Source organism: Candidatus Pelagibacter sp. HIMB1623, assembly GCF_052047695.1.
In the GTDB taxonomy this organism is placed as follows: domain Bacteria; phylum Pseudomonadota; class Alphaproteobacteria; order Pelagibacterales; family Pelagibacteraceae; genus Pelagibacter.
On sequence record NZ_JBNAJN010000012.1, the window covers coordinates 1 to 57671 of the forward strand.

Here is a 57671-nt window from a genome sequence, read left to right on the forward strand (position 1 = left end):
GAAAGTAACTGCGCTTCCAGCTGTTGTTAAAGTTCTTGCTGCACCTGATAATGTAACTGCTCCTGTATAAGTTTGTGTTCCTGATGAAGTAACATTAGCTCCTAAATTACTAGCACCTTCAACTGTTAAGGTTGTCAATGAAGTTGCAGCACCATCAAGATCAAGAGCACCTGATATAGTTAAGTTATCTCCAGTACCATCGTTCCCTTCAACAGTACTTGCAAATTGAACAGTTGAACCAGTAAAGTCTAATGTACCATTAACCGTTACGGCATCATTATAAGTTTGAGTACTACTAGTTGTGATATCAGCACTGATAACTGTTGTACCGCTTGCATTGGTAGTTAAGGTAGTTAATGCAGTACTGCCACCAATTTCAGCTGATAATGTAGTGGTTCCAGTAGTATTTAAAGTTAATGAGTATCCACCATTAGTAGCTCCCGCTAAAGTTATTGCTCCTGCAGTGTTACCATCTATTATAGTGTTTGCTGCAAGAGTGATTGCTGTATCTCCATCACCAATAGAGATCGTGTCTCCTGAAGTTTGAATAGTACCTGCAAGTGTAACACCACTTGGTGCTGTTGCCGTGATACCTCCATTAAATGTTGAACTGTCAGTATTTGCATCTCCAAGAGTTAAGGCACCTGTGTTAGAGAAAGTAACGGCATTAGTAATTACATTTGCAGCACCATTTAATTCTAAGGCATAATTACTTGCTGCAACACTTAAAGTAGTTGCTTCTATAGATCCATTAAAGATCGCTGCATTATCTACATCAATTAAAGTTAACGCTTGTGTAGTTCCAATTGCACCACTGAATGTTTTAGTAGCACCGGTGATTTGTAATGTTCCTTCAGTTGTATTCGATCCATTGATAGTACCTGCAATAGTAACACTGTTGTTATCTGATAATACTAAAGTACCGCCATCTAAAACAATTGCTGTTGCTGTAATTGCTTTTTTAGCAGTTGCCGTAATACTATCTGCCACATTAATATTCGTTGCGCTTATGGCTTCATTGAAAGTGGAAGTGTTATCAATATCAATTAAAGTTAACGCTTGTGTAGTTCCAATTGCACCACTGAATGTTTTCGTAGCACCAGTTACTTGAATAGTTCCTTCATCGCTTGAAGCCCCATCTATGGTACCAGTAATATCTACTGAGTTATTTGCAGCAAAGATAACTTTCGCATCTCCCGTATTGTCATCTAAAGTGATACCTGATGAACTTGTGACCGCTTTATTAAAGGTAACAGTGCTATCTTCCGCATCAACATTACCTCCGGTAATATTAATCGTTGGTACTGTCACGGCTTCTTGGAATAACGCAGCTCCTGCCTTACTAGATGTTCCAACCGTTAATGTGTCTGCTGCTATTGTTCCAGTGAAAGTAACTGTTGCTGGAGCTCCATCTGCACTATCAATGACTTTAATTTCAGTTCCAGTTGCACCACCTCCTGGCTCTGCAATAGTACCCGTTACTGATTTGTTTGCAGAAGTATCAAATAATAAAGTACCTGAGTTTGTAATATTTGCGGTTACTGCATCACTAAACGTTGCAGTTTTACTTGCAGCATTGACTATACTTGTTGCTGTTACTGCTGCTGTAAATGAAGAACTACTATTTAATGTTAATACATCTAATGAAGTAGCCCCAACAATTCCTGTTACTGAGGCTGTACCACTACCAAGAGTTAATGTTAAATCTCTCTTCGTAGAGGCATCATCGCTATCAATAGTTGAACTGAATGTTGTGTTACTATTAGTTGTAGTTAGTACAACATCTGCACTTAACGTTACTGCACCTGTATAAGTTTGTGTACCACTCGTTGTTACATTGGCACCAAGGTTAGATGTTGTTGATACGGATAATGAAGTAGCATTTGTAATTGCGGCATCTAAATCAAGTGCACCTGTGATACCAATTGCACCTAGTGCAGATGATCCACCTACCGCTCCATCAAATTCTATTTCATTTGCACTAACAGTTAAGGTTCTAGTACTACCCGTACTATCAACTGTACTTGCAGTTCCAGAGAATAAAATATCTGAACTCGTTGCTGTTAAGGTAACATTAGCACCCAGTAATACTCCACCTGCTGCAGTGTAGGTTTGATCATTGTCAGTGGTGATATCATTACTTAACGTTAAAACCCCTGATCCAGTGGTTGTGATATCTAATGTACTTGGTTGTTTATTAGCAATTCCACCAATTTCACCTGAAATTGTTAAATTATCATTAGCGGTAATAGTTAAGGCTTCAGTATTATCATTTGCACCATTAATAGTTCCTGAAATAGTTTGTTGACCACTGTTACTAACAATACTTGAAGTAGCACCTAAAGTAATTGCACCGCTATACGTGTTGTTATTTGCTGTAAATCTAATTGCACCGCCTGAAGATACTCCTGTACCAGAAATATTAATAGGTTCAGCAACTGTTATTCCACCTGATATATAAAGAGCAGCTCCACTATCAACTGTTGTTGCGCCATCAGTTGTTCCAAGACCAACTGCATCAGAGATGGCAATGATACCTGCTGATATTGTTGTTGCTCCTGTATAAGTATTGGTACCTGATAGTGTTAGAGTACTATTAGCATTATCTTTTTCTAACGTACCGTTTCCACTTACTACACCACTAAACTCTTGTGCAGAAGTAGAATTATAAATTAAGGCACTGTTATTAATAATATTAGCGCTGTAAGTTCCACTATCTAATCTTCCAGTAACTGTTAAGGTTCCAGCAGAGATAGTTGTTGTACCATCATAAGAGTTTGTTGTATTTGATAAGACTAAAATACCATTACCTGTTTTAGTAATATTATAAGTGTTATCTCCATCTGTTACATTTCCTGATACCGTTAATTGAGTACCATCAACATCAAACGTTGAATGAGCCCCTAAAGTAATTGCCCCTGCAAATGAACTAGTTCCTGTTGAAGTGGAGATAGTACCCCCATTAACTGTTACTGCCTCTGTTGTTGAATAGGTTACATTTGCAAGATCTAATGTTGCGCCACTTGCAACCGTTGTTCCTGCAGCTGTAGTACCAAGGGCATCATCTGCGGTTACTTTTAATGTACCATTATTAACTGTAGTAGCTCCTGTATAGGTGTTAGTACCCGATAAAGTTAAGGTACCAGAACCTGCTTTTGTTAAACTTGCAGCACTTGCACCATTAGAGATCACTCCTGTAATTGAACTTGCAGCACTATTCGTGATATCTAAAGTGCCTTGTAATTTAATTGCAGCAGCAGTTAATCCAGCAGTATCAATGGTAATATTACCAAGGGCAGTTGATCCACCAACCGCTCCAGTAAAGGTTAAATCTCCTGTACCAGTATCAATATCTAAAGTATCTCCAGCTGAACCGGCATTAGTAGTACTTGAGAAAGTTACGTCATTGTCTGATGTTGTTAAGGTAATGTTTGCACTAATAGTTGATGCACCTGTATAGGTTTGTGTACCTGATGTTGTAACATTGGCTCCAAGATCTGATGTACCTGATACTTCAAGTGAAGTTGCACTCGTAACTGCTGCATTTAGATCTAAGTTACCAGTAATTAATACTGCTCCTACTGCAGTACTGTTACCAACTGTGTTACCAAACTGTACGGTTGCAAGTGAACTATTGTTATCAGTACCATTAGTATCTACAGTTAAGTCTTGTGCTCCATTAACAGTGTTAGAGAAAGTAACTGCGCTTCCAGCTGTTGTTAAAGTTCTTGCTGCACCTGATAATGTAACTGCTCCTGTATAAGTTTGTGTTCCTGATGAAGTAACATTAGCTCCTAAATTACTAGCACCTTCAACTGTTAAGGTTGTCAATGAAGTTGCAGCACCATCAAGATCAAGAGCACCTGATATAGTTAAGTTATCTCCAGTACCATCGTTCCCTTCAACAGTACTTGCAAATTGAACAGTTGAACCAGTAAAGTCTAATGTACCATTAACCGTTACGGCATCATTATAAGTTTGAGTACTACTAGTTGTGATATCAGCACTGATAACTGTTGTACCGCTTGCATTGGTATTTAAGGTAGTTAATGCAGTACTGCCACCAATTTCAGCTGATAATGTAGTGGTTCCAGTAGTATTTAAAGTTAATGAGTATCCACCATTAGTAGCTCCCGCTAAAGTTATTGCTCCTGCAGTGTTACCATCTATTATAGTGTTTGCTGCAAGAGTGATTGCTGTATCTCCATCACCAATAGAGATCGTGTCTCCTGAAGTTTGAATAGTACCTGCAAGTGTAACACCACTTGGTGCTGTTGCCGTGATACCTCCATTAAATGTTGAACTGTCACTTGAACTATTACCCAGTGTAACTGTACCTGTATTAGTAAATGTAACTGCATTAGTAATAGTATTTGATGAACCGTTAAATACTAAGTTGTAGGCCTGACTAGCAGTATTTAAAGTAGTAATTGTAGTGTTGCCACTAAATGTAATATCTGCCGAATCTGCTGTGTCTGTTAAAGTTGTAGTTGCTGCTTCAAAGGTTCCGCTAAATGTAGTTCCCCCTGTTTGAGTTAATGTTACTGTTCCAAGAGCATTTGTTGCACCAACGTTACTAGTAACGGATACAGTTCCAGTACCAGTATTGAATGTTAAGTTTCGAGTAGTACCATCACTGTCTATTGTTGATCCAAATGAAACATTTGCATTAGTTGTCGTAATAGTATTATTAGCACTTAATGTGACTGCTCCTGTAAAGGTTTGTGTACCTGATGTTGTTACATTCGCACCTAGGTTAGAAGTTCCTGAAACTGAAATTGATGCTGCGCTAGTGATTGCTGCATTAAGATCAAGTTTACCAGTAATTGCTAAAGCACCAAGTCCATCTGTTGCTCCAACTGTATCTGCTGTTGCATCACCAAAAACAATTGTTCCAGTATTACCACCGGTATCAAATGTTAGATTGTTTGTTTCACCACTGGTACTATTTAAAGTTCCATTGAAAGTGATGTTGTCATTAGTTGTTGTTAGTGTCCAGTAAGCGCTACCGACCTCATCATTATCTACAGTTACTGCGCCATGATAAGTTTGAGTTCCAGCAGAAGAAATATCTTCATCAATTACAGTTGTACCAATAACTGTTAATTGATTTATACTTGATATTTCTGCATTAACTGTAAGATTACCTGAACTTTCCCCACTTACACCAATTGTTAAAGAATTACTTTCACCTGTTGCACTTGATACAGGATAATTAAAGGTAATATTATTAGAATTAATTATTGTGTCTCCTTCAAGTGTAACGGTGTCTCCAAATATTACATCTACACCTGAAGTTAAAATTTCACCCTGAAGGGTACTGGTGTCTGTAACAGTTATTTGAGATGCAGTTTCTGATGAATTAGTAATTCTTTCATTTGATCCTGATGCTAAAATACCAAGATCACTAACAGTTAAATCATTTTGAAGATCTAAAGTACCATTTCCTCCAATATCCAAATCTGCTGCAGCATCTCCTAAAGTTCCTGAACCCGATACAACTATAGTTCCTGTGGTAATTGTAGTTTTACCAGTATAAGTGTTTGCACCTGTTAATGTTAATGTGCCTGTCCCATCTTTTGATAAAGTTCCTGAACCTGTTGCAATAGGATCATTTACTGTAGTATTTCCTGATCCACCAAAAGTAATAGCTGTATTAGTTCCGGTAATAGCATTTCCTGAACTAACATCTAAAGTTAATGTTCCACTATCTGAATTAATTCTAGTTGTTCCTGAAAGAGTGATTAATCCTGCAATAGAATTGTTGCCTGAAATATTTCTTAAAGCACCACCACTTGAAATACCTGTTCCAACTAATGTAATATCTTCACCAGCTGCAAGTGCTATACCACCAGATAACTCTAATGCTGCACCACTTGAAACTGATGTATTTCCAGCAGTCGTTCCAAGAGCTGTATTATGTGCAGCTCTTAAAGCTCCAGCTGAAACAGTAGTGTCACCTGTATAATCATTAGCGCCACTTAAAATTAAAGTACCTGCGCCTGCTTTAGTAAGTCCATAATCACCACCTGCATCATCACCGATTACTCCACTAAACTCTGTTGTAGTACTTGTGTTAACAGTTAGTGTTCTTGTTGCAGCACCTAATTCTGCTGCAGCTTCAAAAGTTAAAGTTCCAGTATTAGTACTATGTCCAAAAGTTCCATTACCTGTAAATGTTACTGGGTTATAAAAATCTCTACCAGTTGCACCATCTGAAGAAATGGTTCCACCATTAACAATAAATGTTCCAGCACCGATAGCACTAGATGTAATTGAACCTACTGAACCTGAGCTTGCAACTCCAGCTAATATTGTTCCTGCAGTTAAAGTTGTTGTACCTGTATAAGTGTGAGATCCTGATGTTGTGTAAATACCTGCTTCTGTTTTTGTTAAATTAATTCCTGAACCTGCTAAATTTGCTGAAACTGTTACTGTTGTTCCATCTGCAGGGTTAATTGAATAACTTGAACCTGTTAAAGCTTTACTAGTTCCAGTAATTGATCCTGAAGTTAAAGTAACAGCACCCACAGTTTCTGTGTTATCAGCAAGATTTAATGTCCCTCCATTTACGGTTATGGCTGTGTTATCTGCAATAACTGTTCCGGTGGTAGAACTGTCTTGATCAAGTGTAAGTGTACCAGCAGATACAGTTATTAGTCCTGTTGAAGTATTTGTTCCACTAAGTGTTAATGTTCCTGCACCTGCCTTTGTTAAAGCTGCTGCAGAAGATCCATTTGAAATTACTCCTGTAATTGAGCTTGCTGCACTGTTGGTAACTGTTATTGTTCCTTCGGATTTAATATTTGCTGCAGTAAGTCCTGCAGTTGTAAATGTGATATCTGCTAAATCATTTGTTCCACCAATTGCTCCTGATACACTGATGTCACTTGTTCCAGAATTAATCGTAACTGTTCTTGCGGTTGCTCCATCACTATCAATTGCTGATGTAAAAGTTATATCATCATCATTGCTTGTAATTGTGCTGTCTGCACTAAATTGAACAGCACCTGTAAATGTGATTGTTCCATCTCCACTAGAGTTGTTAGGGGTATCCGTATAAAATTGCCCTCCTGATAAAGAAGTTCCTGTTCGGCTCGATGGAGAAGCTACTGCTGCACCTTCTCTCCATTGAAAAAACATTTCATCTCCACCTGAATTTTCTCCATAATAAATTGCTATAGGATATAAACTTCCTGATGTAACTGACTTACTTCCAGTTCTGGAAGTCATACCATGAAGACCATTGTTAGTTACAACTCTATAAGAGTTAGCGTTAGTGTGATTATAACTACCCGATTGAACATCATCTAAAAAATCTGATAAAGTTTGAGCAGCATTACCTATATAAACATTTGATGCATCATCACTGTATGTTGAAAAATAGTAAGTATCTGTTGCTGATGGTTGAAAATAACCTGTCCATCTAAATGCATATGTAGAAAAATTACTTTCAACAACAGCAATACTTGTAACCGTTGTTGCGTCAGTATCAGAAGAACAAGTTGATCTAGTTCCACACCAATTAAGATCGCTCGATCCATCATCATAATCATTAAACAATGCGTTGTTATCACTGTAATATTGATAGTTGGTAAATATTTGAGTTAATCCTTCAGTTCCATCTCCACTACCACTATCGTTTGTTGTAATATCTCCACCCACAACTATTAAAGCAGCTGTTAAATCAAGCTCGCCTAAATCTTGAGTAGTTCCAACATTATCAGCAAAAGTTAAAGTTCCACTACCAGCATTTACAATTAATTGTTTGTAAGCACTTGAAACCGAGTCTAATGTTGAGCTAAATGTAACGTTTGAATTTGTAGTCGTTAAAGTTACATCAGCACTTATTGAAACTGCACCTGTATAAGTTTGTGTGCTAGTTGTTGTAACATTGGCTCCTAAATCAGATGTACCTGAAACTGAAAATACAGTTGTTGAAGAAATTGCACCATCAGAATTTAGATTACCCGTAATAGTTAAGTTAGCTGAACCACCTGCTATTGTTGATTGGTTATTTATTGTTCCAGAATTTGATCTTAAAATTCTGTTACCCCCTGACATCGTAACGGCACCAGTATAAGTTTGGTTATTTGTGGTAGTGATGTCAGCACCGATGTTAGATGTTGTTGAAACAGTTAACGCTCCTGCACCTGCGGTAGCTCCGCTTCCAATCGCAGCATCTAAATCTAATGCACCAGTAATTCCAATTGTTCCAAGTGTTCCATTAGTACCTGTTCCAACAGCAGCATCAAACTGCACCTCAGAGCTACCAACACTTAAAGTTAAATTGTTTGCTTCACTTGCTTGTGAGTTTACAGTACCGCTAAAAGTAATTTGTGAGTTGGTAGTTGTTAATGTTGTTGCAGCACCAATAGTAATGGTATCTGATGTTGCATCTCCATATGTTTGTGTTGAGGAAGTTGTAATTGTATTGGTATTAATTGTAGTGTTTCCAGTAACATCTAATACGGCAACACCGGTTACAGTATCTGTTGTACCATTACCAAAAACAGCATTACCTGTTACTGTTAAATTATTTGTGCCCCCTGCTACTGTCCCATTAGTTGTGACTGTAGTTCCAGTTAAATCAACATTTGCACTTAAAGTTACAGCCCCAGAATAAGTTTGTGTAGAAGATGTGGTAACATCTGCACCAATATTAGAAGTTCCAGAAACTGAGAATGTTGTAATACCAGTTATAGCACCATCAATGTCTGCGTTTCCTGATATGTCGAATGAATTATTTCCTGATAATGCTGATGCGGTATTGATTGTACCTGATGTACTAGTGAAGGTTCTTGCGCCGCTAATAGTAATACCACCTGCTGCGGTCAAAGTTTGGTTGCCAGTACTGCTGAGATCTTGATCGATACTAAGTGTTTTAGATACACCAGTTGCAGAAATATCTATAGTAGAAGGTCTAGTTGATCCACCTATTGCTCCTGAAATAGTTAAATCATCTGTGCTTGTTGTAATAGTTAAAGACTGACCTCCACTACTTGATGCATTAATTGTACCTCCAAAAGTTGTTCCACCAGTTCCTGTACTTGATATTGTTGCATTTGCTCCAAGTACAATTGCTCCGCTATAAGTGTTCGCACCACCCGTAAATCTTATAGCTCCAACTGAACCATCTCCTGTTCCAGAAATTGTAACTGCCTCAGGTACAGTTATTCCATTTGAAATTGATAATGTTGCTCCACTTGCAACTGTTGATGCATTATCTGTAGTACCAAGAGCATTAGCATGAGAGATTGCAACTATTCCATCAGAAATAGTTGTTGCTCCAGTATAAGTATTGTCTGCAGTAAGCGTTAAAGTTCCAGCACCATCTTTGGTAACGGTACCTGCACCATTACCTATTACACCATTAACAGTAATGTTACCTGCACCACCAAAAGTTAATCCTATGGATGCATTTGAAATAGTTCCACCAATAGTTAATGTTCCACTATCAGAATTAATTCTAACGGCATTAGTAGATAAAGTAATATTACCATTGTAAGTGTTGTCACCTGAAATATTTCTTAGTGCTCCTGCAGAACTTTCACCTGTTCCATTTAAAGTTAAATCTTCACCACTTGCAATTGTTATACCTCCAATTAATTCTAGCGCTGCTCCATTTGCAACTGTGGTGTTACCAGTTGTTGCACCAAGTGCAGTGTTATGAGCTGCTCTTAAAGAACCATTAGAAATAGTAGTAGTTCCATCGTAAGTATTCGCTCCAGATAAAATTAATTTTCCACCACCATTTTTTGTAATGCCATATGTACTTGCACCATCTTGGATTACTCCTGATGCTGTTAATTGTGCACCATCACTAACATCAAATGTGGAATTTGCTCCAAGCGTGATCACACCTGCAAAAGTGGATGTTCCTGTTGAAGTTGCTATTGTTCCACCATTATTTGTTATTGCTTCTGTAGTTGAATAAGTAACACCTCTAAAATCTAATGTTGCACCACTTGCAACCGTTGTTCCAGCAGCTGTTGTTCCAAGTGCATTATTAGCAGTTACCGCTAAAGTTCCAGCAGTTACTGTAAATCCAGCTGGGTGGGTACCAGCAGCTTGTAAAATCATTGTACCTGCGCCAGCTTTTTCTACTGCGACTTCAGTGTGTGCGCTAGCTTCATTAAAATATCCAGATACTGTTAATGTTTTGTTTTCTGATACTGTAAATGTTGTGTTTCCATCTGCCTCCCTACTTAGAAGTGCTGGAGCGCTAATTGTAGAGTCGTCAGTAACAACTACATCTTGATCTAAATTCCATGTTCCATGAGCAGTGTCTATTGTATTACCAGAGCCCTCCTCCCAACTTAAAGTTCCTCCATCTAATGTTAATGTTCCACCAATACGAAAAGTTCTTGCTGTATCAGTATCGTCAGTAGTTAATTCACCACCAGTTCTAATATAAATATCTGGAGCACCTGAAGTTTGGTGTCCTACAAAACCATTATTACCACTTTGTACTTTAATAGTTCCACCATTTTTAATATCAATTGTTGTAGCTTTACCTAAACCACTTTGTGAGTTATTAGTTCCATTAGTCATTGCTAACATCTGACTTACATTTAATGTACCTGTAAAGTTTTGATTGCCTGATAAAGTAACCGTATCACTTCCACTTAAATTAATAGTACCTGTACCTGCTCCCCAGTCTGAGAATGTTTGAGCGGATGAACTTGAATAAGTAAATGTCTTGCTTGCAGCAACCACTAAAGTTGCAGCATAATTACCATTACCTAATTTACCTGAACCACTAACAGTTATTGCTCCATTATTAACTGTCGTGTCACCTGTGTAAGTATTGATTCCAGATAAAGTTAATGTTCCTGTTCCTGTTTTAATTAAATTACCTGCACCAGAAATCACACCTGATACTGTTGTTCCAGTATTATTTCCTCCAACAGTTAAGGTTGTACCACTATTAATTTCTATATTACCTGCTCCATGAATTGATCCAATGGTATCTGTGGTGTCACTGTCGTAAGTTGCACCACTTGAAACTGTTAATGCTGTTGCATCTAATGAACCAGTTACATTTAATTCACCATCTGAAATAGTTGTAGCACCAGTATAAGTATTTGTTCCACCAAGATCTAAAACCCCATTTCCATCTTTAGTAAAGGTAGTCGAACCAGTAATAACTCCATCATATGTAACTGTTTTTGTATCAGCTACACTTATTGTTCCACCATCTGTACTTAATGTAATTCCTCTGTTGGTACTTAAAGTAATTGTCTCTGTGATTAATAAAGTACCGCTTTTGAATGTTAATCTATCAGCATCTAAACTTGATATACTTCCTAATCCTGCATCTGCACTGATCGATAAAGTACCAGCATCAATAGTTGTTATACCTGTATAAGTATTTGTTCCACTTAAAGTTAATGTTCCAGAACCTCTTTTAGAAAGAGCTCCTGATCCGTTTCCAATTACACCTGAAATTGTTGTATTGCCTGAACCACTTACAATTAACTCAATACTTCCGTTAGTAATGTTTCCACTGATTGTTAATGTACCCGCATCACTATCAATTCTACTTGTTGCAGTAGATAAAGTTATAGGTCCTTGGTAAGTATTATTTCCAGATATATTTCTTAATGCTCCACCATTACTTACCCCTGTTCCAATAATAGTTAAATCTTCTCCACTACCGATTGTTATTCCACCAATTAATTCTAGAGCAGCACCATTTGCAACACTAGTATTACCAGCTGTTGTTCCAAGTGCTGTGTTGTGAGAAGCTCTTATAATACCAGCGCTAACGGTAGTTGATCCTGTGTAATCATTTGCACCACTTAAGGTAATTCTTCCTGTTCCAACTTTAATTAAATTTCCATCACCACTTATAACTCCAGATAAAGTTGTGCTTAGATTGTTAGATCCCACAGTTAAAGTTACGCCACTTGCAATATCAACTGTACCTGCACCCGAGATATTTGCTACTGCATCTGTTGCATCAACATCATAAGTTGCACCACTACTAACACTTACTGCTGTGTCATCAAGAGCACCTGTTACTCTAAGTGTTCCTGCGGTAATACTTGTGGATCCAGTGTTAGTATTTGTTCCAGATAAAATTAAAGTTCCTGCACCTGATTTATAAAATGTGCTTGTGCCATCAATTACACCGCCATAAGTTAACGTTCTTCCACTAACAACATTTATTGTTCCACCACCAGTACTTAAAGTAATTCCTCTATTTGTATCTAATGTAAAGTTTGAACTTGCAGATAATGTTCCACCTTTTAATATTAATCGATCAGCATCTAAAGTATCAGGATCTCCAAGGTTGCTATCAGATGATATAGAAATAGTTCCAGCATCAATAATAATTCTACCTGTGTAACTAGCTGTAGAGTTATCACCTGATAACGTTAAAGTTCCAGATCCAACTTTAGTAAAGTCATTAGCACCATTAAAGACACCTGAGAATGTTTTGTCATTTCCATCACCCGCAGTTAATGCTGCATTGGTTAAATCAATAGTACCTGCGCCTTCAATAGATAGTACGGTATCTGTTGCATCAACATCGTACGTTGCACCACTTGCAACAGTGACAGCAGTTTGTGCTAAAGTACCATCAACTTCTAAAGTACCAGCATTAATTGTGGTTGCTCCTGTGTAAGTATTAGCAGCACTTAAGGTTAGTGTTGAAGTTTCATCTTTAGTTAATGCACCGGTACTACTTATAACACCTGCAAGAGTTTGATCTGTAGTTGATGAGTAATGTAGAGTTCCTGCATTAGATATCGTTCCATCATAGTTTCCACTTTCTAATGTACCTGTTCCATCTATTTTTAATGTACCTGCTGATATAGTGATGTTACCTGTAAAAGTATTAGTTGCAGTTAAAACTAATGTTCCGGCACCTGATTTAGTTAATCCACCTGAACCAGATATTACTGAGCCAACGGTTGCGGTTTCTCCAGTGTCAGGGTTAAATACATATGAGCTCGCAGTTAAGAATGTTCCAGTTACATTACCTTGTGTAACTGTAAATGTTGCAACAGTTTCTCCACTTGTATCTAATAAAGATAAATCTCCTCCATCAACAGTAACGTTTGCAGTATCTGCAATTACAGTTCCTGTAGTTCCATCTGCATCATTTAATACTAATGTTCCATCTGAAACAGTATAAGTACCAGTACTTGTATTATCGCCAGTTAAAGTAAGAGAACCAGATCCAACTTTTGTAAATGCACCTGCTCCTTCTAATACTCCAGAGAATTCTGTATTAGAGTTATCATTACCTGCAGATAAAGTTTGGCTAGAAGCAATGTTAATTGTTCCAGCACCTGCAATAGATCCTACGGTATCAGTTGCATCAAAGTCATACGTTGCACCACTTGCAACTGTAATAGCTGTGCTATCTGATAAAGTTCCAGTAGCTTTTAAAGTTCCTGCATTAATTGTAGTTGCACCTGAATATGTATTTGCTCCAGTTAAAGTTAATGTTCCTGTTCCTGCTTTAGTTAGAGTTGCACTTGTTCCAGATATCGCTGCAACATCTGAGCTTGTTCCAGTAATAGTAATGGAAACTGCTGCACTATTTTGTAAAGCAATAGTAGAGGTATCAAAATCTCCAGCTGAAACTGTTAAACCATTAATAGCTGTACCACCACCTGTTGCTCCAGTGAAAGTAACCTGACCACCACTTCCTGTAGTTGTAGATAAAGTATAATTACCATCTATTGTTGAGCCAAATGATATTGACGATGCATTTATTGTTGAAATTGTAAGAACAATTGTACCATCTCTACCATTTGCTGAACTAGCTGTTACACTAGTATTACCATCAGTAACTTCTGATACAGATACAGAGCCTACTACTCCATTACTTCCTCTATAACCACCTCTTCCATAATATTCATTTGCACCACTTGCTTGAATTGGAGTTTGACTGGCACCACCAACTTTACCACCTCCACCTCCACCAGATCCACCACCATCACCTGAACCAACGTTTATTCCGTCTTGCCCAGTAGAACCATTTCCAGAAACCGGTGAATGAGTATCTACTCCAGCAGTGGTATTACTATCATGTGGTTGGCCTGAACCTCCACCACCTCCGGCCCCACCAGCTATAATATATTCTCCAGAACCAGACACTACTTCAACAACAGATGCTGCACCACCACCTGCACCCTCTCCAGAAGATCCACCTGTGCCAGGTAATCCACCATCACCACCGTCAAAACTAGAGCTTAATGCATTGGTTCCACCACGGTCTGCTGATGGAGTTGTGCTTTGATTTACTGAATCAGATCCATTAGCACCTCCTTCTCCTGGAGCTATTCTAAGTGTTGTATTAGATAAGCTTACATCAACAACATAATAACCTGCTTGACCAGTTGGTTTGCCTGGATTACTGCTTCCATCGTTTCCACCAAGTCCACCGAAAGCACCTGTTAATGCAATCCTTGTAACAGTTTGACTACTAGAAATAGTTACATCATAAACACTATCAACAGAAGTTTTACCACTATCTCCTCCATATCCATAAGTAACTGTTGATGATGAAGTTCCTGAATTACCACTTACTTGTATTGAAGTGTTAGCACCAAGAGTAACAGCACCGCTATACGTTTGTGATCCAATAGTTACAATATTTCCAGCAAGTGTTGCTGCATTAGTTACTGTTAAATCACCTGATGTGTTTGAGTCTCCATTTTCAATTCTATTTGCACTTCCAGCACCTGAGATAGTTAAAGTATTAAATGTTTGATCAGCTCTTAAGTCTAAAGTTCCAGTTGCAGCAATAGTTAAATCTGTACTAGATGATAGTGCACCTGTTAAAATAATTTCACCATTATCAATTGCGGTGTCACCAGTATATGTACTTGTTCCAGATAATAATAAAGATCCATTTCCGTCTTTAGTTAAATTTGCTGAACCAGCAATTACACCGCCATATGAAAGTGTAATACTATTATTTACATAGATAGTTGAGTTATCATTAAGAGTAATTCCTCTATTAGAGTCTATTGTAACATCAGATGTAATCGCTCTTAACGTTCCACCATTTAATATTAATCGATCAGCATCTAAAGTATCTGGATTTCCTAATTGATTATCATTACTAATTTGAATAGTTCCATTATCAATTTGAATGATCCCTGTATAACTTGAACTGTTTGCGGTTAAAATAAACGATCCACCTCCTAATTTAGTAAATTTATTTGTTCCAACAAATACACCATCAAATGTTTGAATGCCTCCCCCTGATGAAGCTGTGAGAGCTGCATCTGTTAAATCAAGAGTTCCATCATTATTTAAAACAGCAATAGTATCAGCAGCATCAACATCGTACGTTGCACCACTTGCAACAGTGACAGCAGTTTGTGCTAAAGTACCATCAACTTCTAAAGTACCAGCATTAATTGTGGTTGCTCCTGTGTAAGTATTAGCAGCACTTAAGGTTAGTGTTGAAGTTTCATCTTTAGTTAATGCACCGGTACTACTTATAACACCTGCAAGAGTTTGATCTGTAGTTGATGAGTAATGTAGAGTTCCTGCATTAGATATCGTTCCATCATAGTTTCCACTTTCTAATGTACCTGTTCCATCTATTTTTAATGTACCTGCTGATATAGTGATGTTACCTGTAAAAGTATTAGTTGCAGTTAGAACTAATGTTCCGGCACCTGACATTGTTAAACCACCAGAACCAGAAAGAACTTCGGAAATTGTTAAAGTAACCCCTTCTGCTGGTGCATAAGAATAACCACTTGAACTAATTAATAATCCGTTAATTGTTCCTGAAGATTGAGTAACTGTACTCACAGTTTCAGATGTATCTGAAACAGTTACTGTTCCTCCATTAACTGTTACGGATGCACTATCTGATAATACTGTTCCTGTATCTCCATCAGCATCATCTAAAATAATTGTTCCAACAGTAACAGTTAACGTTCCTGTAAAAGTATTATCACCTGTTAAAGTTAAAGTTCCAGATCCAACTTTAGTTAAATTACCTTCTCCAGAAATAACACCTGAGATCGTATCATTACCACCATCACCAGTAGTTAATGTTACGCCATTTGCAATTTCTACACCACCAGCACCTGATAAAGATTGAATGGTATCTGATGCATCAACATCATAAGTTCCAGCATTAACAACATCAGTTGTATCAGCAAGAGTTCCTGAAACTCTTAAAGTAGCACCACTATTAATGTTGGTGTCACCTGTATAAGTGTTGGTTCCAGATAAAACTAAAGTTCCTGACGAACCAACGTCAACTGTTAAAGCGCCTGATCCTGTGATTGCTCCAGGTACAGTTATAGTTGAACTATTGTTAACTTTAAAAGTTCCATCACCTGTTAATGTAACTCCTCTATTTGCATGAAAATTTATAGATGCTCCATTATAATTAAATAAAGTTCCTCCATTAAAAATAAGTTGATTAGCAACAAAAGATCCTGGTGCTGCTCCTAATCCTGCATCACTTAAAATATTAAGTTGTCCACCTGAAATAGTGGTTGTGCCTGTGTATGTATTTGTTCCTGATAACGCTAAAATACCAGCTCCAGATTTAGTAAATGCAGTTGAACCAGTAATCACACCACCATACGTTAAGGTAGTGCTGGTATTAGTATTGATACCTCCACCATCAGTACTTAAAGTAATTCCTCTATTAGTATTTAAAGTAAAAGTAGCTGTAGTTTGTAAGGTACCACCGCTTAATGTTAATTGATCTGCAACTGCTGAACCAGGTGCAGCTCCTAAATTAGTATCAGCTGCAACAGAAATTGTACCAGCATCAATTACTAATTTACCAGTGTAACTTGCTGCAGAGTTGTTACCTGATAATGTTAATGTTCCAGATCCAACTTTAGTAAAGATATTAGCACCATTAAAGACACCTGAGAATGTTTGGTTATTTCCATCACCTGCTGTTAGTGCTGCATCAGTTAAATCAATGGTACCTGCACCTTCAATTGATAGTACAGTATCTGTTGCATCAACATCATATGTAGCGCCACTTGCAACAGTGACAGCCGTTTGTGCTAAAGTACCATCAACATCTAAAGTACCAGCATTAATTGTGGTTGCTCCTGTAAAGGTGTTGGTACCTGATAGTGTTAGAGTACCAGAGCCAGATTTTGTTAATCCTCCAGAATTTGAAATCACACCATTATAAGATGTTGAGCTATTATCTGATCCAACCGTTAAAGTATAAAACTGTAAATCAATTGCTGCACCTGAACTACTTGATAAGTTTCCAGTTGTAAAATTATTGGTTAAAGTTAGTGTTTCTGATCCAGTTAACTGTAATCCTGATAATGTTATCCCATCTGCAATATCTATTGATTTAGTATTACTAGTAGTTAAATTTAATATTGAGTTTGATCCAAAAGCATCTGCATGACCAACAATAATTTTACCTCCAACAAATTTTAGTGCAGATGTAAAATCATTAGATCCAGAGAGTGTTACTGGTCCTGAAGCATCAGTATCATAAACAGTATAAAAACCACTGCCAGAAAGAACTCCACTTAAGGTTTGATCGCTACTAGTATTTAATATTAATCCATAAGTATTTGAAGAAGAATTTGAAAAATTACCAGCGTAACTACCTCCTGTACCAAGTCTTCCTTCTACAACCAATCTAGCATCGCCAGAGATACTTGTGTTCCCTGAATAAGTATGATCAACTGCTCTTAACCTAAGTAACCCATCTGTAACATTCAGTGCACCAGTTCCAGATAGAACTCCATCTAGATTTTGAGTTGCACTACTTGAGTAATTAAAAGTTCCACTATTTGAAATAGCACCATCATAAGTACCTCCTTCCAAAGAACCCGAACCATCGATAGTTAATGCTCCAGCACTAATTGTAATATTTCCTGTAAAAGTATTAGCACCTGAAAGCGTTAAAGTGCTATCTCCTAATTTTGTAAAAGCACCACCACCTTTTATGTCTCCTGTGTATGATGAGTTATTTCCTGTAGCGTTTACTTGTAAGGTTCCTGTGGTTTGTGTAAAATCACCTGTACCTTCAAGTTCACCTTGAATTAAAGATGTTCCAGACGCAGATACTAAATTTGCAGTTAAAGTTACAGTTCCTGTACCAGTCGTGTAAGCTTTGATAGGTCCATTAACAGATATAGTTGCAGCATCACCAAAACCTGCATCATAACTAAATCCAACATTTTGAGTATTTGTTGATTTACCAATCGTTAAAGATGAAATTTGATTGTTATCTTGGTTCCAATAAAACCATCGAGCATCCATGCTTTGTCCAAATGCTGTTCCAGTAGACTCAATAGTTACACCGCCAGTTCCATTAATATAAGGCTTGGGCGTATTGCTACTAGTACCCCAATTGAACATAGAACCTCTAAGAATTAAATCATCAGATCCAGCATCAAGAGTTAAATAACCAATATCTAATTGACCAGCGCCATCAGAGTCTGCAATTAAATAAATATCTCCAGAAGAGTTTGTTACAGATCTTCTTGTGGTATTGTCTTCAATTTTAGTTGATGCGCTTATCGTAATATCTCCTGCACCTGAACTGGTGATGTTACTGTATAAATTAATAGTTGAACCATAAACAGTCACTGCACCGCTTGTACTGATGTCGCTATCTAAAGTTATATCTGAAGTGTTAGTTGATTTACCAAATGTAAATCCGGACATCGTTAAGCTATTATCATTTAAAGTAAATGTTGATAATGACTGAGCGTCTGTAAAAGAGTTATTTACTGATCTGATAGTAACAGTGCCAGTTGTTGCAAATCTAAATGAACTTGATGCATATAAATAGAAATCATCAGATTGAAAAATTATATTACTTGAACTGGTTCCTCCATTAACTCCACTTTTAGAACCTAAGTACATAGCAGCACCTTGCATAGTAAACCACTGATTAGTTCCCCCACCTAAAAGTTGAATGTCTCCTGTTTTGGCAAGTATTTGTACTTCTGAATTGGAATGAATTTCATGACTTTGTACACCTGAGGTATTTATAGTAATTCCACCTCCATTAGCCGTTGCTAAAATTGTTAGAGGTTTGTAATAATTTCTAATAGCTTTGGAATTTCCACCTGCTGTATAGTGATTAGCATTAATCGTTATTGCTGAAGAAGTGGTGTTAGCTGATTGAATTGTAGTAGTATCATTATCACCTGAATTATCTAAACCAAAATTTAGTGCTGCACTATATCGAGAGGTGTAAGAATAACCTTTAGCGTCAATTAAAATTGTTCCAGTACCACTATTGATATCAACTGTTTGAGTACCAGTAGCTGCGCCATAAAAAGAAATACCTGCTGCTCCTTGTAAGTCAGGGATACTTCCATTATATGCTTCTCCTCTTAGAATAATATTTCCATTACTTGAGGCAATGTTAACTGTTCCATCAAGTCTTAAACCTTCACCGAACCATGCAGTGCTACTATAACCTTTTGCATAACCAGAGCCAGTTGTGCTTCCTCCTGCTATTGTAATATCTCCACCATTACTTTCAAAACTTGAACCAGTAACAATAGTAATTACACCTCCACCAGAATTATCTGTATCGGATGCAACTAAAATATCTCCTCCATTAGTTGTTAAAGTAATAGAAGGGGCGTCAGTAAGATTAGAAATATTTCTCTTTGCTAATAATTTTATAAAATTACCAGAGCCAGTTGACTCTATTTGAGTAAAGCCAGAATTTATATATATATCCTCGGCTGCTGTTATAGTAATATTTCCAGATCCAGTAATATCTTCATTAAGATTAATTAGATTTCCATACAATGTAACATCTCCTGCTACACTAATCTCAGAATTCATAGTAACCGTGGAGGTATTTGTCGACTTACCTATTGTTAAACCAGTTAAAGTTGAGGCTTCGGTTAAGGCACTTGAAGTAAAAGTACTTCCAAAACTAGCAGCATTAGACTCGATTGTTAACGTTCCAGTACCATTAACTTGGTAACTCTCGTTTGATATAAGTGCACCTCGAATTGTAACATTTCCACTTCCTGGATTTATGATTAAATTTCCAAAAAATGTTCCTGTACCGTTTCCTTCGCTATCAGCATTAAGAGTAACATCGCTGTTAGTTGTGGTTAATGTGATATTTCCTGATGAAGGGTTTGGATCTACATTACCTTCAGCATTTAAGGAAATAGCTCCAGTCGTGGTTATATTGTTTACATAAGAAATATATCCTCCTGCTGTCGCTGAAAGACTTGTAAGTGGCGTTGTACCCCCTATTATCCCTGAAGTAGTTAAATTACCTGAAGAACTGGTGGTTAAAGTTGATCCCCCATCAACTGTGCTACTTAGAGTAATTGCCCCTGAAGAAGAGGTTAAAATGCTGTTTCCGGTTAGTGAAACAGCTCCTGAATAAAGCTGGTTTCCAGAGGTTGTAATATTACCTCCAATATCTGAGGTTCCTGAGACCGTTAAAGCTGAGGTGCCAGAAGATCTTGAAATGGTTCCATCAAGGTCCAAACTTGCAACAGTTTGAGTTGCTTGAAGGTCAAAGGTAGCCCCTGAACTTACAATCAAATCGCTTGAAGTACTTAAAGATCCAGTTAACTCTAAAGTCCCTGTTGAAACGGTGGTGTCCCCTGTATAGGTATTGGTGCCTGAAAGTGTAAGATCTCCTGCTCCAGATTTTGTAAAATTACCTGTTCCAGTAATATCTCCAGATACATCAGCCGCTCCTGTTGCAATACTAATTGTTAGAGTTTTGCTTGTCCCTCCATTAACATTGATTGTGGTACCACTGTTTGTCTCTAAAGCAACATCTCCTGCCTGACTACTGTCAGATGTTGCAAAAATTTCTATGTTTCCAGTTGAAGTAATGGAAACGGACTGACCTTGACCAAGTGATACTCCTTTTCCTCCTGTTAAATTATCCGCATTATCTCTTCCACTAATTTTAATATTTCCAGATCCGGTATTTAAAGTTGTGCCTCCTCTAAATCTAACCCCATATAAATCATCATCTGGTGTTGAAGCATAATCATCTCCAACTGTAAGACCATTCCATGTAGTAGATCCATCACCACCTCCGGCCCAAAAGTGTCCTCCATTTGTAGTAATATTGCCATCTGGGGTGACCACTTTACCATCACTATCACCATCGGCATCGGCCCATAAAACTAGATTTAAGGCAGCATTGCTCGATGTAATATTAACGTCGCTGCTTCCAGTTGAAATTGATGCTGCTCCTCTAACTGTTCCGGTTGCTTTAAAAGTTAACGTTCGATCATTTGCCCCAGTGTATTCAATACTATCATTGATATCGATATCATATTCTGTTGACCCGTTGATCCCTGTGTAAATACTTACGTTGTTACTTGCGAGCCCGGTTAGTATCGTACTTGGATGAATCGTAACATCACCAGTTGGACCTGAACCACCTGGAATACTGTCTGATCCACTAGTTTGAATGGTTATATTTCCTGGATCAAGCAGCCATTCTCCTGCTGAACCATCGTTTGCTAATGTTGAAACTTCAATTCCTTCAACATCTAACTTATATCCTGAGGTCTCAATTTGACCTCCATTTCCGCTGTTTTTTCCTCCTTCTGCTGTTAGTTTTCCTTGAACTTTTGTAACTGATTGGTCATTTGTTATATCTGACCAAACAACTATTTCACCACCATTTCCTGTGTTATTTGCTGATGCATTGAGTGTTGCTCCTTCTTCGATTGTTGTTGTTGTTGCTTGATAAATTGTTGGATCTGAATTTTGCCAACTACCTCCAACAAGTATTTGACCGCCGCCATTGTCTCCTGATGCAATTAGAGTTGAATTACTTTTTACAGTAATTTCATCTCCTTCCAGGAATATTTTTCCTCCTTCTGTGTTAATTCCTTTCGCCTCAATAATCCCATCTGTGTTTACAACTGATTTTCGAACTGCATCTAGACCTCGAGCTGATAAAATAACTTGTCCGTTATTAGCGACAATTGCATTGTTATTTTCAACTAAGCCATTAAGCGTTCCGCTATCAATAGTGTAACTAATTAGCTGATTATAATTAAGGTTTAAGGTTACTTTCTCACCAGCAAGTAACGCTGTTGAGCCGTTTGGTGTTTCAATTGTCCCGTTGTTTTTGACAATTGATGAGATTAATGCAACCGCTCCACCTTCGAATGCTTTAATCGTTCCATGGTTCTCTACTATTCCTGCAATGCCATCTTTTTCAAAAACAAAATTGTCTTTTAAAAAGTTTTCATCACTTAACTTTAGAGAACTTGCAACAATGGCACCGACATCTACTCTTGAGCCTTCAGAAAAAATTACTCCATTTGGATTGATTAGAATAACTTTTCCATTAGCTTCCAAGGATCCGTAGATATAACTTGGGTCAGCACTGTTGACATGGTTTAAAGCAGACGAGTTTGAACTCGGCTGATTAAATTGAACTTTAGCATCAGAACCAATATTAAAACCAGACCAATTGGTAATTAATTTGTCGGTCTGCTGATCAATAGTTAATTGATTTGCTCCCTGACTAATTTCCGCTGTTCCGTGTGTAACATTGGGATCTGTTGGTAAAGTATTGTTACTTATTTCATTTGCACTTAATTTTAAATTTAGGCCAAGAACTAAAAATATAACTAATAATTTTAAGTTCAGCCTCATACTTTAAAATTTCGCGCTGATTGAAATAAATATTTGTTCATCATCTGCAAGTCCGTCCGTATTTTTTCCATTGGATGCACCAGGGTTTCCGCCAATTGCTTTTGCAAGCGAAGCTTTAACAGATATGTTTTCTCCCTTCGTTGCCTCAAAGCCAATTCCATATCCCTCTAGTGAATACGTGTTGTTACTTACAGATAAATTCGTTAAATCAGTGTATTGCTTAACCATTCCATAATCATAAAAAGCAATAGCTGTTAAATTATCAAAATATTTTGGTGCAATAACGTTATATTTTGCATCAATACTATATCTAAACCCTTCATCTCCTGTTGCCTCACCTACTGGATAAGCTCTAATTCCAGCTGGTCCCCCAAGTGACAATTTCTCTGAACTATCAAGGTTTTTTGAGGCAAATTGAGTAGTTCCAAATAAATGGAGATTTAAATTATCATTAATTTTTTGAATTCTTGTAATATCGATTGTAGTTTTTTCAAATGAACCATTGGTTCTAGCACCTGAACTGTCACTATTTAAACTAGATGCAACTTTTGAAAGATCTAAATCACCAAAAGTAATTGTTGGTTTGATTTGTGTATATCCACCACCATAAAAATTATCTGATTTATTCCATTCAGCGCCAAAAACAAAATTTTTAAGTTCTTTGTCACTTGTTGCTGAACCTGCAGTTTCACTGTACAAATATTTTTCAGTGTAACCTATATCAAAAAATAAACTCTCTAATGATGTTCTGTAATATGGATATCTAGCATTTAATTTAAAAGTCTCTGAATCTCCTAAAATATTACTAGATGCTAATTCTTTTCCAATTTTATAATCAAAATAGTTATAACTTGTATCTAATCTCCAGCCATCTTCTCCAATTGGAAAATTATATTTTAATTCTATACTTTCGTAATCTTCATCTGATTTTGCTAAAATCAAATCAAACTTATCTCCAGTTAAATAAGGATTGTTAAATGTAAAATTAACAGTTGCTCTATTTTTTCCAGTATATCTTGATCCATGATTATTAAATGAAGTATTGTAAGTAAGAAATTCTTGCTCTCTTATATCTAGTACAATTCTAGTTTCCCCAGTTTCATCGCCTGGTTCTAATGATGCTTTTGTTGAAACACCTGGATTATCATTAATATTTAAAATCGCTCTTTCTAATGAGCTATAAGTTAGTCCTCTTTCAAGCGCTTTATCTAAATATCCAAATATTTTATCCTCTTTTAATTTTAATCCCTGAGATAAAATTCGATAAGGTTGATCAGAATCTAGCTTTCCTTCATAGATTGAGATTAAAATTGTGTTATCTTTAACTTCTTGCTTTGGAAGGTAGGCTCTTGCAACTAATAAGCCTTGATTTTGAAAATATCTATTAACAGTATTTACTACTGATTGGATTTCTCCAAAGTTTAACTCTTTACCATTGAATTCCTTGATCAAATTTTGAAGCGTTTCAATTGGAACAAAATCAAGTTCTCCTATAAATTGAAACTTTTCTACCAAGATTTTCTGATCTCCCTCAAGAGTATCTGTGATTTTCTCCTTCTTTAGTAAGATATCTGGAATTTTGTTAGGGATTTTCTGACTTTTTTCGTAATTTTCCTTATTTCTTAGCAAATCTCCAGGTGAAGGTGCTACGGCAATAACTGAAATAACACTAAATGTAGTGTTAATTAAAATTATAATTAAAAAAACATTAAATATTTTCTTTAACACTCAATTTGCTCCCAAAACCGTTGAATTTGTTTACTCGATTAAGTGAATTATTGCTCATTATGGGTCAATTTTAAAGTAAAATTTCAATTTATGATTGATTTTTTTAAAATTTGAAAACACTATATGTTGTGTATAGTTTCAGTTGAATTACAAAATATTATATTTTTAATCTAAAAAATGAAAAAAAAAATCTCTGTAAGGTATTTTTTCAATTTTAAGGAAGATAAACGCCTAAGTATGGAAACTGTGGCTAACAATTTGTATTCAAATTTAAAAAATTACAAAAATTTCAAAGTAAGCAAGTTCATTCCTAAATTTTCAAACAAAAATTCTAAAATTATCTCTCAACCTTGGAATTTAAGGTACAATCGATACATCAATTACCCTGATCAGGTCAAAAAATTGAAAAAAACTGATATTGCCCATGTAATTGATCACCAATATGCACATTTGGTCAATCATTTGAATGCAAAATATAAAATAATTACTGTTCATGACCTTATTCCAGTAATTTTTAAGAAAAAAATTGGAAAAAACCCATTCTTAGTCAAACATTCCCTCTCCTATCTTAAAAAATTTGATAAAGTTATAGCAGTTAGTGAAAATACTAAACGAGATATAGTTAAATACACAGATTGTCCTAAAGAAAATATAGTTGTTCAACAAAATTCAATAGAAAAATTCTTCAATCAACAAAAAATTGATAAAAATAAGGTTATAAGAAAATTTAAAATACCAATAAATGGTAAAAAAATTTTAATTATTGGAACTTCTTTCTACAAAAACCATAAAATTACTCTTAAAGTTTTAGAACATTTAAAAAATTATTATAAAAATATATATTTTATTAAAATTGGAAACAAATTTGATTTTAAAATAAAAGAAAGTTTAAAAAAAAATATAATTGAACTTCCAAAATTAACTAGAAGAGAGATTAGTAAGATTTATAAAATAAATGATGTACTTTTCTTTCCCTCTGTTTATGAAGGTTTTGGATTACCGTTGCTAGAAGCGATTAATAGCGGAATACCAGTTGTTTGCTCAGATATAAAAGTATTAAAAGAAATAATAAAAACTAAAAAGTATATGGCAAGTCCATATGATCACAAAAAATTTTCTAAATTACTAGTTAATATTTTAGAAAATAAAAAAGAAAAAAGTAAATTAGTAAAATTTAATTTAAAAAATATAAAAGAATTTAGTGAAAAAAATTATTTTTTAAAATTATCTAAAATTTATAAAGAATTAATTAATTAAAATTATCAATAATTTGATTTAATTGATCCACATAGTTTTTCCAAGTATGATTTTTAGAAAAATTGATTGCATTAGTTGAAAATAATTCGAGTTGATTGGGGTTTTCAATTAAATAATCTATTTTATCAGATAAAATATTATAATCTCTGATAGGAACTACATATCCACAATCATTTTTTTTAATTAAACTCTCAATACCTGTGTTTTCAGATACAATTACAGGAAGGCCTGTCTTTAATGCCTGAGAGACAACTATACCAGAGCCGTCTTGAAGGCTAGGTAATACAAATAATTGAGATTTATTCATCAGCTCATTGATTTTACTTTGATCTAAATGACCGTAAATTATCGTATGTTGGTGATCAATCTTGTTTTCAATGAATTTAAAATCAAAAGTTTTGGTGCCAACCAAATGTAAAACTTTATTTTTAAATTTTATTTTATTAAAAGCATCAATCAGATATTCTAGACCCTTACGAACAGTTAAGCCTCCCACATAAAGGATATTGAATTGATTTTTGTCACCTTTTAACTCAGGAATTGGAAAAAAATGACTATCATTTGCAGGATAATCGATGACTTTTGTGTTAAAAAAACCTTTATTTTCAAATGTTTTTTGAGCAAATTCAGAGGGTAACAATACAAAGCTACTTTTTTGGTATTCTTCTAATTCTCTTTCCATTAATTCACTTGAGGTGTGAAATTTATAATTAAATCTATCGTACTCTTCTTTATATATCTCATGACAGAATTGTGCATGAGCACTTGCTCGTTCACAAATATAAATTTTTCCTGCTTCAACAAACTTTTGGCCAGTCGATAATCCAGTTCCCGATAAACCTAGAAATATATTACTGTCGTTAATATAATTTGAAGAGATTAAATCTAACTTTTTACAATTTATTAAAGCCAGGTAATCTAAAATTTTCTTATTAGAAAATTTGTATCTACCTAATAATTGAGTAAGGATCTGATAAAAGCCTGTGGCATGAATTTTTTCTGATTCTAAATTATATTTGTTTAATTTAAATTTTGGGTATCCAGAAATAATTTTGGTTAATGCATTTCTTAAAATTAATTCTTTAGCTAAATCAAAATAATGAAAGGTACCATGAGTACTTAATAAAAATTTTTTATTTTCCATGCAGTTTAGAGAGATAGTTTTTATAATTAAAGATAAACATGATATTAATTAAGAATAAAAAAACATTTGAAATCATAAAAATTATCATCCAATTATCAATAGAAGGAATGAAAGCTACAATAATTAATAATAATATCGAAAAAAATGTTTCAATTTTAGTAATGAATAAAAAATTATTATTAGATTTAAAAGGTATTTTTAAACCTGTTAAAACAGTAGTTAAAAAAGATTCTACTGATAATAAAAATATAAATACTAATGAAATTTGTATTTGAGGGTCAGAAATCCAATAACCATAAATTGGTTTTCCTAATAATAAACTAAATGGAATGAATAAAAAACTTACAAATAATACTGGTTTTAAAAATAACAAAACTTTTTGAATTATTTTTTGTTTATTCATATTTTTTAAGGATGTAAATTCAATTAAAGCTGGAGAATAAATAATATCATATACGTTAGATGGTAAATATGAAAACATAGTTCTTGCAGTTGTAATCAAAGCTACAATTGAAGGTGAAAAAAACTTACCAATTAATAAAATAATTAAATTTTGATTAATAACAGCGTTAATTTTTTCAAAACTATAACTAATAGACTTTTTAAAAATATCAGAACAACTTTTTAAATTAAAATATTTTAAACTAACTTTAATATTATTTTTTTCTTTTAAAAAAAAATAAAACATCACTAGAAATCTTATTATATTTGCTACAAAATAAATTAAAGCTAAATACTTAAAATCATTAAAAACAAATCCTAACAAGATTAAAAATCTTGAGTAAAATAAAAATAAAGTATTTTGGTGTATCCAATTTTTGGTATACCCCTTAAACGTTATTATCGGATAAAAATAATTAATTATGTTCTCTAATAAAAAAGATAAAAAAATAAAAATAAATATAAATTGAATTTCATTATTATTTAATCCTGTAAGACTCTCAATTTCATCAATTGAAATAAAAAAATAAAACAATAATGAGAGTAACGTATAAAAAGCGATATTGATTGAGTGAGACACAAATAAGTTTGAAACAAGCTGATTTAAGCTAATTTTTTTTGATTTTTTATAAATTTTGGTCATTTCTAACCTCACCACCTCTGTGAAATTAAAGTTTATGCCAATAAATAATGCTCCAAGTGAGAGGATCATTATCCAAATACCGTAATTTTCAGCTCCCCAAATTAATATCATTAAAGGTGGAAAAAGAATTTGAACAAATATTTTAGATACAAAATTAAAGGAATGATAACTAACATTTTCTTTAAATCTTAAATTGTTTTTTATTAAATTAAGAAAAAGTGAAAAATGCATATTTTTTTTGTTAAAACGAATATATTATTAAATACACTAAATTATTTAAAAATTAACTAAACTAAAAATAAATTGAAGAAGTATAAACTGCCCTTTTCATTGAAGATCTTAAGAGTTTTTTGGCAAATTATCTGGATATTATTCTGCAAGTTTACTCCACCAATTTTCCCTTTTAACTCATGGCGAGTATTCATCTTGAAACTATTTGGAGCTAAAATTGAATGGACTTCAAAAATTTACCCATCTGCAAAAATATTTATGCCATGGAATTTAATCATGGGAAAAAATAGTTGTTTAGGAAGAAATGTAGATTGTTATAATTATGATAAAATAACAATTCAACAAAACTCAATAATAAGTCAAAATACTTTCTTATGTACTGCAAGCCACAATTACAAATCTAAAAGCTTTGAATTAACTAGGTCCCCAATATTTATTAAGCAAAATGTTTGGGTAGCTGCATATTGCTTTGTGGGTCCTGGTGTCATGATGGATAGAGAATCGGTTTTACTAGCAAACAGCAATTTGGTTCATCATACTAAGAGAAACTCAGTTTATGCTGGTAATCCTGCTAAATTTAAAAAAAAAAGGTATTAAATTTATTCAATATTAATAATAAGTATAAAATATTAACGAATGATAAAAAATATTAAATTAATTTATACTTTGTTTTTTTTAGGCTTAATGAGTTTTTTGAATTCATGCGCTGTTTCCCCTGGTATTAGTGAAAAACCAAATATAATTAAGAATAGTTCAGTAAATCCTAATATTAATATTGTGCTTCATGATTTGGGTGAAATGGATTTTAATGAAATAAGTAATTTAAACAGTGGTATTATTAAAGATACTGATGCTGAAGTAATCAAAGATTATTATGGTTTTTATGATTACGAGTATGATTATCAACTTGGTGGAGGGGATGAAATAAATATCAATTTAACTGAAACAGATGATATTGATGGGAATTATTTAGTTGATCCTTCTGGAGATATTGATTTGCCATATGTTGGCAAGATTAATGTAAAGAATAAAGGCGCAGAGGAAGCTCAAAATTTAATCTCTAATGTTTTAAAAAAATATTATGTAAATCCTGATCTACAATTAGATATCGTAACTTTTGCTAGCAGCAAGGTATATGTAACAGGTACAGTTCGAAATCAATTAATTATTGATTTGGATGATAAACCTATGAGAATTTTAGATGCGATTATAAAAGCTAATATCAATACCACTGGAAATGACAATTTATCTAGTACATCTGGTGTTATTAGAAGAGATGGGGCAGTTTATAAAATGGATTTAAAAAATGCAATCACTGGAATAGATGAGAGAAAAAACTTTTTTCTTAAAAAAGATGATGTGATTTTTATTGATCGTAATCCAGACTCAATACTTGTCTTTGGGGAAGCAAATATTCAAGGATCTTTCTTTCCTTATGCGGGGTATAATTTAACTCAAGTTTTGTCTGATAGTGGAATAAATAATTTGACCGCAGATGCAAAAGAAATATTTGTGATCCGAGAAAATTATGAGGAAGAACTAACTATCGATGTTTATAAAATTAATGTTAAAAACCCGGTGAACTTAGTTGCAGGTAAATATTTTAATTTAGAAGCAAAAGATATCGTTTATATACCTGCGTCTGACATAGTTAAATGGAATAGAGTAATTAGTTTATTATTACCTCAAACAGATTTATTTAAATCATATAATCCAATCATTCAAAATGGGCTAGACGCTAATAGTGTCAATGTTCAGTAGAAAGTTTACAAATATTTTTTTAAACTAAAAGAAACTAAACTTGCAAATAAAAATTGATTGCTTGGAATATTTAGTGAGAAATCAAAAAATCCATTAAACAAAAATATTATTAACAGAGGTATGAGCAAAACATAAGCATTATTGGTTTTGTTTTTAAATGTGTGTATACCTTTAATTATAATGTTAACAAAAATTAATAAAAAAATTAAAAAACCAAAAATTCCTATCTCCCCTAATAATTCTACAAAATCAGAATGAGCATGATTAGCGTATACATTTTGGATATTTTCAAATAATAAAAAGAAGGCAGGTTCAAAAGAACCAGCTCCATATCCAAAATAAGGAAAACTCTTAAAAAAATTTAAACTTAATAAAATTAAATTAATTCGAGATAAATTATTTGTAATTTCAATTTGTCCAGAGATAGAATTTTGATTTTCAATATTAGAGAGTAATTCATAGTTAAAAAAATCAAACCTAGAAATTAACTCATTACCTCCAAAATAAAGACCCATAACTAAAATATCAAATAGGATTAGAACAATAAAAAATAAAGAAAACTGATTTAAAAAATTTTTCTGATTTTTTAAAGTTAAAATGAAATAAAATAATATTGAAAAAAGCAAATATAAATTACCTAATCTTGAAAAAGTTGAAATTATACCAATTGATATAAACAAGATGAATATTCTTACATAGACGACATTGAAATCATTTTCTGTAGGAATAATTTTTTTGTAATTAAAAAATAAATAATTTAGACTTATTAAAAAAGTTAAAACTAAAAAAAAAGCAAAATTAGTTCGATTAATAAAAAAACCTGTTGCAGAATTCGAATAATACATTGTCTCTTTGAATAGAAATTCAGGATTTCCTATAAGCAACCAAAAAACTGCAAAAAAAGCATGAATAAAGCCAATTATTGAAAAGTAGAAAAAATACCTATTGGTGTGTTTTTTTTTATAAAAAATTAAATTAGTTAAAACGACTATGAAAAAAATATTTAAGTAACTAATAATTTCATGAATAGAAAAGTAAACGTTTAAAGTTACTGGATTATATTTTTTTAAATTAATTCCATAATAAAAATTGTATGAGTTTTCTGAAATAAGATTTAAAAAATTATTAGGAAGTGGAATAATTTGAAATATTAAATAAAGAATAAATACAACAAATAAAACAAATATTTTTTTGTTTGTTTTTATAGAATAAATAAAATTTTTTTTATATTTTTTATCTAAAATTAAGAAAATAAAAAAAAATAACAAAATTACAAAATTAATTTTAATTAATAAGAATGAATTTGATGCGTTGAAAATTGTTGTAAAAAAAATAAAAAAACAAAATATTATTTGATAAGTTTTATTTAATGAAAATTGACTAGTCTTAATTTGGTGAAACATTATCTAAGTCAAATCTTTTTTTTGGTACGATAACATAAGCTGATTGTAATTTATTATTTTTTAGAAGTCCTGATGACAATTTATTATTAAACAAACTATCTAAAACTTCATCTGCTTCACTATTTGAACTAAATATTTGTGCTTTATTTACTTTTGCTGCTTCAAAAATATTACTTAAATTACTAACAACATTTTCTTCTAATGTGAAAAAATTATTCTCTTCTTTAATATGAGTATCAATTATTGATCTAACTAAAATTTCTGATGTATTAACGTCAGATTTTTCAATAACATTTTTTGCTAACTCTATTTTTTTATCATCTATTTTTGAAAACCCTGAAGAAAAAATATTTTCAGCAAATTTTACTTTGTTATTTATTATATTTAAATCCTCTGATTTTTTCCATTCATCTAACTCTAATGACTGTTCTGTTAGTTTAAATGAAATTACTTCTTTATCCTTTTTATCTAGGTTATTTATATTTTGAATAATATTATTTGATATATCTTCACTTGATTTAAGAATTGCAGTACTTAATGCCACTAAACTATTTTTGGTGTAATTATCCTTTGAAATTTTTTTTTCAACTGATTTTTTATTAATATTCAAGTCATAATTTACTTCATTGATTGATTGTTTAATTAATTTTTCTTTTTCAGTTTTATTTATTATTGATAAAAATTCAGAATTAATTTCTGATGCAAAATAGATTACATTGGTTGCTAATGAATTTGAATTATTGTTGTCTATAGACGTATTTGATATTTGTTTGACAATATTATTACAGAGTCTTTCCTCTGACTCATTTAAAATTGAGGCTAATAAATAAGCATTATCATTAGTTTCTCTGGTATCGTCGTAAATATTTGGAATTGTGTCTTCAAATAGCTGGGTAACATCCTTTAACTGTTGGTTATTTAAATTTTTCAAACTACCGTTATTTTTTGCATCTTTTTCAATTATTTTGAGTATTACATTTGCTTTAATCGAAGTTAATGTGTCTGATAGCTCTTGAAATAAAAGAATTTTATTATCAAGACTTTCTTCTTCTAATCCTAATGTCAATCTTTTAATTAAATTATCATTTATATCTAGTAAATTAGACGACTTTGTAATTTCATATTCTTTTAAATTTCTTTCAATTAAAGAAATTTGACTTTTGATCTCTTCCTCATTGATAGCACTGATTGCATTAGATTGTATATTAACAATTAGCGTAAATAAAAAAATAATAAGAAGCTTATAATGATTAAAAATATTTAGCATTAATAGCTTCAAATTAATTCGATTTTTTAGAAAGATAAACTTTTTATTCAGAAAAAATTTTATTTATTTCTTGATCTAAATAATTATCATTTACTTCTAAATTTCTAGTTACTTTAGGTGTATATTCTTTTTTTATTGAAATATTATCTGAATTCACAACTTTTACTTCTTTTGAATTTTCTTCAGCTAATTCTTTTTCATTATTCATTGAATTGTTTTCAAAAATATTTTCAACATTATCATTATCTAAAAGTGTATCACCAAGAATATTGACTTGTTGATAAAGTTTGTTTTTCAAATTTTCAAAATTTTGAATTTGAGATGACATAATTTCTATTTTTCTATTTTGGCTTGTAATAAGATTTGACAATCTAATATTCTCATCTTGATAATGTTTGATTTTTAACTCAAGTTCTTCTGTTATATTTTTTTGTTCTTGATTTATTTTTTGAGATGAATTTTGTTTGTCAATTTCATTTTTTAGTTCTTGATTTTCTTTTTTATAAAAGTCCAATTGACTTTCTAAATCTATAATTTCTTCTGATCTTAAGTCAACTTCAGGTTGTTCTTTTAATTGCTTAGTTTCATCAACTCTATCGTTTTCAAATAATGTTGTTTTTAAGTTTACAACGTTGCTTACTTTTTCATTATTTTTAGTTAGTTTATTAATCTTATTTCTTAATTTCTTAATTTTTCTCTTATATTTATTTTTAACTTTAATGACATCTTGAGAGTCTTTATCATCTGCTTCATGAATTTTACTTAACTCATTTTGCATCTCTTTTATTTTTAAATTCAATTGATTAAGTTTTTCATCACCTTCATTCATATTAAACACAATTTTTTTACTATTAATATTCTCGCTCGAACTAACTTTATATCTTTTAATCTTTCTTTTCAATCTTCCAAGTTTTCTCTTTAATTTCTTTTTTAAAAACTTGTTATCATTATTTATAATTTCTTTATTTCTTTCTGGTGTTATTTTTATATCTAAATTAATTTGCTTTTTTATTGGCTCATTAAATATTTTTACATTCTGATCTTGCAGATTATTTTTTTCAATTTTTAGTTCTGGAGTATTTGAGATAAATTGATTTGGATAAATTCTAGATTTAATTTTTTGAAATTTTAAAAAAAGCTCTCTCTTAAAGTTTCTTTTTTTAAAATCCTCAAATTTAGGGTTTTCTAAAAAATTATTTTTTATAAATCGAATCATCTTTTAGAAAATATTATTTCAATCTATAGTTGTCAATTGAACTAAGCTAATCGACTTTATATTTGAGAATAGCATAAATAGTTTTGAACATTATCTTTAAATCCAATCCTATTGACCAATTTTTTAAATACCAAATATCGTATTCTAATCTTTTTTTCATTAATTCATCATCTGGTGTTGCTCCTCTATAACCGTGTATTTGTGCCCACCCTGTTATCCCTGGATTACATTTATGTCTTGTTAAAAAATTTTTAATTATATTCGAATATTTTTTGCTATGCTCAATCATATGAGGTCTTGGACCCACTAAAGACATGTCTCCTCTTAACACATTGTAGATTTGAGGAAGCTCATCAATGCTTAATCTTCTAAGAAATTTGCCAAAAAAAAGTAATCTTTTGTCTCCTGCTTGAACTTGTATAGATTTATCAAATTTTTCTTTCTTTAAAGTTCTAAGTTTAAAAATACTAAACTTTCTTCCATCCCAACCTGTTCTTTTTTGCTTAAATATAATTGGAAACCCGTCTTCAGCAAGAATTAACAAAATAGAAATCAAAATGATTGGTGAGGTTATTAATAATATTAAAATAGCAAATACCTTATCAATTAAAAACTTTACAAGCAAAGGTGCTCCTGTAAACCTAGAATTATTTATAGAATAAAAAATATAATTATTTTTTTTATCTGATGTTGAGGTGATATTAAATTTTTCAATATAATAATTTATATTTTCTTTATTATTAATTCCTGAGAATATTTTTATATCGAAAGGTAATTTTAATAATTCTTCTAGCTTCGAATCCTCTTGTTTGTTATCAATTTCAAGCCAGATTTGACCAATATGATGATAATTTAATATTTCATAAATATTATCACCAAATTTAAAATTAGGTATTTTTAACTCATTAAAATAATTTTCAATATTAGAATCTGTAATTATGCAACATTTTATGAGAGATTTTTTTTTTTTATTTTTATAACTTTCAACAAATTTTTTAACTGTAGCAAAATTTGCAATAATCAAAATATTTCTTTGGATAACATTATTGATTATTAAATATTTATATATCTGGTTATTTAAAGCTTTTAATAAGAATAAATTTAATAAAGAAAAAATAAAAGAGTTTAAAAACCATATGTAGCTAATTTTCTGATTATTTAAAAAAAAAAATATTACAAATAAAACAAAATAGATTGTTGAAAAAAATTTAATATCCCTTTTGATAAAATAATAAAATGTTTTTACATAATTTTTTCTATTCCGAATTAGTAAATAAGATAACAAATAAAGTACAAAAACACATAATACAAAATAAAAATATTGTGATTTTACAAAGTAAGAAAAATAAAAAAGTTCTAATAAAGTATTTTCTGATAAAATTGTTGATGTATATAAAGCAAAAAAAGCAATTATAGCTTGAGACAAAAAACTATAAAAAACAAATATTTCGTCATCTTTTTGAAATAATTTTTCAAGATTTAGCATAGTAAAAAATTATTCTAATATGGTTTTTCCTCACCTGAATAATAATATGGTTGCTGATAGTAATAACCGTAATAACTATTTTTAGATATATCTAGATCATTTAAAATAAATGCATTTACATTTCTGTTTATATTTTTAAGTTTTTTAATCCCAGACATTAAAGATAAAACACCAGTAACATTAGATCTAGTGACGTAAAATATATAGTCGCTTGCTTGTGCCAGAACCAAGGTGTCAGAAACTGGTAATATTGGTGCACTATCTACAATTACATAATCATATTTTTTATTAAGAACATCTAAAAATTTTTTAAATTTAGCTACATTAACTATATCAGATAGATCGCTTCTTCTTTTTCCTGAGCTAATAAATTCTAATTTAGTTCCAGGAACTTTTTGTATTGTATCTGAAAAAGAAACTTCATTAGTCAAAATTTCACTAAGACCTTTATGATTTTCATCAAACTCATAGTAACTTGCGGCAACAGAAGGTTTTCTAATATCAGCCTCAATTAATAAAACTTTATAATTTTTTTGTAAAGATAAAGCTAAATTAAATGCTACTGTTGTTTTACCCTCAGATGGGCTGCTTGAAGTTACTAAATAACTTTTATTAGTTTTAAATTTAGACTCCATTACAGTTCGAGCATTTCTTACAGCTTCTGCAAAAGCAGATTCATTATCTTCCAAAAACATTTGCATCACATGAAAACCTTTACGTGAAATATTTACTTTGGGTAAATTTGCCAAAACTAATGTGTCAAACATATCTAATGAGGTTGGATCTTTTACAGTTGAGCTATTTAAATCTCTATAAAATAAATAAAAATAAACTCCTATCGCAGAAAATAAAAATGCTAAAATAGTATTTTTCTTAATATTTGGAGAAACTGGTGTATTTGAAGCAATAGGATCTTCTATTATTTTTACATTTGAAATTTGTAAATTTTGAGCTTCATTTGTTTCTTTTACTCTTTGTAAAAAAGTTTCATAAAGTTTTCGGCTACTAGAAACTTCTCTAGAAAACTTTAACATTCCAGATTCTTTTTCTTCCAAATCTCTAAGCTCTTTTGTTGCGTTAGTTAACGATTTTTTATTTATATCTATTGAATTTTTTAAATTTGTTAATTCAAAAGTTTTTTTATCAATATTATCATTAATTATTTTTACCAATTGGGCCTCATAAGAAGCTATTGTTTGTAATGCTTTTTTTACTTTAGGGTGTTCATTGGTATACAACAATCTTAATGACTCAAGATTATTTCTAGAACCCATTAAACTTTCATAAATATTTTTTATTTCTGGTCTAACCATTAAGTCTTGTATGGAAGTCAATTGATTGACATCACCTTTCGCTAATTTAATTGCAAGAAGATCAGATTGATATTGATTTACTTTGTCCTGAAGTTCTAAGATAGTATCAGACAAATTTTCTATTTGTTTAATTTTTAATTCTTTAACATCTCCAGTATCTACTAAATTATTTTCCTCTTTATATTTTGCTAAATTTTTTTCAGCACTTTCCATTTGTTTTGTAAGTTCTTTAAGTCTATCTGAAATTTTTTCATTAGCATAAGAAGTGATTACTATCTTAGAGTCTATTTCATATCTTTGATAAGATTTGATAATATTTTGAAGTGCTAATTTTGATATTTTAGGACTAGCTGAAATAAAAGTTAATTCTAAAACATCACTTCGAGGAATATTATTTACTGAAAAATTTGATTTTAAATAACCTCTAAGGCCTTCCTTGCTGATATCTTCTTTTTTTACAAAAAGTCTTTTAATTAAACTCGGCTCAAGGCCTCTAAAAAGTTCTTGAAATTCTGAAAGAATAATTTTGTCATTAACAATATAATCAACCACATCATCACTATTTAAAATTGCAATTTGATTATTAATTCTACTAGCTTGATTATCTAAAGAATAAACTTCCTCAATATTTACAATTTTTTGACTTTCATCAGCCTCTATTACTATTGTTGCATAACTTCTGTATTTTTTTTCAATGTTTAATGAAATTAATAATACTAATAAAGATATTAAAAATGATATGAAAAATATCGGTTTTAAATATTTTAAAAAAACAATCCAATAATATTTAATTTCTAAACCTTCTGCTATTTTAGATAAGGTGCTGAATAATGTTTTTTCCATTAAAAATTTATTATGAGTAATTATTTAAACAATCATTTAATATGTAATATATATTTATACACTAAGTCATATTTACATTTAAAAATGATGAAAAAATCAAAAAAATTGTGTGATATCACTGCTATAATCATTACCTATAATGAAGACAAGCATATAAAAAGGTGTCTTGATTCGTTGATTGGTAAAGTCAAAAAAATTTTTATTTTAGACAGTTTTTCAACCGATAAAACAATAAGCATTATTAAATCAAAAAAAATAGAATTTATAAAAAAGAAATTTAAAAACCATTCAGATCAATTAAATTCAGCAATCAAACTTAGTAATTCAAAAACAAAATGGTTAATGAGAATAGATGCAGATGAATTTGTAGAAAAAAATTTTTTTAAAAAATTAGACCAAAGTTTAAAAAATTTACCAAATAATATTAATGGTATAAATGTTACAAGAAGATATTTTTTTAATGAAAAAGAAATTAAGTATGGTGGAGTTTTCCCTCAAAAAAAATTAAGAATTTGGAAAAATGGAAAAGGAATTTGTGAAAATACACTTTTTGATGAAGAAATTATTTGCGAGCCTAAAATAATAAATCTAAATATTTCCTTATTTGATCACAATAAAAGAAAATTTAATTTTTGGAAAAAAAAACATAAAGAGTACGCAATTAAAGAAGCTATAAGATTTAAATTTGAAAAAAATTTAAATAATAAAAAATTTTCCAAAGAACAAATGAAAATTAAGGTTATTAGAAAAAAAATATATTACAGATTTCCAATTTTTGTCAGGCCAATTTTTTTATTCTTTTATAGATTTATTTTTAATTTAGGTTTTTTAGATGGCATAAATGGTCTTAGATTTTGTTTCTGGCAAACTTTATGGTTTAGAATGTTGGTAGATATAAACATTCTTAAAATATCATTTTTATTTAATAGTGGTAAATATAATAGAAACAATATTTTTAAAAAATTAATTGATGACGTCTAAAATTAATGTTGCCAGTATAATTGACAGCGTAAAATTAAAAGATGGGGGACCATCTCATAGTTTAGCCGATATGGCTAAGTCAAATTTTAACAATAATATCAAACATGACATCATACATTTGGGTAAAAATAGTAGGTACAAATATAGCAAAAATATAAAATATATTGGCTTAAATAATCGATTTTTTAAATATGGATTAAGTATAAAATTAATTTTTTGGTTAATTAAAAACAGAAAAAAATATCATAAATTTTTTATTCATGGCTTGTGGCAATTTCAAACTTTAATTGCTAGGATAATTCTAAAAAAAAAATATCATGTTTTTACACATGGAATGCTGGATCCATATTTTGGTAAAGAAAAAACTAAAACCTTAAAGAAAAAAATATATTGGTTTTTATTCGAAAGAGGTAATTTAATTAAATCTAATTCTGTACTTGTAAATTCAGATGAAGAAATAAATCATTTAAAAAAAACGTTTGTAGATACTGATGGTATTAAAATTAAAAAAGTTAATTATGGAATAATAAAACCAAAATTCAATTTAAGTAAATTTAAATTATTGAAAAAACATCCATATCTTAAAGAACAAAAATATATTCTATTTATAGGAAGAATAGATCCAAAAAAAGGTTTAGATCTTTTAATTAATGCGTTTTCAAAAATAAAAATAAAAAAAAATTACTGCTTAGTTCTATCAGGGCCTATTCATAATAAAAAATACAAAGAAAAAATTGATAAATTAATTCAATCAAACAAATTGAAAAATAAAATTTTTTTTACTGGGTTTGTTCAGGGAAATGATAAATGGAATCTTCTAAAATTTTCAGAATTTACTATTTTACCATCTTATGGTGAAAATTTTGGAGTTTCGGTAGTTGAAAGTCTTTCAGTAGGTAAACCAGTAATTATTTCAAACAAAGTAGGAATTTCTAAAATAATTAAAAAATTCTCTTGCGGTCTAGTGCATCAATTAAATGTAAATTCATTAAAAAGAAGTATTGAAAGCTTATTATCAATTTCATATGAAAAAAAAAATAAATTATCAAAACAAGCCCTAATTTGTTTTGACAAAAACTATAATTTAAAAATAAACAATTCTTTCAGTATATGGATCAAAAATAACTTATGAAAATTATATATATTCTTAGTCATCCAATACAATACCAAACTCCTTTGATAAAGTATTTGGTAAAAAAAAAAATTGACATTACGGTTGCTTATAAAAGTTTGCATACCACAGGTAAATTTTACGATAAAAATTTTAAAAAAAAAATATTATGGGATCAAAATTTAATAAAAAACTACAACTATTTCAAAATTAATAAATATAATTTCTCATTTTTATTTAATCCAGAAACAAAATTTATTTGGTTACATGGTACAAAAAATTTTTATAATTTTTTAGTAATTATTCTTGCTTCAATTATAGGAAAAAAAGTATTGATTAGAGAAGAAAGTAATAAATATAGTAAAAATAGAAACAAAATTAATATATTTTTAAATAAAATTTATTACAATTTTATTGATCTTTTTATTGATTATTATCTAGCTATTGGAAAGCTTAATAAAGAGTACTATTTATCAAAAAATATTAAACAAAGTAAAATTGTTAGGGTTCCATATGTAGTAAACAATGAATTTTTTTTTAATAAGATAAATAAAATTAAAAAAAATATTAATTTTTTATTTGTAGGAAAAATTAATTCATTAAAAGGTATAGATGTCCTGTATGAAGCAATAGTCAAAATTGCACCAAAAACAAACGTTTTTTTTGATATTATTGGTAGTGGTGAACTTTTAAAAATTTATAAAAACAAAATTAAAATAAAAAAAATAAACTTTGTAAAATTTCATGGTTTTATAAATCAAAATAAATTAAAAAAATTTTATAAGAAATCTGACATATTAATTGTTCCTTCAAAAATTGAACCATGGGGTCTAGTTGTGAATGAGGCTATGTGCTCAGGAAATGCTATTATTGCATCAAATATGGTTGGATGTGCTGCAGATCTTATCGTTAAAAATAAAAATGGTTATTTGTTTAAATCCAAAAACTCTGACGATCTTTATGCTAAGATGTTATATTACATAAATAATAAAAAAAAATTGCAAGCTCATAAAAAATACAGTCAGAAAATAATTTCCAAATATAATTTTGAAAGTTGTTTTAAATCTTTAAAGAAAATTATAAACTAAAAATGAAAATTTTATTTTTAGGTGATGATAACAAAATTGGTTATTCGTATTATCAATATAAAATTTTAAAAAAAAATTATAAAAATATTAAGAAAATAAATATAAAAACCATTAATTTTTGTTGTGTTTTAATCAATAAAATTAATTGGCACTTTAATTTCAAAGTATTTGATTTGTTAATTTTATACTTTTTAAAGAAAAATATTAAGCAAAATTATGATTTAATTTATATTAATAATGAAAACCTATTAGGAAAAAAAAGTATTTCTTATTTAAAAAAAAAATCGAAAAAAATTATTTATTTTTGTACTGACAATCCATTTAAAAATAATGATGGAAAAAGATGGTATTTAATAAAAGATAATTTTCATTTATTTGATTTAGTAATTTTTATGCAGAAAAATAGATTAGCTGATAGCATCAAATTTAAAATTAAAAATAAAATCTGGATACCACCAACAATTAAAATTGATGAATTTAAAAAATTAAGAAAAAAAAAAATAATCAAAAAAAATGAAATTATTATTGTATCAACTTTCAGAAATGAAAGAGAGAAATTGGTAGAAAAGTTTTTACAAAATAAATTCAAAATTCAAGTTTATGGAGATCATTGGGAGAGATCCAGATTATACACAACAAATAAAAATATCTTCTACCCCAAGATTGAAAATGATAAAAAATACGTAGAAACTCTTAAATCAGGCAATATTTCAATCTGTTTACCATCAATTGAAAATAATGATGATATCACACATCGGTCATTAGAAATTCCATTAATTGGTACACTTTTATTAGCAAAAAAAACAAAAACTCACTTAGAATTTTTTAAAAATAATTTTGAAGCAATTTTTTTTGAAAATTTAAATGACTGTATCAAAAAATGTCATCAAATATTAGCAGATAACAAAAAGCTAAATTTTATTAGTTCTAATGGAACCAAAAAAGTTAATTCAATTTTAAATAATATTTCCTTTGAAAAAAATATTAAAAAAATTTTATCGAATCTTTTTTAAGACCATAAAAAATGATTTGTATAAAATAAATAATATTAATAAAGATTGAGGAATATCTCTAACTAGTAAAGCAGTTAAATCTGAAATACTTCCTTGAGAGATTGAGTTTACAATACCTCCTCCAGTTGAGTAAAAAAACAAAAATAGCAAAATTGAAAATTTTTTTTCATTTCGATTGTAAAAAGCATCTAAAAATAAGAAACAAACAATAAGTATAACAGTTGTCATAATTATAATTAAAAAATCTTGATAGATATAAACTATTGGATATATCAATCCGTTACTTTTTGATCCCCCAAAAGATCTATCAGCCTCGATAAAAATTTTTGACGTCATTGTGTAGTTTAAATATCTTCCTTTATCAAAAGTATTACTAAATATTTTGATTATTGGATTTGGCAATATGGATATTGTTTGGTTTTTTTCGTATGAAATTAAATTATTGATTTGCTGGGTATTTAAAAAATTTTTTGCATAAATAACATTATCTGTTGCTTTAATAATATTCATTCGATTCAATAATTGAATTTTGTAATAATTTTCATTAAAAATATTTACTGAACTGAAGTATTCATATTCTCTATTTGCATTTCCATCTAAAAAACTTGAAAAATGATTTTTAACATTTTGGATTGGGTTTGTTTTGTCTCTCAATTCTCTTGACTCTATGTAAGTTTGAGAAAATCTATCAATCAAACTAGTTGAAATGACTAATAAGATAAAAATGAAAAATATTTTATTAAGTCTTAAAACTTTAATTTCAAAAAAGCCTATAAAGTAATAAAAAACATATATTAATAATCCTACAAAAGCTAAATCAAAAAAAGCTGATCTTGAATTTAACCCTAAAGATAAATAAAAAATAAGTACACCACTTGCAAAAACTAAAAAATAATCTTTTCTCGAAAAGTCAAAATTATAAAAATTATTTGAAAATAAAACTATGAAACCGCTTATATAAAAAATATTTATTCCATTAATTAAATCACCCAATAAATTTGGTGAACCTTGATTTTGCACATAAATAAAGCTGCCAAAAAAAGTAAAAGAAATACTTGCAAAAAAAACACTGGTAATTCCAAGATATATGAAAAATTTTTTTACTTCATTTTTATTTTGTTCATTTATATTTATGAAATTTAATATCTTAAAAATTTTAATTTTAAATTTCTCTAGAATTTTAATTTTTTTATAAAAAAAATGACTTAATAGGATGAATATATTAAATAATAGAAGTATAAAAAAAGTTTTATTAGGCTGATATAAATTTACAGTTAAGTCTTCTAACAAAATACTCTTAAAAAAAAGAGCTCCACCATTTGCATAAATATTAAAAAAAATAATTGCAAAAATAGAAATAGGATAGTTAATAATATTGTTTTGATTTAAACAATATCTTAAAATTAATAAATTAGACAAAAATAAAAATAATATTGAAAATACATTTTCATAATTTTCTAATATTATTAATTGAATTAAACATGAGAAAATTAAAAAAATAAAAGTTAAACTTTTAATTTTATTTAAATTTGTTTCTAAAAAACCTATTGAGCTTGTATGATTCATTTAAATAGCTTAAAATAAAGCATATTTTATTAGAACGGCTTATTCTATAATAATTTTATTTTTAAAAAAAATAGGAACAAAACCGAGGGCATACAGGTATCTTTTCAAAAAAATTTTAGGGTTATAAATAATTCTAACAAACCATCCTAAATAAATTTTATCATAAAATTTATTAATTGGTGCCTGTATACCTGTCAAAAATGAAAGTGCAGCACCTGTACATAATATAGTTTGTTTACTTTTTAAATTTTGTTTCATGTAATGAGCTAAAATTTCTTGTTTCGTTCCACCTATATTAATTATAATAAAATTTGGTCTAACCTTATTAACTAATTTTAAAAGCTTCTTATCAGTAATTTTTTTAGATTTATAAATTGGTGCGATATAACTATAAAATTTTGTAATACCTTTTTTTTCAAAGTATTTTTTGTTTTCAATCGAAATTATTTTATTTGGATCGATTGAAAGAATTTTTTTTTTATTATTTTTTTTTAAATATAGGAAAAATAAATTTAGAAACTTAAAACCAGAAAATTTATTTACACTAATATTTCTAAAAATTTTTAACATAATGACAAATAAGCCACTATCAAAAAAAACAAAATCTGCCTCTTGTAAAGATTTATAATAATATTTAGATCTTTCAATTTCTACTAATGCTGGAGCAGCTGGAAATACAAAATTTCCTTTTTTATTAATTATTTTATTAAATTTTTTTTGATTAAAGTTTGTGAATTTAATCTTTTTAAAGATAATATTCTTAATCATAATCTAAATTATCACAAATTTTTTTAAAAATTATTAAAATATCTATTAAATATTAGTTTTTTGAATTAAAGACGCACTATTGTTTGTTGGTTTATTAACATCTTTTGATACTTGATAAAAAACTAAATTAGGTATTTTTCGATCATTTAAAAATTGTGAACCTTGTAATTCTAAATTTAAATATCTATTAACATCAGTCTGATTAAGAATAACAGGTTGTCTATTATGAATTTCCTTAATATTTTCTTTTGCTTCTTCAGTAATTAAACAAAACTGATCTTCTTCAAAAATCCCAGCAAAATAAATAGTATTGGTATCTTCACGGGTAAAGTAATGAGGAGTTTTTTCTTTCTCTTCCCTCTTCCATTCATAAAATCCATCCGCAACAGCGACACATCGATTGTTTTTAATCAATTTTTTAAATGAAACTTTTTCATCAATAGTTTCTAATCTTGCGTTAATCAGAGCTTTAAAATCTTTATTTTTAGCCCAACTTGGAACTAAGCCCCATCTTAAAGCTTCTAAGGTGTTTCCATTTTTATATTTTTTTATAACTGGAAGTTTTTGATAAGGATGCGCGTTATAGTTTTCATCGTCCTCAACCTGAATTGCAGATTTAACTAATGAACTAGTTTTAGTTACTGCATTTTTAATTACGTATCTTCCACACATAATATTAATAATATTTTGGTTTTACAAAAAAGTCATTACGATCCATTGTCGTAAGCTCAATGTTTAATTTTTTTTGATTTCTCTCTATATCAAATTGTAATTTAGTCCCTGGGCCACCATAAGACCAAACTATTTTATAAAAATCTTCGATGTTGTTAATTTTTTCATTATTTACTGCTAAAATTGTATCATTTACATTAAATCCAGCTTTAGCAGCAGGACCGTTGTTGTTTACTCTTGTGATTTTAACTTGTCCAGTATTGTCACTTGAAGTTAAACCCATATAAGGTTTGATATTTTTAGTTCTTCTGCCATTTTGAATTAAATCATCTAAAATTGGTTTTAAATCATTGATTGGCACAAACATATTACCAGGAGAATTTATTCCTGTTGCTGCTGCATCTCCTACATACAAAGAACCTATTCCTAAAACTTCACCATATTCATTAATTAAAGCAGAACCTGCAAAAGAACTATTAGCTGGATAAGTATAAATTGGTTTATCTAAAAAATATTCCCACCAGCCAGCAAAAGATCGCCTTGAAACCATTTTAACTGCTGAAGGTCTTCCTTCTGTTAAATAAGGTAATACATATAGAAAATCTTCTTTAGTTAATTGATCAGAATCTCCAATTTTAAGAGGTGTTAGATCTGATTGAATAATAGTTCTTAAGATACCAAAGCCCGTTGTATGATCATATCCAATAAGCTCACCTGGAAATTTTTTACCATCCGGTAATGTTATTGTAATTATTTCAGCCTCAACAACAATATAACCAATTGTTAATATGTGTTTATCATCAATAACCACCCCATTCCCTCCTCTAACTGTTCCTAAAGATTGAGCAGTTCTTGCTACAGGGGGGATAATACTATCAATTTTAACAACTGATTTATAAATATTTAAAATATCTTCTTGATTAGTTAATTTTTTAGCCTCAGAAGATAAATTATTTGTAGAAATTAATAATATCCAAAAAATAATAAATATTTTTTTCACTAAATTGATTGTTGTTTAATTATTTCCTTAAGTTGTTTAATCATAACATCTGGTGTTTTCATTGATGGATAAATTTCTTGAGCTTCCTCATAACTACGAATTGCTTTTTCATAATTCTTTAATTTTATATTTACCAGTCCTTGGCCAGCTAAAGCACCAAAATGTCTTGGTTCTAATTCTAAGACTTTATCAATATCGTCTTGTGATTTTTGATATTCTCCCAACATATAAAGAACAGTTGCTCTTTTATTCCAAGCCTCAGCCCAATTTTCATCAAGTTTAATTACTTCAGTAAAAATTTCCCTTGCTCTGTTAGGTTGTTGGTTTCTAACAAACATAGAACCTTCTTCTAAACGTGCAGTCAGTTTCTCATCTGTCGGATGAGTACTCCATAAAGACCAAATTTCTTGTTCAACAATAGCTGCAACCTTTGATTTATTAACTTTTAGCTCGTTAAACAATTGATTTAATCTAACGTCTCTTTCATTTGCAATAGAACTAGTTAAAAATAAAAAATAAATTAAAAAAAGTAAAAGTGCTCTCCTCATGATTAAATATTATCAAATAAGAGAATTAGAGTCTTTGAACTTATGTATTTTGATTAATTTTTTTACAACTATAAAAAGAAATGTCCTTTTCTTTGTCTTCTAGTTTAATATTTTTAGTAATTTCATGAATAAGTTCGCCCGTTTTAATTGTTAAAACAGCAGATTCTGAATAATTTCTTTCTTGATCAAATGCTTGGATTAAAACAATGTCTCTATTTGAAATTTTCACCTCTAATTCAATTTTATCAATAAAATTAGATAAATTTCTAACATTTAAAACATTTGGAATTTTAGTCTCAATAAATAATTTAGTAATATCGTTTCTGTTCACTTCATCTTTAGAGAATGTTTCAAAATTATGATCAGGGTTTTTTAAAATTACTTTTTCAAACTTACAATTAAGATTTAAATTTGAATTTATAGTAATGTTTGTGTTTTGAGCACTCGCATACCCAAAATAAAACAATAAAATTAATAAAGTTTTAAATATTATTCGCAGTTTTTCTAACATCTTCTAAGAACTCTTGTCTTTTTGAGTCACTTACAAATGGTACTGCAAAATACCTTCTATAGGTAATGTTATATATGCCACACATGTGAAACACTCCTCTTTTTAATCTTCTAATAGGTAAATTTAAAAAAAATGTGGTAATAGCTAGTCTTGGTGAGCCATATGTACAAAAAATTACTGCTTTCTTTTTTCTCAAATTACCAATTGGATAGCCATAGTTTCCAACGAGTTGCTTAAATCTAAATGCCCATGGCGGTGCCAATACTTTATCAATCCATCCTTCAACAATTGCTGGCATTCTAAAGTTCCAAATAGGCGCAACTAATACAATAGTATCACACTCTTCTATTCTTTTTCGATGATCTAAAACTTCAGCACCTGGTTCTTCTCCAGCAAAAACTGGATCAAATTTTTCTTTATATAAATCTACAACATCAACTTTGTTACCTTTTAATTCAGAGTGTTTTATGAACTCATTTTTAATTGCTGCATTAAATGAATTGTCATTATAATGACCATAAACTAGGAAAATTTTTTTCATGCTTTCTAATTAACAAAAAAAATCAAAAAAACTATAAGATTATTTTTTATTCCAAGGTTTTGTACTTACTATTGTTAATTATATAGACAAATAAAATAGGTAAAATTAGCGTCAGTAAAGTTACAACAATTAACAATATCCCAAGTTCTGAATAATCAGCGGTAGTTTGGATTTCACCTGAAACTTTATCTTTTACCTCTCTGGTAACTGTAAAAATTTGATTTAAATATTTTGTCCCTAAAGCACTTGCTGAAAGAGCTAAATTTGTAAAAGAAGCAAAAACTGCAAAAAAAGTTGCTTTAAGATGTGAGGGAGCATTTTTAGCAATCCAGGCTAATAAAGGGATCATTGATACCTGTCCTAATGGAGACTCAAGGGCTGTATTAAGTATTGCTATAAATTTAGCATCAACTACCCCTCCAGTTAATGAGGCAGTCCAATTATGAAATCCATAATACATACCAACACTTGGTAAAAATAAAATTGCACCAGCTATACTTAATACAACAATAATTTTTGCAATTGAGTTATTAGCCATAAATGGTCTCAATAAGACAATTCCAGCCAATGTTAAAATTGAGGCCAATAAAGATAAAATTGAAAAAAATTGTTCATTAAAACCAAGTTCATCAATTTCAAACCACGTCAGACCAGGACCTGGGCCAGGCATTGCTCGAAATATAAATATAATTACTGCAGTCCCAACAATTGTTAACCTTAAGTTCTCTGGCAACTCTTTGATAAGTTTAAACATCAAAAATAAAATTATGACAACTGAACCAATAAAAACGATCTCTTGTGCAAAAGGAACTTTGAAGGATCCTATAGATAAAGTGAAAATAACAAATATTAAACTTCCCCCAAGGATCCACCAATTAATATTAGTTTTCTCAGATCCTCTTTCCTCTTTAAGCTCAAGTCCTTTAGATTTTAAATTTTGAATTTTTTTATTCCTTAAATATTTTGCTAAAAATACACCTAAGATTGAAACAACTGGAATAACTAATGCATATAAATAAATTTTACCGTATAGAGCAATTTTAGCATTTTGTTCTAGGCTATCTACATCTCTAAACAAAATTACATTCACCAACGCAACTAAAACTGTACCTCCAATAATTGCAAAACGACCAAGAGTTTGCATTGTTGTATGCATAATTTTTACTTGATGTTTATTGTAATCATTTCCACTCTCATCAGTTAGTGGCACAGCTTCAACAGTCATGGCGTCAGCAACGACATCTTGAATTACATAACCAACAGGTGCTAAAATTACACTAATCACAAACCAAGTCTCAACTGTGAAAATTTCAGACATGTCTTCTGTATGAATGATAAGCCCATACATAATCAGTAAACTTAAGGCAATTAAAGAAGCACCAAAGTAAACCATGTAATTTTTTCTATCCCATATAAGATCAACTAAATGACCTAAAGGCATTTTTAATGCCCATGGAATTCCAGCCCAAAAACCAAGTCCAGCTAAAAATGCTGCAGATAAATTTAAATAATCTTTAACAAAAAAAGTTCCAACTATCCCAGTTAATCCAGAAATACCAGCTGCAACATAAACCATCAACGGCGGTAAATAAGTCCATTTAAATTGTCGGCCCAAATCTAAAAAAGTACTGTCTAAAAATTTTAAAACTTTATTCATAAAAATTATTTTTACTCATTATAAACAATTAAGGAAAAATATAAATTTATCTTGGGGAACTTAAATTGAATGATTTAACTAAATAAAAACCTACAAACATTGAAACTACAAAAGTTATTGAGTAAATATTTAGTAAAGCAACAGAAGTTATAGCTGGACCAGGACATAATCCACCTAATCCCCAGCCAGCGCCAAATAATGCAGAACCTAATATTAATTGATTATTTATTGTTTTGTTATTTGAATAATTAAATTTTTCTACAAGTAACGGTTTTTCTTTTTTCTTAATTATATGAAACAAAGGAGATGAAACAACCAAAGCTCCGATCATCACAAATGCAAGAGAAGGATCCCAATTTCCAAACAGATCTAAAAAGCCTAATACTTTTGCAGGATTAATCATTTCAGATATCACTAAACCGATACCAAATATTATTCCTGAAAGAAGGGAAGCTAATTTGTTCATAATAAATTTTTTATATAGACAGTTAAAATTCCAACAATCATAAAGGTAATTGTCGCTACAATTGATCTTAAAGAAAATCTTCCGATGCCACTTATACCGTGGCCACTTGTACATCCACCGCTAACACGTGTTCCAATTCCAACTAACAAACCTGCTGCAATCATTAAGACGTAAGAATTAGAAATACTAATATTTACTCCACCTTTAGAAAATATAGAGTAAATAATTGGTGCAATAATTAAACCCAACAAGAATAATAAATTATCAAATTTATTTTCTTTTTCAGTTAAAGCGTTACTTGCAATCCCACTAATTCCTACTAATCGACCATTCAGCAAAAAAAATATCGCCACTGCTAATCCAATTATCAATCCACCAGTAAAAGCAGGAATTGGTGTAAAATTTACTATGTTCATAAAATTAATCACTTAAAACAGGAAAAGCCTGTCTTACTTTTAAAAAAAATTTTTGATATTCCATTTTAGTACATTTGTTTTCTACATATTCAATATTATTTTTTTCTACTAGTTTCTTGGCATTTTCGTCTCTTATTCCAAGTTGTAACCATAATACTTTAGCGCCAATTTTTACTGTATCTTCTGCTATACCAAAAGCTTCTTTAGAAGGTCTGAATACATCTACAATGTCTATAGGATTTTTAATATCTTTTATAGAAGCATAGACTTCCTCACCTAAAATTTTTTTACCTTTAGCTGATGGGTTAATTGGGTAAACTTTATACCCATACTCTTGCATATATTTCATAACAATAGTTGAGGGTTTCTTTGGATCATTACTAACACCGATCATTGCAATAGACCTAGAATTTTCTAAAATTCTTTTTATGTTACTCATTTAATTAATTGTTTTCTTTTTTAATTTGTTCTTCACAGAATTTTCTTGCTTCATTCAAGTCTGTAATTTTTGTCTCAGATAATTTTTGACTTCCTGCAATACAAGCATCTACTGCTCTTTTAAAATTATGATCTTTAAAATTTAATACAAAGTACATTCCAAAAATAACAAATAAAATAATGAGTATATTTTTTTTATTCTTCATCATTATTTATGTTTCCAATTTGGCTGTCTTTTTTCTAAAAAAGCTGAAATACCCTCCTTTGCATCGATTGCCATCATGTTAATAGTCATCATTTTACTAGTGTAATCGTATGCTTTTCTTAGGGGCATTTCTAATTGTTTATAAAAAGCTTGCTTTCCAATTTTAATTGTCAAGTTTGATTTAGAAGCAATTTTTTTTGCTACTTTTAAAACTTCATCATTTAATTTTGCTTTAGAAAAATGATCATTTATTAAACCAATTTCTTTTGCATAATTTGCTTTGATAGGCTCTCCTGTTAAAAGCATCTGCATCATTGGTTTACGATTAATTTTTCTACTAACAGCCACCATTGGTGTGCTGCAAAACAATCCAATATTTACACCTGGTGTCGCGAATAAAGAGTCTTTCGTGCTATATGCAAGATCACAACTTGCAACTAACTGACAGCCTGCTGCAAAAGCTGCACCATGAACCTTTGCAATAACTGGTTTTTTTCCTTCAACAATTTGCAACATAACCTTGGAACAAAGACTAAATAACTTTTGATATTTGTCTTTATTTTTAAGATTTCTAACTTCTTTTAAATTGTGGCCAGCACTAAATCCTTTACCCGCACCCTCTATGATTATTACTTTAGTTTTTTTATCAGCATCTAATTTTTTTAATGATTTTAATAAATCGGAAAGATTTTTATATGAAAGAGAATTATATGTTTTTGGTTCATCAATTATAATTGATGAAATCTCAGAATTAATTCTCTTTATTTTAATATTACTAGTCATTTAATCAGACAATCCATCGGATCTAGCCTGATTTCTTTCTATATGAATTGGTAAAACTTTACCATAAATTGCTTTTGAATGTTCTGGGGTATTTACTCTATAGGGATCTAAAACATAAGCTGGAATGCACATATATCTTGATTTTTGACCTTCTACTTTTGTAACTCTATGCAGAGTAAATCTGCCTTTAAAAATTTGAAGATCTCCAGGTTCTAATTTAAGCTGTCTAACTCTTGATCGATCTCCGTCTAAAACTTTTTTAACCTCATCAAAATTTTCATTTCCTGGTGCTCTTATATTTGGACAATATTCAAAAATACCTCCTTTTTCAGGTTTCTGAATCATCAAGCTTAGAGTGAACTCACAACTATCAAAATGCCAAGGAAGAATTCCATCAGGTTTCATAACATTGTACGCATGACAAGCCAAAGGGTCTGCCCATCTATAAATAGGAGAAATACCTAAACATGCAGAAACAAATTTTAAAAGTTCTTCAGTTTCATAAAGATATTTCATTTCTGAATTTTTTGGAAAGCAATCTGAATTTAAATATCCATTATACCTTTCCATAAAATTTCTCTTCGGATGTTTTTCAGGTAAACTTGTGTCATCTTTAGCATAAAGATATGCATTGATGCTTTCTTTAGACATATAAACTTCATCAAGTTGTTTTTCCAATTCTGTATTCATTACCTCTAAAGATTTAGGCAAAATAAAATTTGGGATTGTAGAACAACTATATTGGTCTAATTCTTCCTTACATTTTTTCACTAAATTCTTAATGATTGGAGAATTTAAATCGTGAATAGGATATCTTTTTAAATCGACAATAGTTTTTAATCTATCGTTCATTAAAGTTTATTTTAATTTACCCTCTTCTCTCATTTGAGCTCTAATTTTAGTTGCTGAGATTTTTTGAGTTTCTTCATCTAAAACTATTTCCTCAATTTTATATCCAACACCTCTTCCGTAACAAATATTTGTAATGTTAGGGACCAACATAATTTTAAATTGACCTTCAAATTCAGGATTTAATCTTTCTTCAATATTTTTTTTTACAGTTTCAAAATCAAATGGATTATCATCAACACCCTGTACATCTCTTATTTGAATACAAACTTGTCCTGTTTTTTTAATTATCTCTTTGAACAAGGTATAGTGCCCATCGTGAAATGGTTGCCATCTTCCTAGCATTTGTGCTGTCGGTTTTTTATTATCCCATTGATATGTCATTTTTTAATCTCCTCAATTATTAACGGTGCCCATTTCTTAGCATCCTGAGTTGTTACATGGTAGTCAAAGTTTTTTGGATTAACAAACATTTGATTAGTATCTTCAAATCTACCTTTCTTAATTGTGTCTACCCAAACTCTAAAATCTGCTGGAAACAAACTTCTTGCTTCCGTTGTTGGTGCTACAAAATCTGCAATCACATAATGACCTTCTGCTTTTAATTTAAGGGCAAATTCAGCCATTCTTTTTGCCTGCCTTACTCTTCCTTCTTCTGAAAAATCCCAATCATCAGCTGCTTTTCTAACTTCATCAGCATTTAATCTTTTGGCATTTAAATGAGGTGCCATTTCATTTGCTAAAGTTGTTTTACCTGCACCAGGCAAACCCATAACCAAAATAATTTTCATTAAATATCTTCTAACGGATGATGGGACATTAATTCAAGTCCATTTTCACCAATAAGGTATTGTTGCTCAAGTTTAACACCTTCTTTACCACCTACTTTACCAATGTAGCTCTCAACTGTTATGGTCATATTTTTTTGAAACGTTCCGCTACGTTCCCCACCGTCTGTTGGATATCTAATCGCTGGCCACTCATCACATAGACCAATTCCATGTACCATAACAGAATATCTATTTGGGTAGTAATCTTCTGGTAAAACCCAGGATTTTTCAGTGAATTCTTTAAAAGATAATCCATCTTTAATAAGTCTTGAATTGTAATCTATTTGCTCAACAGCCATTGAATAGAGCTTTTTTTGTTCTTCATTAAATTTGTTACCAACAACAAATGCTCTAGAAATATCCGCACAGTATCCATAGGGTCCTACCATGTCGGTATCAAAAGCAACTAGTTCACCATCTTGAATAACTTTATTTCCACATTCTTGCATCCAAGGATTTGTTCTTTCTCCTGATGCTAATAATCTACACTCAATCCATTCACCATAATTTTCTATATTTGTTTGATGAAGAATTGACCATAATTCGTTTTCTGTCATTCCTGGTTTTAATTGTTCTCTCATTTTAACAATGCCCATTTCAGCAACATCTATTGCTGATCTCATACATTTAATTTCTTCAGCTGATTTAATTACTCTTGCTTGTTCTAAAATTAATTTAGCATCAACCACCTGGATATTTTCTTTATTTAACGCTGAAACCGCAGGTCCGTTTAAAACATCAATAGCAATTTTTTTTGATTTAAAATATGATTTGGATAAATCTTTAACCTCATTAACCCATTTTTGTAATTGTGATTCTGATTGATCACCGTTACTAAAATAATCCCATGTTATCGCAGGTCTAATTTCATCTATAAGATGAAGATTTTCAGATAATTTTTCACAATTAAAATATTCGTAAAGAATTATTGGTCCATTAACTGGTACAAAACAATATCTGGTAAGATTATGCATATTATAAACACTCATATTTAAAGTGTCTAAAGCATATCGAACATTTACTGGATCAAATAAAATACAAGCTTCTAAATTATTTTTTTCTAATTCATTTCTTACTCTATCTAAACGGTATGATCTTAATTTATCAAAATCAATTTCATCCTCTCTCAATCTTTTTTTTGTTATAAAATTTTGTCTTGGTTTAAATTCTGGAGCTATTTTTCTACTAAACCTCATATTACTCTATATAACCCTAACCATGCATTAACATCTTTGCTTGCAATATAATCAGATTTAAAAAATTCTACTTCCTCCCATTTCTTATCGTCTTTGAGTATATCAATTTTTTTATCAAAACCATACTCTTCGTGAATACCTTCATTTATAGTAAAACAAATTAATCCACCTGGTTTTGTTATTCTTATAAACTCATCTAATGCATTTGGTTTTACATGACCAAAAGTAAACGTACCAACACACATCACTCCACCATAAAAATTATCCTCAGCTTCTATTGTTTTATTTAAATCAACCTTTACTAATTTTTGATAAAGATCTTTTGGAACTGTGTCTAATAAAGTTTGAGACAAATCAGCTCCATGAAAATTTTTAAATCCATATTTTTTTAATTCTACTCCAACTAGACCTGTTCCACAGCCTGCATCAAAGATTAGTGTATCTTTATTATTTTCGTGCTTATTGTAAGTTGCTACGGTTTCTTTAGGTCCAGTATAATTCCAATCGACCATGTCTTTATTATACTTATCTTTATCTCCCCACTCATCGTAGTATTTCATCACTTCATCAGTGGTTTTAAGTTTGTAAATTGGAATTTTATTTCCTACATCTTTTTGCGCCATTAGCCTCTCATTTTCTGACCACTTGGATCATAAAGTGGTTCTTTAATTATTGAACAATTAAACAAGTCTCCGTTTATCTCTACTTGAATTTTATTATCAGTTACAATCTTATTTTTATCAATAAATGTAAACGCAACACTTTTATTAACAAAATGAGCAAACCCGCCTGAAGTAACGTAACCTATGCTTTGATCTCCATTCATAACGGCCTCATTATTGGTTACATCAATATCATTGGTTTCAACAATTAAAGGTATAAGTTTGTTTGAAGAGTTTTCCTTTTGTGCACTTTCTTTGCCAATAAACTCTTTATCCCAATTAATAAAAGCATCTAAGCCAGTCTCTTTTGCTGTAAAATCTGGTCTATAATCTAAAGTCCAAGCTCCCCAATTTTTCTCGAGCCTCATCGACATCAATGCTCTTCCACCAAATGGTTTAATATTAAATTCTTTTCCAGCTTCAACTAGTTCTTCGTATAACTTTAATTGATAATGAGGTGCTACATATATTTCGTAACCAAGTTCTCCAGTAAATGAAATTCTATTTACTAATGCAGGAACTCCACCAACAAACATTCTTCTTGAGTCTCTAAACTTAAATTTTTCATTTGAAACATCATCTCTTACTATTTTTTCTAAAACCTTTCTTGAATTAGGTCCTGCAATGGATAATCCATGAAACTCATCAGATCTATTTTTATAATTTAAATTAAATTTATCTAAGTGACTTTCAAACCAACGTCTGTGCATTTCTTGAGCAGCACCAGATCCAAATACCATAAATTCATTTTCATCCAAACAAGCAACTGTTAAATCTCCACACAATTTTCCTCTGTACGATAACATTGGTGATAGAGATATTCTTCCAGGTTTTGGAAGTCTTCCAGCCATTATATGATCTAAAAATTTTCTAGCGTCAGGTCCTTTGAATTCATGTTTTGAAAAATTTGCAACTTCAATCAAGCCAACATTCTCTCTTACATTAATAACTTCTTTTGAAACATAATCATGTGATCTTGATCTTTTTATTGTTGGTTCTTCATGAGCGTCTTCTTTGTTGTTTGCAAACCACAAAACATTTTCTAATCCAAAACTATCTCCCATCACAGCTCCTTGATTAACAAAACGATCATAAAGTACTGTTGTTTTTTGTTTTCTTCCTTTTGGTAAAGTTTCATTAGGAAAAGTCATAATAAATCTTCGTTCATAATTTTCTGAGGATTTTATTGTTCCGTATTGTGGTGATGCATAATCTCCAAATCTTGCAACATCCATTGCCCAAACATCAATGGAAGGTTCACCATCAATAATCCATTCAGCAATACATTTTCCAACACCACCGCCTTGACAAAACCCAGCCATAACACCAACTGCAACCCAATAATTTTTCATTCCAGGTACTGGACCAATAAGAGGACTTCCGTCTGGACCAAAAGTAAAAGGTCCATTAACTATATTTTTTATTCCTGCTCGCTCTAATGCTGGCATTCTCTCAAACCCAATTGCCAATCGATCTTCAATATTATCTAATTTCGGCTCCAACAATTCATGACCAAAATTCATTGGGGTTCCTTCCACTTTCCAAGGAGTTGATTTAGGTTCATAAGTTCCAAGCAACATACCTTTTCCCTCTTGTCTAAAATAAATATTTCCTTCAAAATCTGTTCCGATAGGCAATCTTTGGTCACCCATTGCTTCAATTTCTGGAATAGGTTCGGTGATTAAATAGTGGTGTTCCATTGGCTGAACTGGAAGATTTAATCCTGCTAATTGACCAACTTCTCTTGCCCATAAACCACCTGCATTAATTACTATTTCAGCATTAATGTTTCCTTTTTCAGTAAATACATCCCAGGTTCCATCTTCTTTTTGTTTCGTGTCTTTTACGACAGTGTGAGTGTAATATTTTCCACCATGAACTTTTGCAGCTTTTGCAAAAGCATAAGTAACTCCTGATGGATCAACTTCACCATCTATAGGATCCCATAATGCTAGCAAGTATCTAGAGGGATCAATTAACGGATGTTTCTTTTTTACTTCTTCTAAAGAAATAAATTCTTGATCAAGCCCCATGTATCTTGCTTTTGATCTTTCTCTCTTTAAATAATCAGCCCATACTTCATTTGATGCTAAGTAAAAACCTCCACTAGGTTTAAATCCTGTTGAATGACCAGACTCTTTTTCAATCTCTTTATATAAACCAATTGTGTAAGCCATCATCCGAGAGATATTTGGGTCAGAAGAAATTACATGAACATTTCCAGCAGCATGCCACGAAGAACCTGATGTTAGTTCATTTCTTTCAAGTAAAATGCAATCCTTTAATCCAAACTTAGATAAATGGTAAAGAATAGAACAACCCACCACACCACCACCTATGATTACAACTTTAGCATTTTTCTCCATAAATTTATTTATAAACTTTCTTTTTCAAAATTTACAATATTGTCTTCAAAATAAATATTTTTTAATTTGGATAATCTCTTTTGAAGAATATTTATATTTTTTTTAGTAAATGAAACTTTTTTTTGCTCTATTTCAGAAACTTGTCCCACATAGTTAATTGCATTCCAGACAGAAAAAATATTATTTAGTGAGAATTCTTTCAAATTGATAGATAAATTATTGAAGGTATATTTTAGTTTTTCTAGTTTTATTTTAAATTTATCTTTTTCTATATTTTTTTTTATTTGAGATATTAATTTTTTGGGTTCTGAATTTTTATAAAAACCATTCCTTGGATAGTAATATTTAAGAAATGATCCTGTAAAATCCTTTCCTGATGAGTATATAAGGAACATTTTTCCCTTAAAATTTAACAAAGATAAAAGAGGTCTAATAACATTTTTTACAGTCTGAGTTAAAGGAGACCGAAGCTTAAAACATTGAGATGCAATAATAAAATCATATTTTTTTGGAATTTCACTTATATTTCTAGGTATAAAGTCTTTTAATTTTTTTTTTTGATCTTTTCTGTAAATTGTCAAAAAAATTTTTGACTTGGGTTTAATTGAACCATTTTTGTTATTAAAAGATAATTTCCAATTTTTTCTAATATAAGGACTTAAA

Annotated in this window: 36 protein-coding genes (1 of these 36 running past the window's edge); 7 read left to right on the forward strand and 29 right to left on the reverse strand. The window is 30.4% G+C overall.

The features are described from left to right. Window positions 1-22608, reverse strand: a 22608-nt coding sequence (locus ACTTBN_RS03150; RefSeq protein ID WP_440680941.1) for an autotransporter-associated beta strand repeat-containing protein, incomplete at its 3' end; no start/stop codon positions are given. A gap of 3 nt (window positions 22609-22611) precedes the next feature. Then, window positions 22612-24336: a ShlB/FhaC/HecB family hemolysin secretion/activation protein gene (locus tag ACTTBN_RS03155; RefSeq protein ID WP_440680942.1), complete on the reverse strand. Its 1725-nt coding sequence runs from the start codon at window positions 24334-24336 to the stop codon at window positions 22612-22614. Between the two features lie 177 nt (window positions 24337-24513). Here ACTTBN_RS03155 and ACTTBN_RS03160 point away from each other — a divergent pair, with 177 nt between their 5' ends. Next, window positions 24514-25593 carry a glycosyltransferase family 4 protein gene (locus ACTTBN_RS03160; protein ID WP_440680943.1) on the forward strand — a complete coding sequence of 360 codons (1080 nt, stop codon included), beginning with the start codon at window positions 24514-24516 and terminating at the stop codon, window positions 25591-25593. Here the strand turns inward: ACTTBN_RS03160 and ACTTBN_RS03165 are convergent. Continuing rightward, window positions 25586-26737 (reverse strand): glycosyltransferase family 4 protein, encoded by a 1152-nt coding sequence (locus ACTTBN_RS03165; protein ID WP_440680945.1) that lies wholly within the window; start codon window positions 26735-26737, stop codon window positions 25586-25588. The genes ACTTBN_RS03160 and ACTTBN_RS03165 overlap by 8 nt on opposite strands. Next, window positions 26727-28052: a hypothetical protein gene (locus tag ACTTBN_RS03170; protein ID WP_440680947.1), complete on the reverse strand. Its 1326-nt coding sequence runs from the start codon at window positions 28050-28052 to the stop codon at window positions 26727-26729. The genes ACTTBN_RS03165 and ACTTBN_RS03170 overlap by 11 nt, the downstream gene beginning before the upstream one ends. 195 nt (window positions 28053-28247) lie before the next feature. Between ACTTBN_RS03170 and ACTTBN_RS03175 the strand changes: the two genes are divergently transcribed. After that, window positions 28248-28649 (forward strand): putative colanic acid biosynthesis acetyltransferase, encoded by a 402-nt coding sequence (locus tag ACTTBN_RS03175; protein WP_440680948.1) that lies wholly within the window; start codon window positions 28248-28250, stop codon window positions 28647-28649. A gap of 87 nt (window positions 28650-28736) precedes the next feature. Further along, window positions 28737-29813, forward strand: a complete 1077-nt coding sequence (locus ACTTBN_RS03180) for a polysaccharide biosynthesis/export family protein (RefSeq protein WP_440680950.1) — start codon at window positions 28737-28739, stop codon at window positions 29811-29813. A 5-nt stretch (window positions 29814-29818) separates the two neighbouring features. On the opposite strand, the gene ACTTBN_RS03185 is transcribed toward ACTTBN_RS03180, so the two are convergent. From ACTTBN_RS03185 to ACTTBN_RS03205, 5 genes are read right to left on the reverse strand one after another with little or no spacing between them, the layout of a single operon-like run. After that, window positions 29819-31216: an O-antigen ligase family protein gene (locus ACTTBN_RS03185; protein WP_440680952.1), complete on the reverse strand. Its 1398-nt coding sequence runs from the start codon at window positions 31214-31216 to the stop codon at window positions 29819-29821. Then, complete coding sequence (locus ACTTBN_RS03190; protein WP_440680954.1) at window positions 31200-32483, reverse strand: hypothetical protein; 1284 nt, start codon at window positions 32481-32483, stop codon at window positions 31200-31202. Before ACTTBN_RS03190 ends, ACTTBN_RS03185 begins: the two co-directional genes overlap by 17 nt. Window positions 32484-32526: 43 nt before the next feature. Continuing rightward, the gene (locus tag ACTTBN_RS03195; protein WP_440680955.1) at window positions 32527-33699 is read right to left on the reverse strand and encodes a hypothetical protein; all 1173 of its coding nucleotides are present in this window, start codon (window positions 33697-33699) and stop codon (window positions 32527-32529) included. A gap of 46 nt (window positions 33700-33745) precedes the next feature. Continuing rightward, window positions 33746-35185, reverse strand: coding sequence for an exopolysaccharide biosynthesis polyprenyl glycosylphosphotransferase (locus ACTTBN_RS03200; RefSeq protein WP_440680956.1), 1440 nt, complete (start codon window positions 35183-35185; stop codon window positions 33746-33748). A 14-nt stretch (window positions 35186-35199) separates the two neighbouring features. After that, window positions 35200-37341, reverse strand: coding sequence for a GumC family protein (locus ACTTBN_RS03205; RefSeq protein ID WP_440680957.1), 2142 nt, complete (start codon window positions 37339-37341; stop codon window positions 35200-35202). Between the two features lie 84 nt (window positions 37342-37425). Between ACTTBN_RS03205 and ACTTBN_RS03210 the strand changes: the two genes are divergently transcribed. The 4 genes from ACTTBN_RS03210 to ACTTBN_RS03225 are packed head-to-tail and all read left to right on the forward strand — an operon-like array spanning window position 37426 to window position 41534. Next, the gene (locus tag ACTTBN_RS03210) at window positions 37426-38322 is read left to right on the forward strand and encodes a glycosyltransferase family 2 protein (RefSeq protein WP_440680958.1); all 897 of its coding nucleotides are present in this window, start codon (window positions 37426-37428) and stop codon (window positions 38320-38322) included. Further along, on the forward strand, window positions 38312-39454 hold the full coding sequence (locus ACTTBN_RS03215) for a glycosyltransferase (protein ID WP_440680959.1): 1143 nt from the start codon (window positions 38312-38314) through the stop codon (window positions 39452-39454). The genes ACTTBN_RS03210 and ACTTBN_RS03215 overlap by 11 nt, the downstream gene beginning before the upstream one ends. After that, window positions 39451-40521, forward strand: coding sequence for a glycosyltransferase family 4 protein (locus ACTTBN_RS03220; RefSeq protein ID WP_440680961.1), 1071 nt, complete (start codon window positions 39451-39453; stop codon window positions 40519-40521). The genes ACTTBN_RS03215 and ACTTBN_RS03220 overlap by 4 nt, the downstream gene beginning before the upstream one ends. Window positions 40522-40523: 2 nt before the next feature. Further along, the gene (locus tag ACTTBN_RS03225) at window positions 40524-41534 is read left to right on the forward strand and encodes a glycosyltransferase family protein (protein WP_440680962.1); all 1011 of its coding nucleotides are present in this window, start codon (window positions 40524-40526) and stop codon (window positions 41532-41534) included. Here ACTTBN_RS03225 and ACTTBN_RS03230 read toward each other — a convergent pair. The 20 genes in view from ACTTBN_RS03230 to ACTTBN_RS03325 are tightly spaced (at most 46 nt apart) and all read right to left on the reverse strand, a layout consistent with a single transcriptional unit that may run on beyond the window. Further along, window positions 41517-43100, reverse strand: coding sequence for a hypothetical protein (locus ACTTBN_RS03230; RefSeq protein ID WP_440680963.1), 1584 nt, complete (start codon window positions 43098-43100; stop codon window positions 41517-41519). The two genes, ACTTBN_RS03225 and ACTTBN_RS03230, sit on opposite strands and share 18 nt — an antisense overlap. 39 nt (window positions 43101-43139) lie before the next feature. Further along, window positions 43140-43868 carry a WecB/TagA/CpsF family glycosyltransferase gene (locus ACTTBN_RS03235; RefSeq protein WP_440680964.1) on the reverse strand — a complete coding sequence of 243 codons (729 nt, stop codon included), beginning with the start codon at window positions 43866-43868 and terminating at the stop codon, window positions 43140-43142. Between the two features lie 45 nt (window positions 43869-43913). Then, window positions 43914-44540: an SOS response-associated peptidase gene (locus ACTTBN_RS03240; protein WP_440680965.1), complete on the reverse strand. Its 627-nt coding sequence runs from the start codon at window positions 44538-44540 to the stop codon at window positions 43914-43916. Between the two features lie 4 nt (window positions 44541-44544). Then, complete coding sequence (locus tag ACTTBN_RS03245) at window positions 44545-45540, reverse strand: S1C family serine protease (protein WP_440680966.1); 996 nt, start codon at window positions 45538-45540, stop codon at window positions 44545-44547. Further along, window positions 45540-46088, reverse strand: coding sequence for a tetratricopeptide repeat protein (locus ACTTBN_RS03250; RefSeq protein WP_440680967.1), 549 nt, complete (start codon window positions 46086-46088; stop codon window positions 45540-45542). The genes ACTTBN_RS03245 and ACTTBN_RS03250 overlap by 1 nt, the downstream gene beginning before the upstream one ends. A gap of 40 nt (window positions 46089-46128) precedes the next feature. Continuing rightward, complete coding sequence (locus ACTTBN_RS03255; RefSeq protein ID WP_440680968.1) at window positions 46129-46599, reverse strand: hypothetical protein; 471 nt, start codon at window positions 46597-46599, stop codon at window positions 46129-46131. Then, window positions 46571-47140, reverse strand: a complete 570-nt coding sequence (locus tag ACTTBN_RS03260; RefSeq protein WP_440680970.1) for an NAD(P)H-dependent oxidoreductase — start codon at window positions 47138-47140, stop codon at window positions 46571-46573. The genes ACTTBN_RS03255 and ACTTBN_RS03260 overlap by 29 nt, the downstream gene beginning before the upstream one ends. Window positions 47141-47186: 46 nt before the next feature. Continuing rightward, complete coding sequence (locus ACTTBN_RS03265) at window positions 47187-48797, reverse strand: hypothetical protein (RefSeq protein WP_440680971.1); 1611 nt, start codon at window positions 48795-48797, stop codon at window positions 47187-47189. 46 nt (window positions 48798-48843) lie between these two features. Continuing rightward, window positions 48844-49263: a DUF6691 family protein gene (locus ACTTBN_RS03270; protein WP_440680972.1), complete on the reverse strand. Its 420-nt coding sequence runs from the start codon at window positions 49261-49263 to the stop codon at window positions 48844-48846. Further along, window positions 49260-49679, reverse strand: a complete 420-nt coding sequence (locus ACTTBN_RS03275) for a YeeE/YedE family protein (protein ID WP_440680973.1) — start codon at window positions 49677-49679, stop codon at window positions 49260-49262. The genes ACTTBN_RS03270 and ACTTBN_RS03275 overlap by 4 nt, the downstream gene beginning before the upstream one ends. A 4-nt stretch (window positions 49680-49683) precedes the next feature. Then, on the reverse strand, window positions 49684-50118 hold the full coding sequence (locus tag ACTTBN_RS03280) for a CoA-binding protein (protein ID WP_440680974.1): 435 nt from the start codon (window positions 50116-50118) through the stop codon (window positions 49684-49686). A gap of 4 nt (window positions 50119-50122) precedes the next feature. Then, window positions 50123-50326 (reverse strand): hypothetical protein, encoded by a 204-nt coding sequence (locus ACTTBN_RS03285; protein ID WP_440680975.1) that lies wholly within the window; start codon window positions 50324-50326, stop codon window positions 50123-50125. After that, complete coding sequence (locus tag ACTTBN_RS03290; RefSeq protein WP_440680976.1) at window positions 50326-51105, reverse strand: enoyl-CoA hydratase; 780 nt, start codon at window positions 51103-51105, stop codon at window positions 50326-50328. Before ACTTBN_RS03290 ends, ACTTBN_RS03285 begins: the two co-directional genes overlap by 1 nt. Continuing rightward, the gene (locus tag ACTTBN_RS03295; protein WP_440680977.1) at window positions 51106-51957 is read right to left on the reverse strand and encodes a HalD/BesD family halogenase; all 852 of its coding nucleotides are present in this window, start codon (window positions 51955-51957) and stop codon (window positions 51106-51108) included. 6 nt (window positions 51958-51963) lie between these two features. Next, window positions 51964-52338 carry a cytidyltransferase gene (locus ACTTBN_RS03300; protein ID WP_428079790.1) on the reverse strand — a complete coding sequence of 125 codons (375 nt, stop codon included), beginning with the start codon at window positions 52336-52338 and terminating at the stop codon, window positions 51964-51966. Then, window positions 52335-52745: an AAA family ATPase gene (locus tag ACTTBN_RS03305; RefSeq protein WP_440680978.1), complete on the reverse strand. Its 411-nt coding sequence runs from the start codon at window positions 52743-52745 to the stop codon at window positions 52335-52337. Before ACTTBN_RS03305 ends, ACTTBN_RS03300 begins: the two co-directional genes overlap by 4 nt. Continuing rightward, complete coding sequence (locus ACTTBN_RS03310) at window positions 52745-53980, reverse strand: M24 family metallopeptidase (protein WP_440680979.1); 1236 nt, start codon at window positions 53978-53980, stop codon at window positions 52745-52747. The genes ACTTBN_RS03305 and ACTTBN_RS03310 overlap by 1 nt, the downstream gene beginning before the upstream one ends. Then, window positions 53977-54603: a class I SAM-dependent DNA methyltransferase gene (locus ACTTBN_RS03315; RefSeq protein ID WP_440680980.1), complete on the reverse strand. Its 627-nt coding sequence runs from the start codon at window positions 54601-54603 to the stop codon at window positions 53977-53979. The genes ACTTBN_RS03310 and ACTTBN_RS03315 overlap by 4 nt, the downstream gene beginning before the upstream one ends. Beyond that, a complete protein-coding gene (locus tag ACTTBN_RS03320; protein WP_440680981.1) occupies window positions 54603-57008 on the reverse strand; it encodes a GcvT family protein in 2406 nt (801 codons plus the stop codon). The genes ACTTBN_RS03315 and ACTTBN_RS03320 overlap by 1 nt, the downstream gene beginning before the upstream one ends. Before the next feature lie 8 nt (window positions 57009-57016). Continuing rightward, window positions 57017-57671 carry the 3' portion of a hypothetical protein gene (locus tag ACTTBN_RS03325; protein ID WP_440680982.1) on the reverse strand. It continues 428 nt past the right edge of the window, so the window shows 655 of its 1083 coding nt (coding positions 429-1083); the start codon falls outside the window, past its right edge; its stop codon occupies window positions 57017-57019.

Coding starts and splice junctions, on each gene's coding strand:
- ACTTBN_RS03210 (WP_440680958.1), top strand. CDS start 37,426: ATGATGAAAAAATCAAAAAAATTGTGTGATATCACTGCTATAATCATT.
- ACTTBN_RS03225 (WP_440680962.1), top strand. CDS start 40,524: ATGAAAATTTTATTTTTAGGTGATGATAACAAAATTGGTTATTCGTAT.
- ACTTBN_RS03215 (WP_440680959.1), top strand. CDS start 38,312: ATGACGTCTAAAATTAATGTTGCCAGTATAATTGACAGCGTAAAATTA.
- ACTTBN_RS03270 (WP_440680972.1), bottom strand. CDS start 49,263: ATGAACAAATTAGCTTCCCTTCTTTCAGGAATAATATTTGGTATCGGT.
- ACTTBN_RS03265 (WP_440680971.1), bottom strand. CDS start 48,797: ATGAATAAAGTTTTAAAATTTTTAGACAGTACTTTTTTAGATTTGGGC.
- ACTTBN_RS03185 (WP_440680952.1), bottom strand. CDS start 31,216: ATGTTTCACCAAATTAAGACTAGTCAATTTTCATTAAATAAAACTTAT.
- ACTTBN_RS03320 (WP_440680981.1), bottom strand. CDS start 57,008: ATGGAGAAAAATGCTAAAGTTGTAATCATAGGTGGTGGTGTGGTGGGT.
- ACTTBN_RS03205 (WP_440680957.1), bottom strand. CDS start 37,341: ATGGAAAAAACATTATTCAGCACCTTATCTAAAATAGCAGAAGGTTTA.
- ACTTBN_RS03255 (WP_440680968.1), bottom strand. CDS start 46,599: ATGTTAGAAAAACTGCGAATAATATTTAAAACTTTATTAATTTTATTG.
- ACTTBN_RS03285 (WP_440680975.1), bottom strand. CDS start 50,326: ATGATGAAGAATAAAAAAAATATACTCATTATTTTATTTGTTATTTTT.
- ACTTBN_RS03165 (WP_440680945.1), bottom strand. CDS start 26,737: ATGGAAAATAAAAAATTTTTATTAAGTACTCATGGTACCTTTCATTAT.
- ACTTBN_RS03240 (WP_440680965.1), bottom strand. CDS start 44,540: ATGTGTGGAAGATACGTAATTAAAAATGCAGTAACTAAAACTAGTTCA.
- ACTTBN_RS03170 (WP_440680947.1), bottom strand. CDS start 28,052: ATGCATTTTTCACTTTTTCTTAATTTAATAAAAAACAATTTAAGATTT.
- ACTTBN_RS03275 (WP_440680973.1), bottom strand. CDS start 49,679: ATGAACATAGTAAATTTTACACCAATTCCTGCTTTTACTGGTGGATTG.
- ACTTBN_RS03305 (WP_440680978.1), bottom strand. CDS start 52,745: ATGAAAATTATTTTGGTTATGGGTTTGCCTGGTGCAGGTAAAACAACT.
- ACTTBN_RS03200 (WP_440680956.1), bottom strand. CDS start 35,185: ATGCTAAATCTTGAAAAATTATTTCAAAAAGATGACGAAATATTTGTT.
- ACTTBN_RS03235 (WP_440680964.1), bottom strand. CDS start 43,868: ATGATTAAGAATATTATCTTTAAAAAGATTAAATTCACAAACTTTAAT.
- ACTTBN_RS03290 (WP_440680976.1), bottom strand. CDS start 51,105: ATGACTAGTAATATTAAAATAAAGAGAATTAATTCTGAGATTTCATCA.
- ACTTBN_RS03300 (WP_428079790.1), bottom strand. CDS start 52,338: ATGACATATCAATGGGATAATAAAAAACCGACAGCACAAATGCTAGGA.
- ACTTBN_RS03260 (WP_440680970.1), bottom strand. CDS start 47,140: ATGAAAAAAATTTTCCTAGTTTATGGTCATTATAATGACAATTCATTT.
- ACTTBN_RS03280 (WP_440680974.1), bottom strand. CDS start 50,118: ATGAGTAACATAAAAAGAATTTTAGAAAATTCTAGGTCTATTGCAATG.
- ACTTBN_RS03250 (WP_440680967.1), bottom strand. CDS start 46,088: ATGAGGAGAGCACTTTTACTTTTTTTAATTTATTTTTTATTTTTAACT.
- ACTTBN_RS03220 (WP_440680961.1), top strand. CDS start 39,451: ATGAAAATTATATATATTCTTAGTCATCCAATACAATACCAAACTCCT.
- ACTTBN_RS03295 (WP_440680977.1), bottom strand. CDS start 51,957: ATGAACGATAGATTAAAAACTATTGTCGATTTAAAAAGATATCCTATT.
- ACTTBN_RS03180 (WP_440680950.1), top strand. CDS start 28,737: ATGAGTTTTTTGAATTCATGCGCTGTTTCCCCTGGTATTAGTGAAAAA.
- ACTTBN_RS03195 (WP_440680955.1), bottom strand. CDS start 33,699: ATGATTCGATTTATAAAAAATAATTTTTTAGAAAACCCTAAATTTGAG.
- ACTTBN_RS03315 (WP_440680980.1), bottom strand. CDS start 54,603: ATGGCGCAAAAAGATGTAGGAAATAAAATTCCAATTTACAAACTTAAA.
- ACTTBN_RS03160 (WP_440680943.1), top strand. CDS start 24,514: ATGAAAAAAAAAATCTCTGTAAGGTATTTTTTCAATTTTAAGGAAGAT.
- ACTTBN_RS03310 (WP_440680979.1), bottom strand. CDS start 53,980: ATGAGGTTTAGTAGAAAAATAGCTCCAGAATTTAAACCAAGACAAAAT.
- ACTTBN_RS03190 (WP_440680954.1), bottom strand. CDS start 32,483: ATGCTAAATATTTTTAATCATTATAAGCTTCTTATTATTTTTTTATTT.
- ACTTBN_RS03230 (WP_440680963.1), bottom strand. CDS start 43,100: ATGAATCATACAAGCTCAATAGGTTTTTTAGAAACAAATTTAAATAAA.